The sequence below is a fragment of the Natrialba hulunbeirensis JCM 10989 genome (genome assembly GCF_000337575.1).
Lineage (GTDB): Archaea > Halobacteriota > Halobacteria > Halobacteriales > Natrialbaceae > Natrialba > Natrialba hulunbeirensis.
In genome coordinates this window covers 57510-111698 of the sequence record NZ_AOIM01000013.1, presented here as the reverse complement: position 1 = coordinate 111698, position 54189 = coordinate 57510, and the positions used below count along the sequence as shown (strand labels likewise).

The 54189-nt window shown below is 63.0% G+C and carries 59 protein-coding genes (2 of these 59 running past the window's edge); 26 read left to right on the top strand and 33 right to left on the bottom strand.

The window, feature by feature from the left end:
* The 8 genes from C483_RS04280 to C483_RS04245 all read right to left on the bottom strand — a co-directional run.
* On the bottom strand, positions 1 to 866 hold the 5' portion of the coding sequence (locus C483_RS04280; RefSeq protein WP_006652125.1) for a Gfo/Idh/MocA family protein. The gene continues 280 nt to the left of window position 1, outside the view; only the first 866 of its 1146 coding nucleotides appear in the window; the start codon lies at positions 864 to 866; its stop codon lies off the left edge, out of view.
* 128 nt (positions 867 to 994) lie between these two features.
* Positions 995 to 1612, bottom strand: coding sequence for a nitroreductase family protein (locus C483_RS04275; RefSeq protein WP_006652124.1), 618 nt, complete (start codon positions 1610 to 1612; stop codon positions 995 to 997).
* A gap of 240 nt (positions 1613 to 1852) precedes the next feature.
* Positions 1853 to 2953 (bottom strand): methionine synthase, encoded by a 1101-nt coding sequence (locus C483_RS04270; protein ID WP_006652123.1) that lies wholly within the window; start codon positions 2951 to 2953, stop codon positions 1853 to 1855.
* Positions 2950 to 3954 carry a cobalamin-independent synthase MetE gene (locus tag C483_RS04265; protein ID WP_006652122.1) on the bottom strand — a complete coding sequence of 335 codons (1005 nt, stop codon included), beginning with the start codon at positions 3952 to 3954 and terminating at the stop codon, positions 2950 to 2952. Before C483_RS04265 ends, C483_RS04270 begins: the two co-directional genes overlap by 4 nt.
* Positions 3955 to 4161: 207 nt before the next feature.
* Entirely contained in the window at positions 4162 to 5370 is a 1209-nt protein-coding gene (locus tag C483_RS04260; RefSeq protein ID WP_006652121.1) for an outer membrane protein assembly factor BamB family protein, read from the bottom strand.
* Between the two features lie 53 nt (positions 5371 to 5423).
* Positions 5424 to 6014, bottom strand: a complete 591-nt coding sequence (locus tag C483_RS04255) for a HemK2/MTQ2 family protein methyltransferase (protein WP_006652120.1) — start codon at positions 6012 to 6014, stop codon at positions 5424 to 5426.
* Between the two features lies 1 nt (position 6015).
* Complete coding sequence (locus C483_RS04250; RefSeq protein WP_006652119.1) at positions 6016 to 7185, bottom strand: mechanosensitive ion channel family protein; 1170 nt, start codon at positions 7183 to 7185, stop codon at positions 6016 to 6018.
* Between the two features lie 114 nt (positions 7186 to 7299).
* Positions 7300 to 8157: a 16S ribosomal RNA methyltransferase A gene (locus C483_RS04245; RefSeq protein ID WP_006652118.1), complete on the bottom strand. Its 858-nt coding sequence runs from the start codon at positions 8155 to 8157 to the stop codon at positions 7300 to 7302.
* 123 nt (positions 8158 to 8280) lie between these two features.
* On the opposite strand from C483_RS04245, the gene C483_RS04240 reads away from it, so the two are divergent.
* Positions 8281 to 8829, top strand: coding sequence for a response regulator (locus tag C483_RS04240; RefSeq protein ID WP_006652117.1), 549 nt, complete (start codon positions 8281 to 8283; stop codon positions 8827 to 8829).
* Positions 8830 to 8988: 159 nt separating this feature from the next.
* On the opposite strand, the gene C483_RS04235 is transcribed toward C483_RS04240, so the two are convergent.
* The 3 genes from C483_RS04235 to C483_RS04225 form a co-directional block, all read right to left on the bottom strand.
* Positions 8989 to 9585, bottom strand: coding sequence for a DUF655 domain-containing protein (locus C483_RS04235; RefSeq protein ID WP_006652116.1), 597 nt, complete (start codon positions 9583 to 9585; stop codon positions 8989 to 8991).
* Between the two features lie 110 nt (positions 9586 to 9695).
* Positions 9696 to 10052 carry an RNA polymerase Rpb4 family protein gene (locus tag C483_RS04230; RefSeq protein ID WP_006652115.1) on the bottom strand — a complete coding sequence of 119 codons (357 nt, stop codon included), beginning with the start codon at positions 10050 to 10052 and terminating at the stop codon, positions 9696 to 9698.
* A 33-nt stretch (positions 10053 to 10085) separates the two neighbouring features.
* The gene (locus tag C483_RS04225) at positions 10086 to 10394 is read right to left on the bottom strand and encodes a 50S ribosomal protein L21e (RefSeq protein ID WP_006652114.1); all 309 of its coding nucleotides are present in this window, start codon (positions 10392 to 10394) and stop codon (positions 10086 to 10088) included.
* Between the two features lie 186 nt (positions 10395 to 10580).
* On the opposite strand from C483_RS04225, the gene C483_RS04220 reads away from it, so the two are divergent.
* Positions 10581 to 11777, top strand: coding sequence for a cystathionine gamma-synthase (locus C483_RS04220; protein WP_006652113.1), 1197 nt, complete (start codon positions 10581 to 10583; stop codon positions 11775 to 11777).
* 63 nt (positions 11778 to 11840) lie between these two features.
* On the opposite strand, the gene C483_RS04215 is transcribed toward C483_RS04220, so the two are convergent.
* Positions 11841 to 12968: a hypothetical protein gene (locus C483_RS04215; RefSeq protein ID WP_006652112.1), complete on the bottom strand. Its 1128-nt coding sequence runs from the start codon at positions 12966 to 12968 to the stop codon at positions 11841 to 11843.
* A gap of 98 nt (positions 12969 to 13066) precedes the next feature.
* On the opposite strand from C483_RS04215, the gene C483_RS04210 reads away from it, so the two are divergent.
* Positions 13067 to 13765 carry an MBL fold metallo-hydrolase gene (locus tag C483_RS04210; RefSeq protein ID WP_006652111.1) on the top strand — a complete coding sequence of 233 codons (699 nt, stop codon included), beginning with the start codon at positions 13067 to 13069 and terminating at the stop codon, positions 13763 to 13765.
* A 12-nt stretch (positions 13766 to 13777) separates the two neighbouring features.
* Here the strand turns inward: C483_RS04210 and C483_RS04205 are convergent, their stop codons facing one another.
* Complete coding sequence (locus tag C483_RS04205; protein WP_006652110.1) at positions 13778 to 14962, bottom strand: RNA ligase; 1185 nt, start codon at positions 14960 to 14962, stop codon at positions 13778 to 13780.
* Positions 14963 to 15072: 110 nt separating this feature from the next.
* Here C483_RS04205 and C483_RS04200 point away from each other — a divergent pair, with 110 nt between their 5' ends.
* On the top strand, positions 15073 to 15555 hold the full coding sequence (locus C483_RS04200; protein ID WP_006652109.1) for a hypothetical protein: 483 nt from the start codon (positions 15073 to 15075) through the stop codon (positions 15553 to 15555).
* Between the two features lie 200 nt (positions 15556 to 15755).
* Complete coding sequence (locus C483_RS04195; RefSeq protein ID WP_006652108.1) at positions 15756 to 16436, top strand: RNA ligase partner protein; 681 nt, start codon at positions 15756 to 15758, stop codon at positions 16434 to 16436.
* Between the two features lie 64 nt (positions 16437 to 16500).
* Here C483_RS04195 and C483_RS04190 read toward each other — a convergent pair whose 3' ends face one another.
* Complete coding sequence (locus C483_RS04190) at positions 16501 to 17811, bottom strand: MFS transporter (RefSeq protein WP_006652107.1); 1311 nt, start codon at positions 17809 to 17811, stop codon at positions 16501 to 16503.
* A gap of 276 nt (positions 17812 to 18087) precedes the next feature.
* On the opposite strand from C483_RS04190, the gene C483_RS04185 reads away from it, so the two are divergent.
* The 3 genes from C483_RS04185 (at position 18088) to C483_RS04175 (ending at position 21562) form a co-directional block, all read left to right on the top strand.
* The gene (locus tag C483_RS04185) at positions 18088 to 19071 is read left to right on the top strand and encodes a Bug family tripartite tricarboxylate transporter substrate binding protein (RefSeq protein WP_049912415.1); all 984 of its coding nucleotides are present in this window, start codon (positions 18088 to 18090) and stop codon (positions 19069 to 19071) included.
* A 179-nt stretch (positions 19072 to 19250) separates the two neighbouring features.
* Positions 19251 to 20057, top strand: a complete 807-nt coding sequence (locus C483_RS04180) for a tripartite tricarboxylate transporter TctB family protein (RefSeq protein ID WP_006652105.1) — start codon at positions 19251 to 19253, stop codon at positions 20055 to 20057.
* Positions 20054 to 21562, top strand: a complete 1509-nt coding sequence (locus C483_RS04175) for a tripartite tricarboxylate transporter permease (protein ID WP_006652104.1) — start codon at positions 20054 to 20056, stop codon at positions 21560 to 21562. The genes C483_RS04180 and C483_RS04175 overlap by 4 nt, the downstream gene beginning before the upstream one ends.
* Before the next feature lie 284 nt (positions 21563 to 21846).
* Here C483_RS04175 and C483_RS04170 read toward each other — a convergent pair whose 3' ends face one another.
* The 3 genes from C483_RS04170 to C483_RS04160 all read right to left on the bottom strand — a co-directional run bounded on the left by C483_RS04170 (position 21847) and on the right by C483_RS04160 (position 23853).
* Positions 21847 to 22113, bottom strand: coding sequence for an elongation factor 1-beta (locus tag C483_RS04170; protein WP_006652103.1), 267 nt, complete (start codon positions 22111 to 22113; stop codon positions 21847 to 21849).
* A gap of 5 nt (positions 22114 to 22118) precedes the next feature.
* On the bottom strand, positions 22119 to 22298 hold the full coding sequence (locus C483_RS04165) for an HVO_2753 family zinc finger protein (RefSeq protein WP_006165625.1): 180 nt from the start codon (positions 22296 to 22298) through the stop codon (positions 22119 to 22121).
* Between the two features lie 223 nt (positions 22299 to 22521).
* Complete coding sequence (locus tag C483_RS04160) at positions 22522 to 23853, bottom strand: metallophosphoesterase (RefSeq protein ID WP_006652102.1); 1332 nt, start codon at positions 23851 to 23853, stop codon at positions 22522 to 22524.
* Positions 23854 to 24169: 316 nt separating this feature from the next.
* Here C483_RS04160 and nreA point away from each other — a divergent pair, with 316 nt between their 5' ends.
* A complete protein-coding gene (gene nreA / locus C483_RS04155; RefSeq protein ID WP_006652101.1) occupies positions 24170 to 25471 on the top strand; it encodes a DNA repair protein NreA in 1302 nt (433 codons plus the stop codon).
* Between the two features lie 29 nt (positions 25472 to 25500).
* On the opposite strand, the gene C483_RS04150 is transcribed toward nreA, so the two are convergent.
* On the bottom strand, positions 25501 to 26802 hold the full coding sequence (locus tag C483_RS04150; protein WP_006652100.1) for a hypothetical protein: 1302 nt from the start codon (positions 26800 to 26802) through the stop codon (positions 25501 to 25503).
* Positions 26803 to 27229: 427 nt separating this feature from the next.
* On the opposite strand from C483_RS04150, the gene C483_RS20750 reads away from it, so the two are divergent.
* A complete protein-coding gene (locus tag C483_RS20750) occupies positions 27230 to 27688 on the top strand; it encodes a hypothetical protein (protein ID WP_006652099.1) in 459 nt (152 codons plus the stop codon).
* A gap of 26 nt (positions 27689 to 27714) precedes the next feature.
* On the opposite strand, the gene C483_RS04140 is transcribed toward C483_RS20750, so the two are convergent.
* The 4 genes from C483_RS04140 to C483_RS04125 all read right to left on the bottom strand — a co-directional run bounded on the left by C483_RS04140 (position 27715) and on the right by C483_RS04125 (position 30432).
* Positions 27715 to 28818, bottom strand: coding sequence for an AI-2E family transporter (locus tag C483_RS04140; protein WP_006652098.1), 1104 nt, complete (start codon positions 28816 to 28818; stop codon positions 27715 to 27717).
* Between the two features lie 85 nt (positions 28819 to 28903).
* A complete protein-coding gene (locus C483_RS04135) occupies positions 28904 to 29368 on the bottom strand; it encodes a DUF302 domain-containing protein (RefSeq protein WP_006652097.1) in 465 nt (154 codons plus the stop codon).
* Positions 29369 to 29433: 65 nt separating this feature from the next.
* Positions 29434 to 30141 carry a CPBP family glutamic-type intramembrane protease gene (locus tag C483_RS04130; RefSeq protein WP_006652096.1) on the bottom strand — a complete coding sequence of 236 codons (708 nt, stop codon included), beginning with the start codon at positions 30139 to 30141 and terminating at the stop codon, positions 29434 to 29436.
* Between the two features lie 6 nt (positions 30142 to 30147).
* Positions 30148 to 30432, bottom strand: a complete 285-nt coding sequence (locus tag C483_RS04125; RefSeq protein WP_004216974.1) for a DUF5789 family protein — start codon at positions 30430 to 30432, stop codon at positions 30148 to 30150.
* Positions 30433 to 30580: 148 nt separating this feature from the next.
* Between C483_RS04125 and C483_RS04120 the strand changes: the two genes are divergently transcribed.
* On the top strand, positions 30581 to 32281 hold the full coding sequence (locus tag C483_RS04120) for a thiamine pyrophosphate-binding protein (protein WP_006652095.1): 1701 nt from the start codon (positions 30581 to 30583) through the stop codon (positions 32279 to 32281).
* 91 nt (positions 32282 to 32372) lie between these two features.
* On the top strand, positions 32373 to 33428 hold the full coding sequence (locus C483_RS04115; protein WP_006652094.1) for a DUF7139 domain-containing protein: 1056 nt from the start codon (positions 32373 to 32375) through the stop codon (positions 33426 to 33428).
* Positions 33429 to 33442: 14 nt separating this feature from the next.
* Here the strand turns inward: C483_RS04115 and C483_RS04110 are convergent, their stop codons facing one another.
* Positions 33443 to 33928: a metal-dependent hydrolase gene (locus C483_RS04110; protein ID WP_006652093.1), complete on the bottom strand. Its 486-nt coding sequence runs from the start codon at positions 33926 to 33928 to the stop codon at positions 33443 to 33445.
* Between the two features lie 144 nt (positions 33929 to 34072).
* Positions 34073 to 34618 carry a CinA family protein gene (locus C483_RS04105; protein WP_006652092.1) on the bottom strand — a complete coding sequence of 182 codons (546 nt, stop codon included), beginning with the start codon at positions 34616 to 34618 and terminating at the stop codon, positions 34073 to 34075.
* Positions 34619 to 34730: 112 nt separating this feature from the next.
* Between C483_RS04105 and C483_RS04100 the strand changes: the two genes are divergently transcribed.
* The 4 genes from C483_RS04100 to C483_RS04085 all read left to right on the top strand — a co-directional run bounded on the left by C483_RS04100 (position 34731) and on the right by C483_RS04085 (position 38326).
* Complete coding sequence (locus tag C483_RS04100) at positions 34731 to 35837, top strand: pyridoxal phosphate-dependent aminotransferase (RefSeq protein WP_006652091.1); 1107 nt, start codon at positions 34731 to 34733, stop codon at positions 35835 to 35837.
* Between the two features lie 78 nt (positions 35838 to 35915).
* Positions 35916 to 36317, top strand: coding sequence for a DUF2267 domain-containing protein (locus C483_RS04095; protein WP_049912422.1), 402 nt, complete (start codon positions 35916 to 35918; stop codon positions 36315 to 36317).
* 150 nt (positions 36318 to 36467) lie between these two features.
* Positions 36468 to 36899, top strand: coding sequence for a universal stress protein (locus tag C483_RS04090; RefSeq protein ID WP_006652089.1), 432 nt, complete (start codon positions 36468 to 36470; stop codon positions 36897 to 36899).
* A 146-nt stretch (positions 36900 to 37045) separates the two neighbouring features.
* The gene (locus C483_RS04085) at positions 37046 to 38326 is read left to right on the top strand and encodes an ArsA family ATPase (RefSeq protein WP_049912421.1); all 1281 of its coding nucleotides are present in this window, start codon (positions 37046 to 37048) and stop codon (positions 38324 to 38326) included.
* Positions 38327 to 38697: 371 nt separating this feature from the next.
* Here C483_RS04085 and C483_RS04080 read toward each other — a convergent pair whose 3' ends face one another.
* The 3 genes from C483_RS04080 to C483_RS04070 all read right to left on the bottom strand — a co-directional run bounded on the left by C483_RS04080 (position 38698) and on the right by C483_RS04070 (position 41422).
* On the bottom strand, positions 38698 to 39327 hold the full coding sequence (locus C483_RS04080) for a hypothetical protein (RefSeq protein ID WP_006652086.1): 630 nt from the start codon (positions 39325 to 39327) through the stop codon (positions 38698 to 38700).
* Positions 39328 to 39399: 72 nt separating this feature from the next.
* On the bottom strand, positions 39400 to 40398 hold the full coding sequence (locus tag C483_RS04075; RefSeq protein ID WP_006652085.1) for an SDR family oxidoreductase: 999 nt from the start codon (positions 40396 to 40398) through the stop codon (positions 39400 to 39402).
* A gap of 178 nt (positions 40399 to 40576) precedes the next feature.
* Positions 40577 to 41422 carry an endonuclease V gene (locus C483_RS04070; RefSeq protein WP_049912414.1) on the bottom strand — a complete coding sequence of 282 codons (846 nt, stop codon included), beginning with the start codon at positions 41420 to 41422 and terminating at the stop codon, positions 40577 to 40579.
* Positions 41423 to 41535: 113 nt separating this feature from the next.
* On the opposite strand from C483_RS04070, the gene C483_RS19830 reads away from it, so the two are divergent.
* Positions 41536 to 42111, top strand: coding sequence for a hypothetical protein (locus C483_RS19830; protein ID WP_152419820.1), 576 nt, complete (start codon positions 41536 to 41538; stop codon positions 42109 to 42111).
* 293 nt (positions 42112 to 42404) lie between these two features.
* Here C483_RS19830 and C483_RS04065 read toward each other — a convergent pair whose 3' ends face one another.
* Positions 42405 to 43358, bottom strand: coding sequence for a rhomboid family intramembrane serine protease (locus C483_RS04065; protein ID WP_083860389.1), 954 nt, complete (start codon positions 43356 to 43358; stop codon positions 42405 to 42407).
* 176 nt (positions 43359 to 43534) lie between these two features.
* On the opposite strand from C483_RS04065, the gene C483_RS04060 reads away from it, so the two are divergent.
* The 7 genes from C483_RS04060 to C483_RS04030 all read left to right on the top strand — a co-directional run bounded on the left by C483_RS04060 (position 43535) and on the right by C483_RS04030 (position 50378).
* Entirely contained in the window at positions 43535 to 44725 is a 1191-nt protein-coding gene (locus C483_RS04060; RefSeq protein WP_006652082.1) for a hypothetical protein, read from the top strand.
* A complete protein-coding gene (locus C483_RS04055) occupies positions 44725 to 45090 on the top strand; it encodes a response regulator transcription factor (RefSeq protein ID WP_006652081.1) in 366 nt (121 codons plus the stop codon). The genes C483_RS04060 and C483_RS04055 overlap by 1 nt, the downstream gene beginning before the upstream one ends.
* Positions 45091 to 45107: 17 nt before the next feature.
* Positions 45108 to 46184 (top strand): HEAT repeat domain-containing protein, encoded by a 1077-nt coding sequence (locus C483_RS04050; protein WP_006652080.1) that lies wholly within the window; start codon positions 45108 to 45110, stop codon positions 46182 to 46184.
* Positions 46175 to 47575, top strand: coding sequence for a glycosyltransferase family 2 protein (locus C483_RS04045; RefSeq protein ID WP_006652079.1), 1401 nt, complete (start codon positions 46175 to 46177; stop codon positions 47573 to 47575). Before C483_RS04050 ends, C483_RS04045 begins: the two co-directional genes overlap by 10 nt.
* A gap of 82 nt (positions 47576 to 47657) precedes the next feature.
* Complete coding sequence (locus tag C483_RS04040; protein WP_006652078.1) at positions 47658 to 48098, top strand: DUF5788 family protein; 441 nt, start codon at positions 47658 to 47660, stop codon at positions 48096 to 48098.
* 5 nt (positions 48099 to 48103) lie between these two features.
* Positions 48104 to 49855 (top strand): DNA polymerase/3'-5' exonuclease PolX, encoded by a 1752-nt coding sequence (gene polX, locus C483_RS04035; protein WP_006652077.1) that lies wholly within the window; start codon positions 48104 to 48106, stop codon positions 49853 to 49855.
* A 28-nt stretch (positions 49856 to 49883) separates the two neighbouring features.
* Positions 49884 to 50378 carry a Mut7-C RNAse domain-containing protein gene (locus C483_RS04030; protein ID WP_006652076.1) on the top strand — a complete coding sequence of 165 codons (495 nt, stop codon included), beginning with the start codon at positions 49884 to 49886 and terminating at the stop codon, positions 50376 to 50378.
* A gap of 142 nt (positions 50379 to 50520) precedes the next feature.
* Here the strand turns inward: C483_RS04030 and C483_RS04025 are convergent, their stop codons facing one another.
* Entirely contained in the window at positions 50521 to 51273 is a 753-nt protein-coding gene (locus C483_RS04025; protein ID WP_006652075.1) for a PHP-associated domain-containing protein, read from the bottom strand.
* A gap of 150 nt (positions 51274 to 51423) precedes the next feature.
* On the opposite strand from C483_RS04025, the gene C483_RS04020 reads away from it, so the two are divergent.
* Positions 51424 to 51723 carry a DUF7565 family protein gene (locus tag C483_RS04020; RefSeq protein ID WP_006652074.1) on the top strand — a complete coding sequence of 100 codons (300 nt, stop codon included), beginning with the start codon at positions 51424 to 51426 and terminating at the stop codon, positions 51721 to 51723.
* An 82-nt stretch (positions 51724 to 51805) separates the two neighbouring features.
* Here C483_RS04020 and C483_RS04015 read toward each other — a convergent pair whose 3' ends face one another.
* Together C483_RS04015 and C483_RS04010 are read right to left on the bottom strand one after the other, a co-directional pair.
* Positions 51806 to 52243, bottom strand: a complete 438-nt coding sequence (locus C483_RS04015) for a transcription elongation factor Spt5 (protein WP_006652073.1) — start codon at positions 52241 to 52243, stop codon at positions 51806 to 51808.
* Positions 52243 to 52422 (bottom strand): protein translocase SEC61 complex subunit gamma, encoded by a 180-nt coding sequence (locus C483_RS04010; protein WP_006652072.1) that lies wholly within the window; start codon positions 52420 to 52422, stop codon positions 52243 to 52245. The genes C483_RS04015 and C483_RS04010 overlap by 1 nt, the downstream gene beginning before the upstream one ends.
* A 171-nt stretch (positions 52423 to 52593) precedes the next feature.
* Here C483_RS04010 and C483_RS04005 point away from each other — a divergent pair, with 171 nt between their 5' ends.
* Complete coding sequence (locus C483_RS04005; protein ID WP_006652071.1) at positions 52594 to 52821, top strand: hypothetical protein; 228 nt, start codon at positions 52594 to 52596, stop codon at positions 52819 to 52821.
* A gap of 72 nt (positions 52822 to 52893) precedes the next feature.
* On the opposite strand, the gene C483_RS04000 is transcribed toward C483_RS04005, so the two are convergent.
* Together C483_RS04000 and C483_RS03995 are read right to left on the bottom strand one after the other, a co-directional pair.
* Complete coding sequence (locus tag C483_RS04000) at positions 52894 to 53850, bottom strand: TIGR03557 family F420-dependent LLM class oxidoreductase (protein ID WP_006652070.1); 957 nt, start codon at positions 53848 to 53850, stop codon at positions 52894 to 52896.
* A 91-nt stretch (positions 53851 to 53941) separates the two neighbouring features.
* On the bottom strand, positions 53942 to 54189 hold the 3' end of the coding sequence (locus C483_RS03995) for a S1C family serine protease (protein ID WP_006652069.1). The gene runs 904 nt beyond the window's last position; the window shows 248 of its 1152 coding nt (coding positions 905-1152); its start codon lies beyond the right edge, outside the window; the stop codon is at positions 53942 to 53944.

The window sequence follows — 54189 nt, the reverse complement described above, 5'->3', positions numbered from 1 at the left end:
AGCGAGAAGCGCAGGCTCCCCTTCGAGCCGTGGATCTCGATCGTATGATCGTTCTTGTGTCCCGTCGCGTAGCGGGTCGCCTCGAGTGTCCCCATCGCACCGTTTTCGAACTCGAGATGGGCAGCGTAGGCGTCGTCGACGGTGACGGGTCGGGTTTCGTTGCCGTCGCCGTCGCCGTTGCCGTCCCCCTCTACCGGCCGCTCGTCGACAAACGTCTGTAGATGTCCACTCACCCGCTCGATATCGCCCGCGAGGTCGTCGTCACCGACGAGGAACCGCACCAGATCGACCGTGTGCGAGCCGAGATCGCCGAGCGCGCCCGCACCCGCCATCTCCGCGTCGTTGCGCCACGACCAGGCCGCCTCGGGATCGACGAGCCAGTCCTGTAGGTAGCTCCCGCGGACGTGCCGAATCTCGCCGAGGTCACCCGACTCGAGTAGCCCCTTCGCGTACTGGATCGCCGGCACGAATCGGTAGTTGAACGCAGTACCGGCAGGGACGCTTTCGCCGGCGTCTGCCGCCGCCTTAGCCATCCGCTCGGCATCCTTGAGCGTCGGTGCGAGTGGCTTCTCACAGAACACTGGCGTGCCGGACTCGAGTGCGGCGATCGATGGCTCGGGATGGACGTGGTTCGGGCCGAGGTTGTAGAAGACGTCGACATCGTCGACAACGGCCTCCCAATCCGTCGAGATGGAGTCGAAGCCGAGCTGGTCGGCGGCCTCGCGGAGGCTTTCCTCGTTGCGCCCGACCAGAACTGAGCGTTCGATTTCGGGCGCGTCCGGGAAGAACATCGGCAGGCGCGCCATGGCGTTTGCGTGTGCTTTCCCCATGAATCGGTAGCCGAGAACGCCGACGTCGAGGGTCATGGCTGTCCCTTCAGCCGTCGCGCAGTTAGCCGTTTCCGTCGCGAGTACAGGGCCACGCGACCGGCAGAGAAACAACGGGGGATGCCCAAGAATGGCTTCAGGAGAGCCAACGGAGAGTGGGGTGGTCGTTACTCGAAGCTACCGTGGAACACGATTTCGTCGACCGGCTTGCGGTCACTCGGCTGTTCGCGCTCCTGCAGTTCTTCGGGGAGCGACTCAGCGGGTGCACGCTCGCCGACGGCGAACATCGCCTCGACCTCGAACTCCTCGGGCACGTCGAGTTCCTCGGCGGCGCGCTCGTAGTCGAAGCCGGCCATCCCGTGGACGGCCAGCCCGCGGCGCGCACCCTCGAGTGCGAGGTTCTGCCAGGCGGCACCGGTGTCGAAGGAGTGGACTGGTGCGGGTTCGCCGTTGTGGTCAAACGTCGTCTTCGAGACAATGACAGCGAGAACAGCGGCGTCGGTCGCCCACTCTTCGTTTCCGCCGAGCAGGAGGTCGGCGAAGGTGTCCCACTCCTCGTCCTCGCGGCTGGCGTAGATGAACCGCCAGTGCTGGTTGTTGAACGCGGATGGTGCCCAGCGGGCGGCTTCGAACAGTGGGAGGTACTCGTCCTCATCGAGTGGTTCGCCGGTCATCGCGCGCGGCGACCAGCGGTTGACGAACAGGGGGTCGATATCGTACGCTGTGTCGCGGTGGTCGGCGACTTCCTCGTCGAGTTCGTGGGGCTTCGGAACGGATTGTTGCATCACCCATTCCTTGGAACCGACTCTATGTATGTGTTTCCTGACACTCGGGTAACCTGGTAACAGTCACGTCGTCGGCACGTGGTTTCGCGCCTCATGGGGCACGTCCTACACTCACACATAGTAGCAGACTGACTAATAGCTGTGTCGCACGCAGCAGTCCGAAACGGTCGCGTAACTCACCGTTCGTGATTCGCAGAAACAGGAGCAAGGGGAGACGCAGGGACGCTACAACGATCCGTGTCAGTCGTCGGCGGGTGCGGGCGCGCCGCGTTCGATGTCGATGTTCCCCGCGTCGAGATCAGCCTCGACGTTCCGGGCGGCCTCGACCATGTTCGCCATCTTGCCGTAGGCGACCTCGCGGGGGAGCAGCTTCACGCCACAGTCCGGCGAGACGACCAGCTGTTCCGGTGGGACGACCTCCAGTCCTTTCTTGATGTTCTCTTCAATCTGCTCGACGGACTCGACCTCGGCGACGTGGGCGTCCGTAACACCGAGTGCGAGATCCTTCGAGAACTCGGGGTCTTTGAACACATCGAGCTGTTCGTAGTCACCGTTTGCGAGTTCGAGGTCGAACTCGTCGACGGGGAACTCCAGAATTTCGGGGTAGATACGCGAGTAGTCGCCGTAACAGACGTGGAGGCCGATACGGACCTCCTCGGGGATGTCGGCGACGATGCGTTCTAGAGCCTCGCCGACGATCGCGTGGTCGTCGGGCGTCGTCGCGAGCGCGGGCTCGTCGATCTGGATGTAGCGCGCGCCGGCCTCGACGAGCTTCTCGATTTCCTCGTTAACGAGATCCGCGAGGTCGTAGGTGAGTGCCTCGTCGTCGTCGTAAGCCTCGTTGAACGACCAGTTCGCGAGCGTGTAGGGTCCCGTGATCGGGACCTTGACGGGTCGATCGGAGGCGGCCGCGGTGAACTTGTACTCATCGACCAGCCAGCTCTCGTCGTACTCGACTTCGCTCACGACGGAGGGCTTGTCGAAGTAATTGTGGCCCCAGACCTTGACCGGGCCGTTGAACTCGTAGCCCTCGATCCGGTGGGCGAAGAACTCGACCATCTCGTTCCGGCGCATCTCACCGTCGACGACGGCATCGAGCCCGGCGCGTTCGTGCTCGGCCGTGATGAGGCGGGAAGCGTCGTCTTTTGCTTCCTGCCAATCGTCTTCGTCGAACTCATGGTCCGGATCCTGGTAGAGCTCCTTCGCGCGGTTTAGCCACTTTGGCTTCGGGTAGCTGCCGACGACGGTCGTCAGCAGGAAGTGGTCGTGCTCGTGGTCTGCCGGTCGGAACTGGTCTTTGTTCTCGTTGACGGTCACTGGTGTGTCCTCGTTTGCGCTCATGCGGCTTTCACCTCGGCGAGTTCTGCGGCCGCAGCAAGGGCGGCGAGTTTCTCCTCGAACTTCGCGTACGGCAGGTAGAACGTCTCGGTGTTCGTCGTCAGGTACACCGTCTCGAACTCGGAGACGGGAATCTGGTCGTACACCCAGTCTACGCGGTCACGGATCGCTTCTGGCTCCTCGACGAGCGTGTTCTGCCCGTCAGCGAGGCCGAGGGAGACGTCGTCCGTCGCACCGTACTCCTGGATGTTGTAGAGGTTGTCCTCCTGATTCGCGACGAAGTCGAAGCCGACCGCGTCGATGTCGGCATCGAGCAGGTGTGCGTACACCTTCTCCTCGAGTGCACCCCAGTACGGCTGGACGACCACGTCGGCGTCGACCGCGCCGGCGACCTGGTCGATCGCCTCGCTTGCGCGTTCGTCGACGCCGTCCTCCGGCGCGTTCTCGACGAGGGATGGCTCGAGCAGGAACAGCGTCTCGACCTCGGGGAAGGCTGCCGCTTCGTCCTCGAGGAAGTCGGCGATCGCGCCGAGGAACTCGGTCTCGTCTCCGTAGTGTTCGTCGGTCGCCAGATCGGCGAGCGAGTACGGGCCGGGGAGGACGGCCTGCAGGGCATCGTCGCCCGCGAGTTCGGCGGCCGTCTCGAGTTCGGCCGCCACGTCGCCGGAGGCCTCGAGGTCGCCGTTGACGACGGGCTCTCGGTAGAAGTTGTTGTTGTCGTAGTAGCGGACGATTCCGCGCGTCTCGACGGCGTCGTTGACGGCCAGCGGGTGGGCGAGCATGTCGTCCCAGCGCAGTTGGCCCTCGGTGATGCGGTCGAGGCCGGCGTCCTGTTGGGCTGCGATTACCTCCTCGCGGGCGTCCTCGTAGGCGGCGGTGATCTCGCCGCCCTCGTCGCCGCTGATGAGGTCGTGTTTCTGGTGGCCCTTCAGGTCAGAGAGGTCGTCTTTCGCCCAGTCCGGGAGCGGAAAGAGTCCCGGTGTGGTCGAAACGTACTCAGTCATCGTACTGCGGGCTAGGCTATACCGGTGCTTAATATTTTCCATCCTCTGTAATGCATTACAGTAATTCCATCTGCTTATCGACGGGGCAGGTTCTTCTCATGAACAGGCATTGAACGGCAGGAGGGAGCCTGACGGCGGCAAACAGCAACGCAGGGATATTGGAGGGAGGCGTTCTTCCGACTGCATGGCTCTCAGCCGTGGCTAGTGCTACTCGAGTGCAAGCAGCACGAACTCCTGTTCGCTGACTTCGGCGACGACGTAGAGGACGCCGTCGTCGAGGACGGGACCGGGGCCGACGCGACCGCCGAACTCTTGCCGGAATCGGACCGCGGGACCGTCCGAGAGAACCCCGCCAGGGGAGGGATCGAGCGCATACAGCGCGTCACCGCCGACGAACAGCGTCTCGCGGCCGTACGCGGGCGCGGTGTGTTGCCAGTCGCCGATGTCGTACTCCCAGTGGGCTGAGCCGGTGTCGGTCTCGAGTGCGGAGAGCGTCCCCCTTCCGGTGAGGAAGGCGAAGCCGTCCGCGACGGCGATGCCGCGTTCCGTCCAGCCGGTGTCTGCCGACCAGTAGATGTCGTCCGCGTGACCGGCGTCGTCGGTCAGCGCGTAGGTCATCCCATCCCGGCAACTGACGTAGATCGTGTTCGAGTCGACGCTCGGGGGTGCCATCGGTGCGGCAGGAAGTTGCCACCGCCGGTATCCGGTGCCGTCGGTGCCGACGACGTAGAGCATCCCCGCTTCCGTCGCGACGACGATTCCGTACCCCCGGTAGAACGCGGCGTGGTCGTGGACCTGCCCGAACAGCTCGCGTCGCCACAGTTTCTCGCCGGTATCCGACTCGAGTGCGACGAGTGTCTCACCGACCCCGCAGATCAACTCGTCTCCGCCGGCGGTCGTCGGCGCCGTGACAGACCCTGAGCCGTCGAACGTCTGCTCCCACCCCTGCTCGCCAGTGCCAGCGTCGAGTGCGTGTATCGAACTCGATGTCGGCACGTACGCGACGCCATCGCGAATCAGCGGTGGCGCTCTCGCATCCTCGAACGTCCACAGCTCGCCACCGTCGGCTGTGTCCAGCGCGCGAAGCTGTCGCTGTGACTCCAGAAGGTAGACCGTGCCGTCGGCGACGACGGGTTCGTGGTGGGTCGTTTGTGTGGTTTCGACCTGCCAGCGTTCGGTCACGTCCTCGACCGGTGCCTCGCCGTCGGCTACCACACGAGTGTTACCCGCGTTGCAGCCGACGCTCGACCACGAGCCGTTCGCACCGAGAATGTGACTTTCGGGATCGGGGAGTTCGTCGACGCCAGCGGCCGGCGGCTCGCTGGGCGACGGTGACCGGACACGCGACAGGCAGCCGGCGAGGGCGGCACTACCGACGAGTGTACTCGCCAGCAGGGAGCGACGTGTAGAGGGCATCAGTCGAGAGTGTTCAGCCGCTTGAAAAGTAGTTTCGGATTCAGTGTCGGGACTCAACAGTGTAACTCGAGTACCGTCAGCGTCTCGAACGGGAACGACTCGTCGGCGATGGCGACGGCGCTGAAGCCTTCTTCGCCGGCGCGTTCGACCACTTCGTCGACGCCGGTGAGGCTGCTGACGAGCAGGTAGACGACGCCGTCGGGGGCGAGCACGCGCCCGACGGAGGCGAGGAACCGGTCGATGACGGCGCGGCCGTCTTCACCACCTGACAGAGCGTGTTCCATCCAGTCGTCCCACTCGTTTTCGGGTTCGGTCGGCAGATACGGCGGGTTGAACAGCACGGCGTCGAAGGTGTCGTCAGCGAACGGCGAGACGAGGTCTGCCCGAACCGTCTCGACGCCTTCGGTCCGTGCCTGCCGGACAGCGTGTGGGTTCAGGTCCGACGCGATTACGCGGGCAGCCGTCTCGTCGGCGACGCGGTTGGCGACGTAGCCCGAACCGGTTCCGACCTCGAGAATCGTCGCCTCGGGGCCGTCACGGCCGTGTTTGTCGAGGTAGCCACACGCTGCCTCGGCGAGGAGCTCCGAATCCTCTGCGGGCTGGTACACCTCCGTCTCGATGCCGCGTTGGTCTCGTAGGTCCATCTCAGCGGTCCTCCGGTTCGGTCATCTGGTACTCCGTTCCGTCACTTTCGTCGCCCGTCGACGAGGTTCCATCCGGTGTCGCGCCAACGCCCGCGAGGGGCACGTCGGTGTCGGGGCGACTCGAGAGCTCTCGCTGTGGGTACGGGATGCCGATTCCTTCCTCGTCGAAGGCCTCCTTGATCGCGTTGATTGCGGCGGTCTGGGTCTGCGTATACCGCCTGGCGCTCGGCTTATCGATCCAGAAGCGGACGCCGAGCACGACCGAGGAGTCACCGAACTGTTTGGTGATGACCTGCGGCCCCGGCGCGGAGAGCGGCCGCTCGAGGTCGTCGATGGTTTCCTCGGCGAGTTCGGCGGCGCGTTCGATGTCGGCGTCGTAGTCCACACCGACGTCGATTTCGACACGGAGGCGTCCGCGTTTCGAGCGGTTCGTCACCATACTCGAGGAGATGACATCGTTGGGGATCATGATGTACTCGCCATCGAACGATCGGATGCGCGTGTTGACGATCGAGATGTCGGTGACGATCCCCTGGTTGTCCTCGACTTCGATCCAGTCGCCGATCTCGAACGGGCGGGCGAACATCAGGACGAAGCCGGCGAGGACGGTGCCGAGGACCTGCTGGGCGGCCATCCCGACGACGATGCCGAGGAAGCCGGCACCGACGAGGAGGCCGCCGAGGTCGTCGACCCAGACGCCGAGGATCATCACGACCGCAACCGACCAGATGATGACCTGCGAGATGCGGTGGGTGACCTCGCGCTGGTGGTCCGTCACAGCCGACGCGGAGCCGAGCACCTCGTCCAGCACGCGCTTGACGAATCGCGTGACGATGAACGCGCCGACGATCAGGATAAACGAGACGATCGCCTGTGCGACGACCGCACCGCTCAAATCGTGGCGACTCGAGAGTTCGTATATTTCGTCCGTCTGTCCCCAGACGCCGAGGACGATTGCGAGCGAGAGAATACAGGTCCCGGTGAGCACGACTGTCGAGACGATATCGCCGTACAGCGGCCGGCTCCGGTTGCTAATCCAGGCTTGTAGCCGCCTGTAGGTGAGCAATACCGCGAGCAGGAGTCCGGCCGCTGCGACGGTGATGGCGACCCTGAGTTCGGTCGCCTGGAACGTCTCTGCGAGCCAGTCGAAGCCCGATAGTCCGGCATCCATAGCTATCGTCGGTCTCTCGACTCTCTCGTTCGTACAGCTTTGAGTATCCGTCGGTCAGGCGCGCGTCGCATCGCCCGTGAGACAGATCGAGTCGGTTCGGCCCACATCGCTCGGTCAGGACTCCGATTCCAGGGTTGGTTCTCCGACCTCGCTCGCGAGTTCCGCGAGCGCGGCGAACTCGGCCGGTGCCATCGCGCCGGCGCGCTTCTGGAGCACGTCCTCGGCTGCCGCGTCGACGACTGCGTCGGGGTCCTGGAGCCCCGAAATGTGGGCCGTGTTCCGAATCCCGTTGCGGATCGTCTTGCGCCGCTGCGTGAATAGCGCCTTCACGAACCGGAGGAAGAACGCCTCGTTCTCTACGTCGTAGTCCGGCTCTCGGGGCACCAGCCGAACGACCGCGCTCTGGACCGCTGGCGCCGGCGAGAACGCCTCCTTCGGAATCGACTCGACGAGTTCGGCGTCGGCGTAGTGCTGGGTGGACACCGAGAGCCGGCCATACTCCGAGGTGTCCGGCTCCGCGACCATTCGCTCTGCAAACTCCTGCTGAAACATCAACACGAGCGGGCGCTGCTCGGGCAGCAGGCGGAACGTGATCTCGCTCGAGACGCCGTAGGGAAGATTCGACACCGACGACGTGAACTCGGGGAGGTCGACCTCGAGTGCATCGCCCTCGATCACGGTCAGGCGACCCGCGTCGATCGCATCGCTGAACTCCTCTTGCAGGAACTCGGCGAGCGGTGGATCTCGCTCGACGACGGTGAGGTGGTCGTCCGCGCCGATTGTCTCGAGTAGGCGGTCGGTCAGCACGCCGGTCCCGCCGCCGATCTCGAGGACGTGGCTCGTGTCGGCGTCGATCGCTGTGAGGTAGGTCGGCAGTCGGTCGAGGACGCGATCGTCGACGAGAAAGTGTTGATCGCGGTTCGGATCGCCCCGGACGCCCGCGCGGGCGATCAGTCCGTCTGGGTCTCTCATTGCCGGCGGTATGGGTGGCAATGGTGTAAACGCACCGTCTCGTGGTGTCCGGTTCGGCCACCGGTGGTGCGTCGCTTCCGGTCGACCCACGTTGTTTTATTCTCTCGGTGGGAACGCACTGTAATGACGGCCGCAGACAGTCCGATCGACATCTTGCTCATCGAGCCAAACCCCGGTGACTCCCGTCTCTTTACCGAATCGTTCCGGGACGCCAACTTGACTAACACGATTCACACGGTCACCGACGGCGAGTCTGCACTCGACTTCGTCCACCAGCGTGGGCCCTACGCGGACGAGCCGACGCCCGACCTGATCCTCCTCGAACCGCAACTCCCCAGAACGACTGGCTTCGACGTACTCGCGGAGTTGAAGGGTGAACCGGTGCTGTGTGAGATCCCCGTCGTCGTCCTGACCAGCTCGAGTACGGGCGAAAAGATCGTCAAATCCCACGACATCGAGGCGGATGACTACCTCCAGAAGCCGGTCTCGGCGGACGAGTTTCTCGAGTTCGTCCAGTCGGTCGAGGAGTTCTGGCTCACGATCGTGGAGCAATCTTCGGAGTCGTCACAAGAGCAGTCTACTGACCGAAACGAGCAGTCTGGCGCGCGGGAAGAGCAGTCTGCAGCACCAGAGGAGCAGTCTGCAACACAGAATCGACGGTCTGGTCCGTGACGTGATACGCTTCGCTATCGTGTGCTGAGTCACGGCCAAGAACAGGGTACGGTGATACGCCCGTGATCGGACTGCTGTGATCGGACTGCCGTGATGTCGGCCCTCGGCTACTGCCGGTCGTCGCACTGTCGCGTCGCGCCGTTTCGTCGTCTCCCAACCTTACTGATTCTGCTCTTGCTCACGACGTCCGACGAACGTCTGGTACTTCAGATCCTCGTCGCGCAACTCCTGAATGATGCGCTCGACGATAATCTCATCCGGGTCGTGGAGGCCGGAGACACGCTCAGAGAGGTCCTCGAAGCTCTCGAACGGTTTGCGCTTTCGCTCGTCGAGGATCCCGTTGCGGAGTTTCTTTCCGATCCCAGGGAGGAGATTAAGCTGGTGGAGTCGCAGCGTGATCGGCTGGGCGTCGTTGTAGAAGTCGACGAAGCGCTGTTCGTCTTCCTCGACGAGGTCAGCGACGACGTACTCGAGTTCCGACTGGGCGCCCGAGGAGAGGTCCTCGTACTCGACGCGGTTGCTCTCGGTGACGATGTCGCGTTCGGACGCGGGTTCGACGACGACCTCGCTGCCGATGGTGAGGCGTTCGTCCTCGTCGAAGGCGACTTCGTAGAGCTGGAAGTCCGTCGTGCCGAGGGCGTAGCCTGCAGGCGACTTTGCGTACTGTGGTCGCCCATCGTCGGAGAGGCCATGTGCGAGGTAGTCCAACACGACCGCGCGCCGAACGTCCGTCCCATCGCTATCGACTTCGCTCATTGTCAGGCGATACGGGTACGGCGTACTTAAAGAGTCGGCCCGCTTGCAGCGAGCGCTGCAGCAGTGTGTCGGCCCCCCGTCGTTCGATCGTTCGATCGGGTGGTGATCGCTTAGGCGTACTTCGCGACGACGTTGAGAATGTCGTCGAGTTCCTCGCCGGAGAGCGAGTAGCGCTGCTGTGCGTAGACCGAACGCAGTTCGCTCCGGTTGCGCGGCAGCAGGTTGGCGATCTTGTACGCAGTCGGTTCGTCGACCTTTTCGATCTCCTGCAGATCGGTGACGAGGTCCTGTGCGTCGTCGGGTTCGAGGACGGTGAACTGGTTGACGTGGTCGATCGCTCGCGCGAGTTCGTACGGCAGTTCCCGCTCCTCGTCCAGTGCGCGGTCGGCTTCGATGTCGGCGAGCAGCTCCTTCGTCTCCGAGACCGTCAGGAACTCCTCGTCGACGATCTCTTTGAAGATCGTCATAGTGGTGTCTGTGTTCGAGGGGGCTGTGCGGTCTCAGACACGCTCTTCCGAGCGGTCCTGGGCGCGCATGTGTGCTGCGGTGACGATGAGCGTTTTATCCTTGCCACCGTCGTTGATCTCGACCTTGAAGGCGTCGCCCTGCGTACCGATGACTTCGCCGGTGTGGCCGTCGAAGCGTGGGTGGAAGCGTCCCTTGTGAACGCTTGGGTCGATCTTCAGGTGGACCTTTTCACCGACCTCATACTGCTGAATCGCACGCTGTGGCGGCGAGGCACCGCGGTCTCGTGGACTGTTGGATAGCTTGTTCCGGGTTCCCTGACGAGGGCCATTAGATTTCGGCATAGTCGTACGCCCGTCTTGACCGGTGATGGTTATAAAACGCACGTCTTTCGCTGCAGTTCGGCCCGTTCGAATGTCGACGGTTCCCACACGAACCGACGACATGGGACGACGAGGCGGTATCCACTCGCAACAGTCGCCGTGAGCGTAACAGTAACAATAATCCGACCGCGCAACGCCTTGCTCTGTATGGACGACGACGCTGCTGCCAACGTCGACGCCGACACAGACCAGTTCCGGATCGAAACGCGCTCGATTCACGCCGGCCAGGAGCCCGACGAAGAGACTGGCGCGCTGATGACGCCGATCCACGCAAACTCGACGTACGAGCAGGACGCCCCGGGAGACCACCGCGGCTACGAGTACTCGCGAACCGGCAACCCAACCAGGTCTGACCTCGAGGCAAACCTCGCGAGCCTCGAGAACGCCGAGTACGGCCGCGCGTTCGCGAGTGGGATGGCCTCGATCAACACCGTTCTCAACCTGCTCGAGGCCGGCGACCACGTCGTCACGGGCAACGACGTCTACGGCGGCACCCACCGCATCTTCACGCAGGTGTACGAGGAGTACGACATCGAGTTCTCGTTCGTCGATATGACCGATCTCGACGCCATCGACGCGGCCTTCCAGGAGAACACGGAACTGCTCTGGCTCGAGACGCCGACGAATCCGCTCATGTCGATCGTCGATATCGCGGGTGCGGCGGACATCGCCCACGAGCACGACGCACTCTGTGCGATCGACAACACCTTCGCGACGCCGTACCTCCAGCAGCCACTCGACCTCGGCGCTGACATCGTCTCGCACTCGCTGACGAAGTACCTCGGCGGTCACTCGGATGTCGTCGGCGGTGCACTCCTCACGAACGACGAAGAACTGGACGAGCGCTTCGGTTTCTACCAGAACGCCGTCGGCGCGACGCCCGGTCCCTTCGAGAGCTTCCTCGTCCTCCGTGGCACCAAGACGCTTCCCGTCCGGATGGACCGCCACTGCGAGAACGCCCGCGCCATCGCGGCGTGGCTCGACGACCACCCCGACGTCGACCGCGTCTACTACCCCGGACTCGAGTCCCATCCTGGCCACGAGATCGCCAGCGAACAGATGGCCGATTTCGGCGGCATGCTGAGCTTCGAACTCGACGCCAGCCTGGAGGAGGCGAGCGAGGTCGTCTCGAACACCGAGGTATTCACGCTCGCGGAGAGTCTCGGCGGCGTCGAGAGCCTGATCGAACAGCCCGCGCCGATGACCCACGCCGCGATTCCGCGCGAGGAGCGCATCGAAGCGGGACTCACGGACGGCCTCGTCCGCGTCTCGGTCGGCATCGAGCACGTCGACGACCTGATCGGCGACCTCGAGCAGGCGATCGACGGCGCACTCGAGTCCTGACCTGCTGTCATCTGACTGCGGGGCACTCGAGTCCTGACGCCTCATTCCTACCCACCGTCCCAACTAGCGCACTGCGTTCCGTTTCCCGATGTGGGAACACAGAACGGTCTGGAGTCCGTCGAGGTAGGCTCCGAGGTCCACGCTCGCGAGCGTGTCGTCGAAGCGCGCCGCGTCGGCACACTCGACGTGCCAGCGGTCGAGGAAGTAAGCCTCGACGGAGGAGTCCTCGATCGCCTGGATGAGGGCGTCAACGTCTTTTGTTGGGGCTGGTTCTGCTCCCGTGTCTCGACCCGCGTCTGTCTTTGTGCCCGTGTCTGTCTGCGCCTCCGTGTCTTGATTCGTCTCTGTTTCACTACCTGGACTCGAGTACACCCCATCTAACGCGTCGCGTTCGATCACACCCGTTTCGACCGCGCGGATGACCACGCCCGAACTGTAGTCGCCCTCGGCGAGTTCGCGCCGCCAGGTCGCGAGCCAGTTCCCGATCCGGGCCATGCGCTGGGTTCTATCGAGCACCTGCCGGAGCGAAGCGAGCTCCGCCCGGTCGAACGTCGGCGCGTTCGCCAGATCAGTGAGGGCGTGGACGTACACCATCATATTGTACGAGTCGTAGGTCCACAGCTCCTGTTCTGAGACGAGATCCGGGTCGCGATTCGCGAGCAGCGAGTACTCGATGGCGTCGAACACCTGTCGCAGGTCGAACGTGAGGAGGTCGGCAAATTCGTCCGCACGCGGGCTCGCGTCGTACAGTTCCCGAAACCGACACCAGACGTCGATCGCGAGGTCGACCACCGGACCGTCGACCCCCGCGCGTTCTGCGTCGGCGCGCTGGCTGTCGAACGGGACGTTCGCTAGCTGTGCGAACGTGGCCCGGTCGTCGTGCAGTTCCGCAACATCGTCTGCGATCGTAATGAACAGCGTCGAGAGTAGTTTCGCCGTCCGAACTCTCGATCCATACTCGTCGGGGACACACGAGAGCCGAAACTCGGGAAACGCGCTGTAGAGCCAGCGCCAACTCGAGTACCCCCGATCCCCGAGGATTGCCTCGTAGCGTGCGAGAAGGTCGGTGTCGGTGACCGATTCGGGGACGGGATCCTGCTCTCGGTCCGTAATCGGATCCGTTTTGCTGTCGAGCGCGGGAACTGGTGGGACGAGCGGGGAGCGGTGTCCGATGGTGGACTCGTTCTCCATCGTATTTCCAATGGAAACTGTCCGTATTAGTTGCATCGCTGTCGTGCAGTGAGAGAACCCCGCAGAGCTATCGGGGCGGCGACCCATAGCCGCCACACATGGACACTGATGCCGGTTTGCACGCACTGCCGATCACAGTCGACTACGGCGGACAGGACCTCGCGATCACGCCCGCGGTCGTCGAAACCGAGCGCGGCCTCGTCCTGTTCGACGTCGGCCCCGCCGACTCCGGCGCGGTCGACGCCATCGAAACGCACCTGCGGGCACTCGAGTACGACCTCACGGACATCTGGCTGGTCGTGCTCACGCACCACGACGGTGATCACGCGGGCGCGCTTGCGAGATTACTCGAGCGCACCGACGCAGTGGTCGCGGCCCACCGCGAGGAGACGCCGTACGTGACGGGCGAGCGCGACCCGATCAAGGGTAGTGGCGACGACAGATATCCGCCGGTACCGGTCGATATCGAACTCGCTGGCGGCGTTCGCGTTCCGACGCTTGCCGGCCCGTTCGAGGTCGTCGAGACGCCGGGACACGCGCCGGGTCACGTCTCGCTTTACTTCCCCGACGGCGGGCTGCTGGTCGCCGGTGACGCGCTGGTCGCGGACGGTCCGGGAGAGGGTGCCGACCAACTTGCCGGTCCGAAACCGGAGTTTACGCCTGAGATGGAACAGGCACTCGAGTCTGTCGCGACGCTCGCCGACCTCAAGGTTGAACACACGCTCTGCTATCACGGCGGTTACGTTCCGGCAGGAGCGGATCGGATTCGCGAGATCGGAGAAACGGACCAACGCTGACAGCAACCGCCGCTACTCGCGGACGACGTGGCCATCGAGATAGTTCCGAATTGTGTCGTTAGAGGAGGGCGTCCGCTTACAGAACGTCACGACGCGGTCGCCGTCCTCGTGGGAGTCGTCTTCGATGTCGATCGTGAGACCCTGGCCGCGGAGGTGTTCGAAGAGCACGTCGATCGTCTTGTCGCTCGCACGGACAGTGTGGCGCTCGCCGAGGGCGTCGCCGTCCTCGACCGTCTGGATCGCCTCTCGCATCGAGCAGAGGATCGATTCACCGACTTCGTGTGCGCGCTCGCGAGCGACCTCGTCGTCTTCGCCCCACTCAACGGTCTGGAACCCCTCTCTGAGCAGTCGGCGGAACATGAACGCCTGGCCGTAGTCGAACGGGAGCGAGAACGCGTACGCGAGATCCGAGTTCGTCGACGACGAGGTCGTGTACTTGAGCAGCGTGTTTCCGTCGAGCGATTTTAGTATGACTCCCTCGCGGTCTTCGGCGTCGAGTTCGCGGATGATCTCCTGCACGCTCGCGGCCGCGCTGCCAACGTTGACGACCTCGAACAGTGGCGTTTGCGGGACGCCCAACGCCTCGTAGCGCTCGCGGCGCTCCTGAACTGGCAGTGGCTCGCCAGACTCCCGGTCACGCCAGTCGAACGCCCGGAACGCGATCGAGTCGACGCCGGGGTAGTCGTGTGCCGTATAGGGATTTTCGGGGCCGATTACCTCCCCGCAGACCAGTGTGTTGGGATGCTCCTCGAACAGGTCGTCAAGGTCGACCAGCCGTGTGAGCACGCGCGTCGTGAACGGGCAGACCATCCCGCTTCGGGAGAACGCGAGCTGTTTTCCGTCGATCCGGGCGACACGAACGTTGTAGCCGTTCAGCTTCTCTTCGACGGCGATCCGCTCGTGCTCGTCGAACTGTGTTGGAATGCCGGTCTCGAGTACCAGTGTTCCGGGCACCTTCGGAAAGCCCCGTACCATCTCGCCGTCGATCAGGACGGTCCCGCGCTCGACCCCGCGGCGGTAGTCCGGAACGTGACGGTACTCGAGTCCCTCGTAGTTTCGCTGCTGAAAATGGGGTTGGAGGCCGTCGAAGGCGGCCTCGCCGATGCCGAGCTGGCGGTGGTAGCTGGTGTCGTCACCCCTGTCGGAGGTGGATTCTGCCTCGGCGTCCGTGTCGGGAGTGTCGTCTGGTGGGCCCATCGGTGGGCGTACGACGAGTAGCGGAAAGAACCCCGACCCGCCGCTGTCCCCTCCCGACTCCGGTCGCCGAAACGGAATTCTCATCGGGCTGGCGTCCCAAACGAATGGTAATGCGAATCGAACTCCGCGTTTGCCAGCACTGTCTCGACGGCGATCACGCGACCGAGGAGAAGTCGAAGCTGTTGCAGGACATGGTGGCCTGCGCCGAGAAGATCAAAGAGCACAAACACGTCCTCGACCTCGACGCGGTCCACATCCGCCGCGTTCGAGATGACGAACCGGGCAAGCCGGAGGCGCTGCCGGTCGTCGCAGCGACCATCCAGAACAACCAGATCGTCCTCAACGACACCCAGCTCGTCGCGGAGGGACAGGACGGTAATATGCTGCTGTACGCGAACCCGAGCGACATCCTGACGGTGCTCGCGGGGAACATCGACGAGATCAGCAAGGCCGTCCACGAAGACGTGACCGTCGACCTCTCCGAGCGCGGCGCACAGATCGTCTCGCAGGCGGATCTTGGTGCCAAGGGACCGCAGGGAGGCGGGCAGGGCCAGGGCCAGGGACCGGGGCCGGGACCCTCGCCAGGGCCGTAATCTGACGCCTGCACCGGATACCTGACACCCGACGCCCGACGCCCGACGCCCGACGCCCGACGCCTGACGCCCGACGCCTGACGCCTGACGCCTGACGCCTGACGCCTGACGCCTGACGCCTGACGCCTGACGCAACTGGTCAACTCTCCTCGGCTGCACTCTCGACGTAGTTATTTCCTCCTTCGTCCCCTACACACCCCATGGCCACCTCCAGCGAGGCCTTCAAGCAACGATTCGTCCTCGACACCTCTCTCTTTCTCACCGAGGAGATCCGCCGCGAGGACGAGTCACTCGAGGACGCCATCCTGCGCCTCCTCGAGTTGATCGCCAACGCGCGGCTCAATCTGGGCATCTCGTGTTACATGCCGCCGACGATTCACGACGAGTTCACGACGATGCTCGCGGCTCGCGACGTGGACGACGAGGTGTACTCCCGGCTGCACACCTGGGTGATCCGCAAACATCCCGACCGCTATGCCGTGACGATCCCTGCAAACGTCGTCTACAGCTTCGTCGACGAAATGAGCGGCCGCGTCGACCGCGGGCTCCGGGTGTCAGAAAAGGCGGTTCGGCGCGCGGAGGACGCAGTCGACGAACCACTCGAGGACCACGAGTACAAGACGGAGATCGATGCCATCGTCTCGGATCTGCGCGAGAAGTACCGTACTGCGATGCGGACGGGAGTGCTCGACTCGCGCGAGGATTTCGACCTGCTGATTCTCGCGCGTGAACTCGACGCCGGCGTAGTCACCGAGGACAGGGGGATCATCGACTGGACGGAGGATTTCGGTCTCCGGTTCATTCGGGGTCGGGAGTTCCCGACGCTCCTAGAGCAGTATTTGACGGCGGTGGATCCGGAGACGCGCCGGACGATCGACTGATTTCGGTCGGTGTCCGCTGTCCGGTCCCGGTATCTGGCATTCGGCATCCGGTATCGCCACAGTCCTAGTTCGTCTCGGCTGGCGTGGCCGCGGGCGCATCCGTGCGTTGCTCGGCGAACAGGAGCCACAGCGAACACAGGAACGCGATGGCGACGGCACCGGCGAGGATTCCGAACGCGATGCGGTAGCCGAATTCGGTGTAGGCAACCGTGCCGTCGATGGTTTCGCCGGTCTGGTACTGGTCGAGCGCGAGCCCCATCACGGCGGGAAGCACGGTTGCGCCGACGAAGCCGGCGGTGTTGACGGTTGCCGTTGCGACGCCGCTCGCGCTAGCAGGGTAGCGCTCTTTGACGATCGAAAGCGAGAGCATAGCTGCCCCGGCCAATAGTCCACAACAAAAGTACGAGATGGCGACGAGATACAGGGGTGGCTGTCCGAATAGTGGAATCACGCTCAGTGCGACCGCGAAAAAGCCGAGTCCGATCGCCATCGGGAGTCGCCGCCGCGCGATGCGATCCGAAACCCAGCCGATGACTGGCGGGCCGACCAGCATTCCGACGGAGCCAAGCAGCGTGTAGTAGGAGGCCGTCGTTGTATCGACGCCGTAGACGACGACCAGATACGGGATTCCCCAGAGTCCGAGCAGGGTGAGGAGCGCACCGTTGCCCGCAAAGAAAACGATCGAGAGCAGCCACTGGACCCGGTCTTTCGCGAGCAGTCGAAGGTTCTGCCAGGTTTCTGTGAGCGAAATCGATGGCTGCTCGGGGACGCCGTCGATTGGTTCGAGTCCGGCGTCGGCGGGCGAACTCCGTGCGAGAGTGTACACTGCGCCGGCAGCGACCAGACCGACGGTCGCGAGGCCGAGGATGGTTGATCGCCAACCGACCGTGCCGACAGCGACGGCGAGCGGCGTCGTCGCGAGGATTGCGCCGAGTCCGGCAACACTTGCCGTCAATCCGGTCATCGTGGCGAACTCGTCCGCGCGATACCAGTTCGCACAGAATCGAAGAATCGAGACGAAGATGACGCCGCTGCCGAGTCCGATCAGGGCACGGGAGAGAAACGCCGCGAGGTAGCTGCTACTGAGCGCAAATCCGATCGCACCGACGCTGAGGACGACACCGCCGGCCGTTCCGACGTATCGCGGACCGACACGATCGGCGAGGACGCCGGTCGGAATCTGGATTAGTGCATAAATGAGGAAGAACGAGGCGTGGAGAGTGCCCAGTTGTGCGGCCGTCGTACCGAAGTCGACAGTCAACTGTTCGGAGAGGACGCCGGTCGAGAGTCGATGAAGATTGACGAGAAGGAACACCGTCGCGAGCGCACCCCACGCAAGCCAGCGACGGTTCGTCGGATCCGAGAGCAAATTCACGCCTACACACTCTCACAGGCACCGTCCAGTAAACGTTGCGCTGGCGGCAGTACAGTCGTATTGATAACACCGTTCCCAGATTGGACGGTCTCGTCCGGCTCTTGGTATCGTAGGTCGTGAGTGGTATGCCACCATAACACAATCGTGTGATTATTGGGCAAAAAGGAAGGGGAGTGTTCGTATCTATACGCAATTATCTTTCATCTGTGTTCGAGATACCTGTAACTCTTGCATAGGTGGCCACCCTTATCACCGTTTCAGCGGGTACGGTGGACTGTGAATCGACGACGTCTGCTGAAAGGAATTGGTGCAGCATCTACTGTCTCGCTTGCTGGCCTTGCTGGCTGTCTCGACAACGAGGAACTAACCTGGATGATTCCGTGGTCCGAGGGCGGTGGCACGGACACCTACGCCCGTCAGCTCGGCCCACTCATGGAAGAAGAGCTCGACGGCTCCGTCGTTATCGACAACCAGCCCGGTGCGGGAAGCCTCCGCGGCATCGAGTGGCTCCACAGCCAGGACGACGATGGAACCGTCTTCGGCACCGCGAACACACCGAGCTGGCAGTTCGGCTGGCGACTCGAGGGCATCGACGACTGGCATCCGTCTGACTTCGAACCGATCGCGTACTCCGGTGTCTTCGGCTACACGATCATCGTCAACGACGAACTCGGCGTCAGCGACTTCAGCGAACTGCAGGACGCCTACGCCGACGGCGAGGTCGACAACTTCGCTCATCAGGGAACTGGCCACGACAGCCACGTCATTTCCTACCTGCTTCGCGACGAGTACGACCTCGAGTGGGAGACAGCCGTCGCCTACGACGGCGGTGGCGAAGTCAACGAAGCCGTCATCTCCGGCGAAACGCCGGTCGGCATCGCAACGAACACCTCCGCTGCCGACGCCGTCGACTCCGGCAACGTCAGCGCCATCGTCAACCTGATGGACACCGATATCGACGCCTTCCCGGAGATCGACCAGATCACCAACTACGGCGACAGTCTCGCGTACATCTCCGAATTCAGACAGACCCAGATCGCGCCACCTGGCACCCCGGAAGACGTTCGCCAGGACCTCGCCGACGCCATCGAGTACGCTGCAACCCACGACGAGGCCCAGGAGTGGGCCGAAGAAACCGGCAACGTACTCGAGTACGGCGACATAGATGCGGCGGCCGACGACCTCGATGGCGCACTCGACGACCTCGAAGAGAACGTCGACTTCGAGGCGTTCGAAGAGCGAATCGACGAAGACGCATAACCTGCCGTGGTCGCTCACAGTCGCTGGTTTGGTGGGGTGTCTGCGGGTGTGAGTAGTGTGAGTGGTGGAAGTAGAGTATGCGGCGGAAATGGCGTGTGTAGTGTACGTGCGTGAATAGCGTGAGTGACGTAGGATACCCCCGTACCAGCAGCAACCGACAACCCAGAAAATCACAACCGATGGACGACACAGATACCGTTGGCGAGACCGTTTCACGCAGAGCCCGAGAGGGGTTCGAGACGGTCACGACCCGACTCAGTGACGCGGGCGAAGTCGTGTTCCGCGAACGGGGGACGATGGAGCACGTGTTGTTGCTCTGTTTCCTCGTCGCTGCGAGTTACATGTTCTGGGGAGCCAGCGAGTTTACCGCGAGTGCGGCGACGTTTCCCCGGCTAACGGCGGGAGCGACGATCGTACTCTCGCTCTTGCTCCTCGGACGAAACTATCTTCCGGGTCCGCTCCGGCGATTCGTCGCCGAGCCGGCACAGTTACTCGGCGGTGACGAGGACGACGGCGACGCTGACGACCAGCCAACCGAGGAGACGACCGCAGGTGCCTACACGTACGACATCGACGATCCGTGGGGTCCCGCTGTCACCGCGGGACTGTGTGTGCTGTATCTCGGCCTGACGTTCACGATCGGGATGCTGTACGCAACGCCGATTTTCGTCGCCCTCTTTGCATGGTGGGCGGGGATCGACCGACGGCGATCCGCCGCACTCGTCGGCGTCGGCTTTCTCACCGCGCTCGTGTTCTACCTCGTCATTGCGCCGGAAATCGCAGTTGGCTGGTACACCGGCTGGGAACCACCGGCACCGCTGTTCGTCGGCGGGGGAGACACCAGTACCAGTGCATTGGCCACACTCACTGTGCTCTCTGGCATCGGTGGCGATCGGACAAAGTACGAAACAACCCGTTCGAGCGGCACTCCCGCTGACCGCGAGGGGACCACTCCCCGTGAGCACGGGGTGACCCCGAACCCATGACAGTCGAGTCACTGTTCGGGGCACTCGAGACACTGCTCACGTTCGAGACGATGATCTGGGTGATCATCGGCGTTCTGCTGGGGATCATCGTCGGCGCGTTGCCGGGGCTTGGACCGCCGCTCGGGATGGCGATTATCCTGCCGATGACGGCACCGCTATCGCCGGAAAACGCGATTATCCTCCTGATCGGGATCTACAGCGGCTCGATGTACGGCGGATCGATCGCGGCGATCCTCATCAATACGCCTGGGGTGTCGTCCTCGGCGGCGACGATGTTCGACGGCTACCCCATGTCGAAACAGGGGAGAGCAGCCACAGCGCTGTCGATCTCGGCGACAGCGTCGACGATCGCCGGGCTGTTCACCATCACGGCGCTGATCCTGTTCTCGCCGTTCCTCGTCGAAATCGTGCTGGCTGTCGGTTCGCCAGAGCGGTTCCTCGTCGCCGTGCTCGGTCTGGCGATGATCACCGTCGTCACCCGTGGCTCGATGGCGAAAGGACTGCTCGCCGGTGTCGCCGGCCTGCTCGTAACGACTGTCGGGTCGGCCCCGATGAGTCTCGACAACCGATACACGGAATCGATGCTGCTGTACGATGGAATCGACTTCGTCGCCGTCCTCATCGGATTGTTCGCGATCGCGGAGATGATGAAACTCGCCGGGCAGACGGGCGGTATCGCCGATCAGGCGGTCGACATCGGTGGCGGTATCATCGACGGCGTAGTCGAGACAGTCAAGCGTCCGCTCACGGTGTTCAAATCGAGCATGATCGGGATGATCGTCGGTTCCATTCCCGGTGCCGGCTCAACGGTCTCGAACTTCGTCGCCTACTCCGAGGCCGTCCGCAGTTCGGACGACCCTGATTCCTTCGGCTCCGGTAACGAGACCGGTGTCGTCGCCTCGGAAGCGTCGAACAACGGCACCGTCGCGGGCTCGCTCATTCCTGCAATCTCCTTTGGTATTCCCGGAAGTTCTTCGACGGCCGTCCTCATCGCCGGTCTGCTCATGCACAACCTGCGACCCGGCCAGAGTATGTTCGATCCGAGTGGCGAGCTCGCGTTGACCTACACAATGTTGCTCGCGTTGCTGGTCGGGAACGTCATTATCCTCCTCGTCGGGCTCACGCTGGTTACCCGACTCGGCGTCCTGACCCGAATCGACACGAACTACCTCATCCCGATGGTCGTCGTCCTCTCGTTCCTCGGGACGTACGCCCTCGACTCGAACCCCATCGACGTCGTGACGATCATCGTCTTCGGTGTGATCGGCTTCTACATGGTGCGGTACAACTACTCCGTGATCGCGTTCGTTCTCGGGGTGGTTCTCGGTAGCATCGCCGAGGAGAACCTCTACACCTCGCTGCAGATCTCCGATGGCTCGTACATGATCTTCCTCAACCCGATCGAGTACGGCTGGCTCTCACCGCTGCTCGTGGTCGCAATCGTCGCGATCCTGTTCGGGCCGTTCCTGAAGGGCCGACTCGATGCGTACCGAGAATCGGCCTGACTCGTCACTTTTTCAGTCTCTTCGAATCGGCCCGCGCTGGATCGATGGTACTCGAGTACGTTCCGAGCTACTTCGAGTACGGTCCGAGTTTCCGAGTCCACTGTCTGCACTAGCGGTGGGTGATGGTGTGGCAGAAGTGCGAACAGGTCTGGGAGCCACGACGATGTGCTATCAAACACGGTCCGCTACACAACGCGATCAGCTACCCGACGCAGCCAAGCGATCAGAGCAGTCGCTCACGACCAGTTACAGCAACACGGATCGAAAATCGATTCGGATCCGAGTTAGATACGGCCGACGTTCTCGACGCCGACACTCTCGACGCCGTCGACGTCATCGAAGTTCTCTTCGACGGTTTCCGTGCCGCCGGAGCCGTCAGGGACGATCACGGTCGGGTAGAGTGCAACGAGACCGAACGCGACTTCTTCGCGCTCGACGCCGTTGATCTTTGCACCCTCAGGGAGTGCGCTCTCGAGGCGCTCCTGGAGTGCGTCCAGGTCGATTTCTGGGCTGTCCGGCATGACCTTGATTTTGGCAGCAACTTTTCCCATTGGTATCAAGGTCCGGTGAATCCGCACTCGTTGCACTCATAGAGGTTGCTCTGCTTGCGGCATTTGGCACAGCGGTAAATCTGCTTGCCACACTCCGGGCACTTGAACGCCGCGGCGTTCGTGCCGGCGATATTGATTCCGCAGGAAACGCAGGATCGTGCCTGCTGATCGTCCGTCGTACTCATACCCCTTCCTTTCCGCCCGCCGTTTTTAACGGTTGTCTTTTGCGCGTTCCTGGTGTGTGTCTGCGACACGTACGTCCACGACACGTACGACAGCCACAACACTCGCAACTCCCGCAACTCCTGCAACTCCCGAAACACTCGCAATACGCCGCCGTTCGTCGCTGCTCGCCACCGCTCGCTACCGATCGCCACCGCTCACAATGTCGGCATACCAGAATCCTGCTCACTCACCCCAATCGATCGTCGTCCCCGACTCCGTCACGTGCGCCCGGTCGGGGTACTCGAGTACCGGCGCGCGACCCAGTGTCAGCAGTCGCTCGAGGAGAGTCATCTCGTCTGCGGCGGGGCTTGGCTTGTCAGCAGGCTCGTACGCGACGACGAGTCCGCCGTCGTCGGCAACCGATATGCGGACGATACACAGGTGGTACGACGGGTAGTAGACTGGCGGGAGGAGGCCGGCGACGACGTCCCGGCGGTGGAGTCGTTTCAGCCACGTGCCAGTGTTGACGAGCAGGCGGTCGTCGACGACGGACATCATCGGCCGATGGGTGTGCCCGTAACAGAAAACAGCGGTGTCCGGTCGTTCGTCGAAGACGTCTCGTGCGGCCTTCCGGTACGGTTCGTCCGGGTCGACGGTGAGGTCGGTTTCGCGGATGCCGAACCGGTCGATGGTTGCACTGAGGTCGCGGAGCACGAGATAGACGGGGATGCTCGCGAGGAGTAAGATACCGACCACGACGGCGTTCGCGACGAGCAGGAAGTGGACCGCTTCACCGACGAACCCCAGTTGTGTGAGGAGATCATCCGTCACTTCGACTGGCATTGTCCAGATCCCCGCGACATCGAGCGCTGCGAGGAGGGTAATAACGACGCTGACGTTGAACAGCAGGAGAACTGGTACCAAGGCGTATCGAAGCGTCGGCCTCATCTCACGGTAGAAGTATTTCGAGAGGAGCCAGCGGGGTACGCGTTCGGTTGGCGTCACCGCCTGAACGTCCTTGAGCCAGTTGTACCGGCCGCGGTCAGAAAGTCGTCCCGCTCGACTCGTCACCAGCGTATTGTAGTAGTAGCCGAGCGGTTTCTCGTAGGGATTGCCGAAATCCTCGAACCGATTGTTAGGATCCTGCCGATGGCCGTGTTCGAAGTGAATCGTCCGGTCGCCGAGCGGTCGGGTTAGCGATTCGGCTCGAACGAGTCTGACGTTGTATTCGGCTAGCAGGCGTTCGTACTCCTCGTATGCGGCGAGTTCGGTGTCGTGATTGCCTGGAAGCAGCGTAATCGAAATTTCAGCACCCGTAGCACGGAGCTGTTCGAACAGGTTCGGATAGCGTTCGACCAGTGTGTCAAACTTTGCGACACCCTGGGATTCCGTGAACTCCCAGAGGCCGAATAGGTCCCCGTTGATCACGAGCTCTACGGGTTCGGCAGTCGTTTCGAGCCGGCGAAGGAACGCGAGCAGTTCGGGAAGAAAATCGATGTCACCCAGCTGTTCGTCGCCGCCGATGTGGAGGTCACTGATGACGTAGTACACCGGCTCTTCGCCGTCAGCTCCCATGCAGTCCTGTTCGTGTGCAACCACAATAACTGCCTGTGCTGTCCTGAATCCGGCTCTGTCTGTCGGACCACCGCTGCGTGCCGGAGTTTCTCACCCAGAAAACGCCCAGCCGTCTATTTTATACCCCACGCCGAATCATCGGATGCGGCCTGGTGCCACACTCTGCCGAAACCGATCCAACACCGGTTTCGGCGTGCCCGATGGGTGGTGGAGTGCCTGGCCGTGCCTCTGACATTTCGCTGGGGACGCGCACCGCCTGCCCGCGGAGCGCCGTGCAACTCAACATTCAAACCCCAGCCACCCCTACAGTGAGTGAATGCGCCTCGACGACTATATCGAGGAACTCGAACCCGACGAGGAAGCCGAGCGACGGCGCCTCGCAAAGGAAAAATCCTACGCGATCACGGACCATCTCGAGGAGTTCGAACGCCGCTTCGACGACGCGCTGAGCGGCGACACTCTCGTCGGCTCGACTGCCCCCTCCATCTTCGTCGGTCGATCGAACTACCCCGACATTCCGATCGGCGTGCTCTCTCCGGTCGGCGACGAGGACGACGCCGAGGAGTACGTCACCGACGGCAACTGGTACCAGCAGGGGTACGCCATCGACGACGTACTCCAGCGCCGCACCGGCTTACTGAACTCCAACAAGCGCGCGAACGTCGACTCACCCTCCATTGCGAGCCGTCTCACGCCCTCCGTTCACGACACCTGGGACGGCTTCGTCGGCGTCCAGCGCGAGGTCGCCATCGCCGGCAACCCGGTCGACCTCGAGATCGGTCTCGACGACACGCCCGACCTCGGACTCGACGCGGGGACCGACGTCGCAACGCCGCGCGGTCCGCGAGCCAACGCCCGGAACGCAGAGCTCCGGGAGAACCCATACGTCCCGAAGCCGGTCAAGAAAACCCTAGAGGACGACGACTGGCAGGCACAGGGCGCGATGACCTATCTCTACCGGCGCGGCTTCGACGTCTACGAGATCAACTCGATTCTGTCGGCCGGCGCACTCGGTGAGGCCAAGCAGCGCCGCCTCGTCCCCACCCGCTGGTCGATCACTGCAGTCGACGACACTGTCAGCCAGTTCCTTCGCGGCCGCATCCGCACCGAACAGAGCATCGACGAGGTCCAGGTCTGGGCCAACGAGTACATGGGCAACCGCTACTGGGTCGTCCTCGCACCCGGCACCTGGGAGTTCGAACTCGTCGAAATGAAAGCCCCTGGCAGCATCTGGAATCCAAATAGCGACGGCGACATCTGGCTCCAGAGCGCCAGCGAGGGCTACGAGGGCCGCACCAGCTACGTCGAGGAAACCGCCGGTGCCTACTATGCGGCACGATTGGGTGTACTCGAGTACCTCGAGTCGATCGGCCGGCAGGCGAAGTGTCTGGTTCTCCGGGAGGTGTCGGACGACTACTGGGCACCCGTTGGCGTCTGGCAGGTTCGAGAGAGTGTGCGAAACGCCTTCGACGGCCAGTACGGCGAGGCGGAGACGTTCCACGAGGCGATCGGCGAGATTGCGACGCAGCTGCCGGTGTCCCACGCGCGTTTACAGCGCAAATCGGAGCTTGCGGCGGGGTTGCAGACGAATTTGAACGCGTTTTCCCAGGGCGACTGACGCGGGATTCACTGCTGGCTTGCGGTGGCTCAGATGTAGCCAAACAGTGGCATCGCGAGTCCGACGATCCATCCCAGCATCCCGATACCGAAAAGCACTGCACCCTCAGCATCACTGCGAGCGGAGCCAGCAGCGAGCAGCCCGAGTGCGAACATCAATCCGAGTCGGTGCAGCAACAACTGAAGCGGCAGCGTCGTGATCCCGATGCCGACGATATCCAGGACGAATCCCAGCCCGAGGCCGACGATCGTGAATGTGAACGCTGACTGGGGTTCGAGCGGCCGCCCGAGCCAACTCGCGATACGCTGGAGTCTGAGGAATCGAGTTGCTCGCTCGAGTGGCTGCGTGAGTACGATCGTCACCACCGGTAAGCCGACCACCAGCGCCGGATACAGCACGCCGACGAACGCCTGCGGCGTGATCCACGGCACCGCCGCTTCCACGGCGAGGCCAGCAGCCCGAACGCCGACCACAAGTCCAGTGAGTGCGCCGACGAGGACGAAGCCGCGACTGTTCCGGTAGGCCCACCTGAGCATCGTTCGCGTCCCGCGAACGATTCCACGCGTTGTTTCGCCGCCGATCAGACCAAGCAGGCCACCGATGCCGAAGAGAAGTCCCGCTACGGTGGGACCGATGGCCGCCAACTCGACGACCGAGACCCACCCGTCGTTCCAGCCCTGGTGGGTCCCGTGATACTCGCGTCGAACCTCCTCGACGTACGGCTCGTCGAGAAACTCCGCCTCGAGTGCGTTCTGTGATCCCTGAATATCGGTCACTGAGTGTCGAAGCCGGAACAGGTCGAAGTACTCCTCGTGGACCTGCATCACAGTCCACTCGTCCTGCTCCGTCGTGTACGCCCGGATGTGATACCGACTTCCGAGGTACGTGCCCGTGTGAAGCTGGTAACTCTCCTCGATCCAGACAGGCTGGCCGCCGTGGGGTTCGGTATCGACGTAGGTGTACCGCGTCGAGCCGTGAGCGTCGTCCCACCGGATCGAGTCGTCGGCGTCCTCGTACATCTCCGGTTCCTCTTCTGCCTCGAGATCGAGCTCTTCCCACTCGAGTTCCTCCTGGTCAACGAGCGTTTGTTGGACCTGCTCGTCGGGGCCGTGGACGATGAGGTTGATCGCGAGGGTTCGTTCGTCGATGGAGCGGTCGCGACTGGTATAGGGCCAGACGTAGCTGCCGTTCTCTGCGGGTTGGACTAACTGGTCTCGATCGATCGTCTCGGGGTCGTCTGGATCGCCCGTCGGGTCGATGATCCCGCCGGCGATCAGGTAGCTGGCGGCGAGCACGAGGAGGCCGATGAGCAGGAGATGGCGGCGGTTCATCGGGGGTGTTGATTGCGGTTGTGGGTGTGGCTCTGGCTGTGACTGTGACTGTGGGTGTGGTTGCGATTGCGATTGTGGATCTGATTCTGATACTGTTGCTGATGCCGTCTGGCAACAGTGTCGAAACAGTTAGTGTTGCGCTGTAGGGTGATTATGTCGGTGGTGAGGCACGTGTGCAAGCAGCTAGCAGCCCAATTGCGTGCCGGCACGAACCGCCATCTCATTCCTTGCCCTACTAACTCGTCCTCGCGTATGTATGTGGGTGCTTGCAGGGGAGCGCCTGGAAGACACGCACTTGCGGGAGCGAATTCCCAGCATCACGGACTTCCACCGATGCTCGTCAGCGCGTGTTCAGTGAGTCATCGAACGCCAGGGCAGGCGCATACACAGGGGAACGCCTTTGCCGGAACGGTGACTCCACTGCAGTATGGTTGCGCTTCCAGTCACGCTCACGTCTTCGTTTTCGTCTCTCTTCGCGTCCGTACTGACAGTGATTCCTGCGAACATTCTTGCACCCGCATCACTCCCGTCCGACCTCGGGACGATCCTGGCGGCGCTTTTCATGCTCTTTGGCGTCCCGCTGATCCTCTTTGCGCTCATCTTTCTCTATACGGGGTACGTGAGGTACGACGCCGAGCAGTATCTCGACGAACTCGAGGAACTCGAGGGTGAGGGGAGTGTGGACGGTGTAGAGAGTGCAGAGGGCGCGGAGGACACGGAGCGTACTGAGGGCGCAGAGAACGAGTGGAGCCATGGGAGCGCAAAGAGCGGAAGGAACGAGCGAGACGACGAGAGCGGGCAGCGTGACGACAACCGTGACACGTCCGCGGCCGATCGGACCGACCGCGAGAACGAACCCAGCAGCCAGGATCCGGACCACCGCTGATCGGTCAGACGAGCCTCCCTGGTGCGTCAGTCGGTTGCCTCTGGGGTCGTTGCACCTGACCCGGTCGGCTTGGCTCCGGACGACTGTGCGTCATCGGTGTCGCTGTATTGCCCCACCGATAGCGACGTTTTGTTGAACACGTTCAGTCCCGCTTTGAACACGGCAAGCAGGACCGGGCCGAGGAATAGCCCCATGATGCCGAGCAGGTAGATCCCGCCGATGACACCGACGATAACCACCGCAGGATGGAGCCCGGAACCGCGGTCGACGACGTACGCCCGGAGGTAGTTATCAACCAGCGAGAGGACCGTAATTCCGTAGAGCAACAGCGCGACCGCACTCACCGGACTCGCGGTCATCAGCAGGTAGCCCACCGCGGGCCCCCAGACGAGCCAGACGCCGATCGCCGGCAGGAAGGAGACGATGATCATGATCACCGTCCAGAAGGCGACGTTCGGCACGCCGAGCAGGTAGAAGCCGAGTCCACCGAGCAATCCCTCGATCACCGCGACGAGCACGTGACTCTTGATCACCGCCCAGGTCACGACGTTGATCTCGGTGAATAGCTCCTCACGAATGTGGTCTTTGAGCGGGACGACATCGCGCAGCCAGGCGAGGAAGGTGTCGCCGTCAGCGAGCAGGTAATACAGCAAGAAGATGAACACGAGCAGCCCGATTCCCATCTCGATCCCGCGGTTGAGGAGGCCAACGAGTTCGAACAGGGCTAACTCGAGTGCACCCGCGACCGAGTCTTCGAGTTCCTCGACGACGGCAGTTTCGAGTGACTGAATCTGTTCGGTGTCGATACCGAAGTCGTCCTCTGCGATCGTTCGGAGCTCCTCGATAGAGCCAGCGGCGTCGAAGCCGACGAGAAACGAGACGACGGTATCGAGAACGATCAGAGAAACGAGCAAGAGGGGGACAATCGCGCCGACGATTGCGACAACAGTCAACAGGAGTGCACTGGGTCGCGTTCCGAGTCTGGGTTCGAGTCGCTCATAGGCCGGATAGAGGATGAACGCGAGGAGCGCAGCACCCATCACGTACTGGAGCAGCGGTGCGACCATCAGGGCAGCAATTGCGGCGAGGACGAGGAGGAGGAGGGCGAAGGCGGCGGTTCGAACGTCCATGGGGCTACGTGATGCGTCTGACACGTAAGTCTTGGTATTTTGTGACTGATGGACAATAGATGAAAACGTAGGCTGGCAGTGCGAATTACGCCGAGACGGCGGCGTCAGCGGACTCGAGTTCCTCGAACAGTGTCTCGGTGAGTTCGCCGGTTTCGTCGAGAATCTCGTCCCAGGCCTCGTTGTCCGGTGCGGTGCCGAGCAACCGCGCGATCTTCATAATCGAGACGTGGTAGACGCGCTGGCGCCCCGGCTCCTCCTCCCAGACGATCACGTTGCAGGGGAACAGCCCACCGATCCGTTTGGTCTCGTCGAGTGCCTTATTCGCAATCTCGGGGTTGCAGGCACCGAGCACGTAGTACGGATCGCGGTCCGCATCGACCTTCTCGTTCAGCAGTTCGGAGGGCGAGAACTCGACGGGAATCCCGAAGCCACAGTCAGTACAGACCTCACGGACGAACTCGACTGCCTCCTCGTGATCCATCTCGAGTACGGCCTGTTTTTCGCCGTACGCGTCCGGGTCGATCGTCGCGGGGTCGACGGGGAGTGACATACAGTCGATTCGCACTCGGCGATGAAAAGCAGTTGGGTCGACGAGGGTCTGGGAAGCAGGCCACGTTACAGCGGGATGGGTGACCACTCGAGTACCCCGAGGAACAGCCCCGGATCGAACAGCGGGTCGTGGAGGACGAGCCAGTCGAGGAGGACGAGGCCGACCCCGTGGGCGATGACGGAGGGGAGGATCGAGTTCGATTTGTAGTCGACTGCGCCGAAGAGGACGTCTGTCGGCCCCGACAGGAGGAACTCGATCGGTGGCTTCGAGGCGTGGTGGATCATGTAGACGATGGGGCTGATGAACACCGCCTTGAAGCCGATATCCTTGACGCCGACACAGAGCAGGCCGCGGTAGTAGGTTTCGGCGGCGAGCGCGAGCATGAACAGCTGAAACGCGTGCGGGATGAACTCGCCGGGCGCGGTCGAAGTTTCCCACATCGGATAGAACTCGCGAATCGTCGGCAGCGTCGAACCGACGAGGTAGAAGGGGAGGACGAACATCGAGAGCAAGACCGCGTTGCGGACGGCGACGCGGTTGATATTCCAGCCGATGTGGCGGCCATGTGTCAGACCGAGCGTGAGCGGGCCGCCGATCAACAGGATACTGTCGACGACGACGCGGCGGTCGAGCTCGCCGGGGACGTAGTGCATCCACAGCAGCGTGAGCACCGCGCCGGTCAGCAGCGATTTCTGAAACCAGGAGAGGCGATCCGTCTGGTCGCGAACCCAGCCGAGCAGGCCGGCAACGGGCCGGTCGTCCTCGGTCGCCACGAGTCGTTACTCGTCCGCGGTCGGGACCGGACCGGTTCCGATCACGTCGCGCACGTGGGACTCGAACTCCTGACGACGCTGGAAGTAGGTCTCGTCGACCGACTCGAGTACCGTCGAGAGTTCGACCGGGCCCTCGGGCGTGCGGATGACGCTGTCACCTTCCATGCGGTCGACCTCGCTGCGTTCTTTCGGCCAGGTCAGTCGCGAACTCACGCGAGCGAGGGGTGCGCCCTCAACGGGTACGTGCTCGCCGAGTTCGACGGCCGGCTCGGAATCGTCCTCGTCACTCATGGCCGGAGGTTTGCAAGCGCGTTGATTCAAGGTTTCGCTTCCACGCGCCGTTCGGGAAGCCGCTCGTGACCCCGCATTGTGACCCCGCAGAGATACGTCAGGCCATCCGTGATATCCCTATAAGGAACTGCCATCGAGAGATAGCGCTATGGTAGCGACGGGTGCTGATCTCTTCATCGACAGTCTCGAATCGTACGGCGTCACGACCCTGTTCGGCAATCCCGGTACCACCGAACTCCCGCTCATGCAGTCGCTCGTCGAGAGTGAACTCGAGTACGTACTCGGCTTGCACGAGGACGTTGCGGTGGGAGCGGCGGCGGGGTATGCAATGCGGCGGCGGCATCACGCGAACGAATCGGCAACTGGTACTGATGATCGCGATGCCGGCAACGTGCTCCCGCTCGGTGTCGCGAACCTCCACCTTGCCGGCGGATTGGCACACGGGCTGGGGAACCTCTACAACGCGGATGTCTCGGGCGCGCCGCTGCTGGTCACGTCGGGAACCCACAGCCGGGACTACCAGCAGGAGGAGCCGATCCTCAGCGGCGACCTCGTCGAGATGGCCGAGCCGTTCACGAAGTGGAGCGCCGAGGTGAAACACGTCGACGCGCTGCCGACGATGGTTCGTCGGGCCGTCCGAACCGCGCTGACGCCGCCGACGGGGCCTGTTTTCCTTGCCATTCCCGTCGACGTGCAGACGGAGGAGACGACAGCCTCACCGGAGCCGCTCGGTCGGATTCCGACGGCGGGCCGCGGTGACGAGGCGGCGATTCAGGAGGCAGCCGCAGCCCTCGCCGACGCCGACGAACCCGTCTTCGTCCTCGGCGACGAGATCGGGCGCAGCGGCCCGGCAGCGGTCGAGGCCGCAGTCGACCTCGCCGAAGCAGCAGGGGCGCGCGTCCACAACGAAATCCTCGCCTACGAGGCGAACTTCTCGACGGATCACGACCAGTGGCAGGGCGCACTCTCGACGAAAGCGCCCGGCTCGGCCGCCGCAATGGACACCGACACGCTCGTCTTCGTCGGCTGTTCGACGAACACGACAGTGACGCGGCCGACGACTCAACTCGTGCCCGACGAGGCAACGCGGATCCACATCTCGCCCGACGCGTGGGAACTCGGCAAGCACGCGCCCGCAGAGACTGCGGTGATCGGCGACCCCACAGCGGTCCTTTCGGATCTCGCCGATCGTGTCAGCGACGCTGTCGACGACGGCGAACGCGAGCGGCGACTCGAGTCCGTCCGCGACTGGGCGAACGCACACGACACCGAGCCGGCCCCCGAGACGATCGACGGTCTGCTGACGAAGGCAGGGCTCGCTCGGGCGTTCGACAGCGTCGCACCGGATGCACTCGTGGTCAGCGAGGCCATCACCGCGTCGCCGCCGCTGTTCGACGAGTTCGAGTTCGAGGCCAACCAGTTGCTGGGCACGAAAGGCGGTGGTCTCGGCTACGGACTGCCGGCCAGCGTGGGCGCTGCGGTCGCAGAGCAGGAAGCCGGCGGCGACCGCTCGGTGCTCGGCTACGTCGGCGACGGCTCGTACCTGTACTACCCACAGACGCTGTACACGGCGGTGCGAAACGACCTCGACCTCACCGTCGTCGTTCCCGACAACCGCAACTACCGGATCCTGAAAGAGAACACGGCGAACCTGCTCGGCGGCGACCCCGACGAGTACGAGTACGAGGGTTTCGACTTCGAGCCGCCCGTCGACATCGCAGCGAGCGCCGCCGCCCACGGTGCGACGGGAGTGACCGTCGAAGAGCCGGGGGCACTCGAGTCGGTACTCGAAGAGGCACTGACGACGGCGGGACCTGCGGTTGTCGACGTCCCGGTGACTGACGAGTAGTCATCGACCGGCTGTCAACGGTGGTGATACTCTTCTGGCGCTGACATATGTCTGACGTATCGTTTTGTGCTGGGACCACGAACGACCCAGCATGACAAGCCTGACGGAGGCGTATCAGGGGAACGCACGAGAGGTGACGAGCCTCCGGCGGCTGTACGCGGGAACCGCCCTCGTCCTGCTCGGTGCGACGCTTGCAGTGGTCGCTGTGCTCGTCGCGACGACAGACTTCTTTGCTGACCTCGCGATCGGGCTCTCCGAGTGGGGGATGGACGATCAGTACGCGGTCGTCCGCGTCGCTGGCGTGCTCGCGGGAATTGGCGTTCCAGCCGCACTCGTGGGCGTCTTCATCGTCTTGCCGGCGAGCCGTCGCGTTCGCGCTGCCGCTGCGATTAGTGCGAGTCTCTGTTTACTCGGAGTCGTCCTCTTTTGGCACGCCTACCCACAGCGCTGGCGATTCGGGAGTGACCAACTCACGCTCGAAATCTCCGCCATCTACCTGCTCGGGCTCTTCATCGCCCTCTGGTGTCTGTTCGTCGCCGTCGTCAACTTCAAGACCCGGAACGATCCCGGCGGCATGCTCGAGATGAACGTGACGCGACACAACCAGACCGTCGTCGAAGTCGACGAATCGACGAACACCGGCGGCTTCGGCGGTATCGGCTTCCTCGGTGGCACGCCCGACGGTGATGTCGAGACACAGACGAACGCCTCGAGCGAGGACGATACCGACGACGAGAACGCGACCGCATCCGGCACACAAACCGACACAGCCACTGGCGACTCGACGTTCTCCTACAACGAATCACAGTCGACTACGAGCCGCACGCAGTCGCAATCACAGTCGAACGCCTCCGGCTCCGGACTCGGCGGACACGGTGCCGTCACCAGCGACGGCGGTTCGACCACCCAGGATATTTCATCGCCACTCGAGTCCCAGCCGATCGGGGACGGCCGGGATGCCGAGATCGTAACGGATGCGTCGGACGCCGACGAGTCGACGACTGCGCCGACGGATCGGTACTGTGGTAACTGCCGGCACTTCGAGTACGTGCGTTCGTCGTCGGGAATGGTGCCCTACTGTGCCCGTCACGAGCAGGCGATGGACGATATGGATGCGTGTGAGGAGTGGACGCCGAATCGGCGATAACTGTTCTCCGGTGCTCAGACGCCGATCGACTGGCGCGCCAACTCGAACCCTTCCTGTGGCAGTTCGAAGATGATGACGGCTGCGATGATGAGCTCTCCTGCGGTGACGAGTACCGTCACGAAGTCGGCGCGTTTGCTGCTGACTGCGACACCGACCGGCAGCCCGTACTCCTTCTTCAGGAGCGGGTAGAAGAGCGCGATGCCGCGTTTGCTCCCTGCGATGTCGAGCACGTAGTGGGTCAGGATGCCGACCCAGACCCACTCCAGATTACCGAAGAAGTACGGAAACGCCATGAAGCCGGCCAACAGCGGCAGGTTGTGCAGCGTCTTTCGGTGTTTCCCGAACGCGGTGTCGATGTCCGGGACCATCGCTCCGAGCGTGATCGGCACGCCGATAGCGATGATCATCTCGAACGTTGCCATATTCCCGGCTGGTTCGAGGAGATACCCCAGCCCGATACTCAGCAAGACGGCGTTGAGCACGTGTCCCTTCTTGTTCATCACCCGCAACTGGCGACCCGACCGCCGAATAGCTTTCTGTCGTGACTCTCAGTTCACGGTATCTGTTCGCGGGATCAGTTTTTGCGGTATCAGTTCTCGCGGTATCTGTTTGTGGCCACTCCGTCGACGTCGGAGTCTCCGCGTTCAGTCCGTCGACTCGGGATCGACTGCCTCGGGGTGCTGGCGCTCGACTGCGGTGAGGAGATCCACCAGCGCTTGATCAACGGTCTTGGCCCGCACGTCCGCCCGGTCGCCGTCGAACTGGTAGCGCGAGACAGTCGCGTAGGAGGATTCGCTCCCCCAGGGACCGGCGTAGGAAATGGCGATATACACCGTCCCGACCGGTTCGTCTTCGGTGCCGCCGGTCGGCCCCGCAACGCCGGTCGTCGCGATCCCCCAGGTCACGTCCGTCACGTCGCGAACGCCGCGGGCCATCGCGCGCGCGACCGGTTCCGAAACCGCGCCGTGCTCGTCGAGCGCCTCACGGCTTACGCCGAGGTGGCGGCGCTTGGCGTCGTACGCGTACGTCGTCAGCCCCGAATCGAAGTAGTCGCTCGCGCCTGGGACGGCCGTGATCGCCGCGCCGATCAGCCCGCCGGTGCAGGACTCGGCGACTGCGAGGGTTTCCTCGGTCTCTCGTAGGGCATCCGCGACATCCATCGGGAGGGTGCGGTCGATGTCGTCGTTCATGGCTCTCCAGAGGAGCGCCAGCTTTGTCAAGGCGCGGTCTTCACCCGTCCTGCCCACAGCGCGCGAGCGGCGAACGGAAAGAACGACGGTCCCAGCGTGCACACACTCACCTATGGACACGGAGTACGAGACGCCGCTTTTCTTCCACGTCATGGAGTACGCCGGCAACGCGGACACCGACGTGATCGACATGGTCAGCGGCAACCCCGACTGGGAGCCGCCCGCGGCGCTTCGCGAAGGCTTACACGAGTACGCCGACGGCGACCCCGACCAGTTCCAGTACCCACCGAGCGAGGGCCTACTCGAGTTACGCGAGGAAATCGCCGAGCGACGCGGCGTCGCCACCGAGCAGGTCGTCATCACGAACGGCGCGGGCGAGGCGAATTACCTCGCGATGGCGCGCGCTCTGGAACGTGACCGTGGGATCGAAATCATACTCACAGAGCCGGTTTACCCCTACTACCCAGGGAAGACGACGATGCTCGGTGGGACGACGAACTTCGTCGAAACGGCGGCGGACGGCCAACTCGATCCCGACGACGTGTGCGCCGCCGCGAGCGACGAGACGGCTGCTATCGTCGTCAACTCGCCGAACAACCCCACGGGGGCGGTCTATCCTCGAGAGACGATCCGCGAACTCGTCGCCATCGCCGAGGAGAACGACGCGATCCTCGTCAGCGACGAGGTCTACGATCACTTCGATCTGGCCGGGCGCTTCGCGAGCGCACTCGGGTTCGATTCTGATCACCGGATCGTCACCAACGCGTTTTCGAAGTCGCTCGCCATCACGGGCTTTCGCGTGGGCTATGCGATTTTCCCGCCGGAGCTGGTCGAGAACGCGAAGAGCCGCCACATGCTGGTGAACGTGGCCGGGAGTCGGCCCTCGCAGTACGCGGTGTTGCACGCACTCCGGGAGACGGGTCCCGACTACTACGAGCAGAACCGGGACCTCCTGCGCGAGCGGGTCGAGACCTTTACTGACGCGTTGGATGCTGCAGGTGCTGAGTACACGACACCCCAGGGTGCGTTCTACGTGATGGCACGCTTCGACGGCTACCCGGGGACACTCGAGAACGTCGAGCGACTGATCGACGAGACGGGCGTCGCAGGGATGCCGGGCGAGGCGTTCGGCGACTCCCGCGGGGAGTGGCTCCGATTTGCGCTGGTTTCGCCACGCGTCGAGGAGGCAGCAGAGCGACTGGCGCGGTACTTCGAGTGAGTCGGCGACTGGTCACTCCTCACCGCTCACCGTCCACCACCCTTTATGCACACCGTCGGTGTCGTCACTCCCGAGCCGATGAAGTACAACGAATTCACCGGGCAGGTCCAGCACCGACTCGAGTACGCCCAGATTGGCCAGGCCGTTCGCGCCACGCGTGCCGTCCTGACGACGCTCGGCGAGCGGCTGCCGGAGGGGGAAGCGACGGATCTCGCCAGCCCGCTTCCGATGGAGATCGACCGCTATTTGACGACAGCAACCCACGGACAGCGCTTTGACTACCAGGAGTTTCTCGACCGGGTTGCGGAGCGAGAAGGCGTCGACCGGTCGGATGCGAACTACCACGCCCAGCAGGTGATGGCCGTCGTCGCGTCGGTCGTCCCGCCAGGAAATATCGAGAAGGTTGATAACGGACTCCCCGAGGACTTCGACCCGCTGTTCGAACTGGTCGAGACGGCTGACGAACAGGACATGGCGTAACCGTAACCGTAACCGAACCGAAACCGCAACACTCGGCATTGACAGCGCGACGAATCGGAGGCACACTCGATCGTAATCGTGTGGCGAGCGTGACCGCACGGTCTCAACCCGGCCTCTACGCTTACATCGCTGGCCGTTGGAGTCGTTACTATGACTGACCGGGTGCTCGTCCCCTACGACGGGTCGGAACCAGCGACGGTTGCACTCGATTTCGCGCTCGAAACCTACCCTGATGGCGACCTCACCGCCCTCTACGTCATCCCGATTCCGGAACTCGATTTCGAGCGGCTCGAGCGGCTCGACGGTCCCGACTTCACGCCACCGGTTTCTGATCAGGCGCGTGAGTACGCGGCGAGGGTACTCGAGGAGGCGACCGGTCGTGCTGGGGCCGCAGACTGTGAACTGGACACCGAAATTGCAGCGGGAAAGCCCGATCGACGGATCGTCGAGCGCGCGCAGGAGGGTGTCGACGTCGTGGTTATCGGGAGCCACGGCCGGACGAGTGCATCGCGCGTGTTGCTCGGGAGCGTTGCCGAGCGTGTCGTTCGCCGGGCACCGGTGCCGGTGACTGTCGTTCGGTAGCTGGTCGTTCGGTAGCTGATCGTTCGATCACCGTTCGTTCCACCGGTGATCTGGTCGTGAACGTGCCACCGGGAGACGACCGACACACCGCCGAACGGCACCACTGGACCGACGAATACTCGTGTGGTCACCGCGAATCGCTTGCCATGAGTGGAATCGACGTCGAGGTCGTCGACGAGGACGATGCGGACACTGCGGCGGACGGTGGGAACGAAGACGGCGAGTCGGACAACACCATCGAGGTCACGCCGACCAGTTCGACAGACAGTGCGGATTCGGACGCGGACACGGTCGAAGACCGTACGACCATCGATGTCGAACCGTCCGACGAGCCGATCGACGGCCCCGACTACATCCTCTACGGCGGCAAGGGCGGCGTCGGAAAAACGACCATGGCCGCGGCTACCGCACTCGACAGCGCCCGCGGCGGCACCAGCACGCTCGTCGTCTCCACGGACCCCGCCCACTCCCTCTCCGATACCTTCGAGACGGACGTGCCCGCAGAGCCGGGCCGGCTGCGCGAGGATATCCCGCTGTACGGCGCAGAGATCGACCCCGAAGCAGCCGCCGAACGCGGGCAGGCCGTCTTTGGGAGTAACGCGAATGCAGACACAGACACAGATTCCGAGTGGGAAGCCAATGGACCCGGAGACGACAGCTTCGGAGGCGACAGCAGCCCCTTCGGCGGTGATCAAGGAAACCTCGGCAATCTCGGCGGCATCGGCCAACTCCTCGGCGACGACAACCCCATGGACGCCCTCTTCGGCGGGTCCATGCCAGGAGCCGACGAGGCCGCCGCGATGCAGTTGCTACTCGAGTACATGGACGATCCGCGATTCGAGCGCGTCGTGATCGACACCGCGCCGACGGGTCACACCCTCAGACTGCTCCAGCTACCTGAAATCATGGACTCGATGGTCGGGAAAATCCTGCAGTTCCGCCAGCGTATGAGCGGCCTCTTCGAGGGAATGAAGGGGATGTTCGGGGGACAGGATCAGCCGGCAGAGCAGGCGCCGGATCTCTCCGATCTGGACGAACTGCAGGAACGAATCGAACGCCTGCGGGCGGCGTTGCAGGACCCAACGCGGACGGACTTCCGGATCGTGATGATCCCCGAGGAGATGAGCGTCTACGAGTCGACGCGACTGCGTCAACAGCTCCAGGAGTTCGACATTCCGGTCGGCACAGTCGTCGTCAACCGCGTGATGGAGCCGCTGTCGAACGTGACTGACGACGTCCACGGCGAGTTCTTGCAGCCGAATCTGGACGACTGCGAGTTCTGTCAGCGACGCTGGGACGTCCAGCAGTCCGCCCTTGCTGAGGCCCAAGACCTCTTTCGCGGACCGGAGGTTCGGCGCGTCCCGCTGTTCGCGGACGAAGTCCGCGGTGAGGGGATGCTCGAGGTCGTGGCGGCCTGTCTTCGCTAGGTGGCTGGTCGACCGGTGTTGACGTCGGTGCCGGCGCCGGCGCTGATTCCCACCTGCTGAGAATCGCCTTGTCTCTTGATTTCCAAACTCGACAACCACCACCTACGCGGATGACTTGCCTCTCCTCTCAGGACCGATCGATCCTTGCTGCCCTCGACAGCGCACAGCCGGCGACCGTCGCTGAACTTGCAGCCGTACTCGAGTCCAGACCACATCCGATGACAGTCGAGCGTCGCTGCCAGGCGTTACAGCAGGCAGGATATCTGAATCGCGGACCTGGTGGCGCGTATCGGTTGACGAGAGCGGGTACGTCGACGCGGCAAACGGCTGCAGATTGAGCGGTCTGGTTCGATACTTCTGTTTTCTGCGGCCTAGTCCCGTGTTGGACTGGTATCGGTGGTGGTCTCAGTTTCGAACTCAGTCTCAAGGCTGTTTTCCGAATCACTGGCTGTGTCGGTTCTCCCAGCGGTCTCGGTGGGGGTCTCACTCCAGTTCCCAGATTCGATTTCCTCCTCGCCGGTGGCTTCTGGGAGTTGTAGTTCCGCAGTCGAACACGAGAGACAGTAGTGGTTGTGCCCCACGGAATCGGTGTATACCGGAACGCCCGCGAGTGCGAACTCGGTTCGGTAGCGCCGAACCATCCCCTTCTCGATGGGCAACTGGCAGGCGACGCAGCGTTCGGTGCAGTCCTCCTCGGATCGAATCACGCGCTGGTCAACGGACTGGACGCGGCCGACCGTCGAGAGCGAGTGCCGTCGATTGAGTCGGCGACGAAAACGCGGGTTAACGAAGATGCCGAGCGCAATGAAGACGAACGACACCGCCAGCATGAGCGCAGTCAACAGCGCCTCCATACCGGCCAGTCCCTCACCAACAGCGTTCAGGGAGACAGTGAGGGCAGCGAAGAGTCCGAGACCGACCAAGAGCCAGCCAACGATGCCGTAGAGGAGTTCAGAGACGGTATCAGCGAGTGCAACGACAGCGCTGTTGGAATCGGACATCCGAGTTCTGGTGTCGTTCTACGCGTTCCCGTTCTGTAATTGTGACGAAGCCTTACGCCACCCTACACCACCCTACACCAGCCGCTGAATGAGGCCGTAGGCCGCATCACGCAGCCGATCCGGCAGGAAACGAGCGTAGACACCGTACTGAGCGATCGGACCGACCGGATACCGAGCCGGTGGTTCCGGCGTCGACGCCGCGTCGAGAATCGCCGCCGCAACGTCTTTCGGCTCGGAGGCGAACGGACCACCGGCACCGCTGCCGATCAACTCCGCCTCGTCGAGCAACTCGTACAGCGTCTCGTAGGCCGGCGTCCGCTCGTCATCCGGCAACTCCTCGTCCAGGCGCTCGGAGAAGTTCGTCTGCACCGGGCCGGGTTCGATCAACGTCACCTCGATATCGAACCCCTCGACTTCTGCGCGAAGCGAGTCGGTCATCGCCTCGAGTGCGTGCTTCGAGCCGGCGTACGACCCCATCCCCGGCACCGAGATGCGGCCGACCACACTCGAGACGTTGATGATTCGACCCTCCCCCTGAGCGCGCATGTGTGGGAGTGCGGCGCGGGTGAGTCGGTGTGGCCCGTAGACGTTTACGTCGAACTGGCGGTGGAGGTCCGCCGTGGAGACGTCCTCGAGTGGCCCCGTCTGTGCGTAGCCGGCGTTGTTGACGAGACAGTCGATTGCACCGCCGATCTCGACGGTTTGCTCGACGGCGGTGGCGACCTGCTCGGGGTCGGTGACGTCGAGTTCGAGCGTGGTACAGCCGGCCTCTGCGAGCTCGGCGATGTCGTCGGTGTTGCGGGCGGTCGCGACGACCTGCCAGTCACGCTGGAGAAATGCGAGTGCGGTCGCGCGACCGATCCCGGAGGAGCAGCCGGTGATCAGGACGCACTGTTTGCGGGTGTAGCGGTCGTCGGCTGTGGTTGTGCCGGTGTCCGTGTCCGTCTCCGTCTCTGGATCCGTCTGTGCACCCGTGTCCGTGCGCGTGTCCGTCTCCCGATTCGTGTCGGCGCTATCGGCCCCGACCCCGTCGGAGTCCGCGGGACGATCGGCTTCCTCAGCGGTGGCCATACGTGACCCGTTCGTGAGACGATACCTAAGTATCGACGGTTTGTCGCGCTGCGTGGAAGTTCCGGATCGCGTGACTGTCGGGACCAAGAAACGACTCATACGGTCTGCTGTAACGATTTACCGGCCCGACCGCAGGACGGCTCGCGGTCGGGCCGGAAATGACTTACAGTAGTCCGTATCAATCGAGGAACTCGTGTTTGGCCTCGGTGGCATACTGATCCGCCAATCGAACCGGCTCCGGCAACTTGTAGGTGCCCCCGAGTCCGAGCACGAGATCAGCAGCCGTCTCCGGACCGACGCGGTGGCCGGGGCTCACGTACAGCGGGTTGATATACCGGTTCGGCGAGTCGTACTGGCGCGTCTGCACCGCGTAGCCGAGTACTGTTCCCTCGGGCGCGTCGACCGAGTCATCAGCCTCGATGGCGACGCGTGTGCCTGCAGACAGATTGTCAGTCTCTCCCTGCAGACGACCACAGAGCAGACTCTTCGCGACACCGATACTCGGCACGTCGCGGACAACCCCGATGTGGGTCGCAATGCCGGCCTGTCGGAAGTGGATCCGACCGCTCCCGTCGAACAAGATGAGGTCGGGTTCGACTGCGAGGGACTCGAGTGCAGCCAGAATCGCGCCCCCTTCACGAAACGAGAGGAGGCCGGGGATGTAGGGTGTTTCGAGGTCGGTGACGGCGTGGACGCGCTCGACGACCTCGCCGCCGCGCATGGCGACGACGGCGCTCAGGGCGCGGTCCTGGTCGCCTGCGTCGTTGGTGAGGAACGATTGGTCGACGCCGACGACGGTGGGCTGAGAAGTCGCAGAGTCGGCGGAAACATCGGTCTCTGCCGTCGCCGCCGCGGCGCTCGCGGCCAGTGGATTAGTCAGCGGTTCGGGATCGAATCTGAACTCGTCCTCGAACACCGCGGCGTCGGCGATCTCGCGCTGCAGCGCTTCCATCTCCGCGCGGCCGAGAGATGGGTCGGGTGCGAGACCGGGGCGCGGTTGCGATGTGCGGCGGGGAGCGGTCATTGATACGGGGTGGTACGGCCGGAGGAAAATAGGCGTTGGGTCAAGCTGCTTTCACAGCCACATATATCCCAACATGGGATAAAGGGTTTATAATTTGAAACATCCTATCATGTATGAATCGACGGCAATATCTTGCGAGTGCAACTGGTATTACTATTGCTAGTCTCAGTGGTTGCCTACAAATATTGGCTAGTGGTGAGATCTCACCGAGTCGTGAACCGGAAAGTGTTCCATCATCTCTTGATTGTGACGACAACAATTTTGATAGACTATCAAATCGAGGTACAGGCGAAGTAGGTGATGCAGGATCGTTCTCGTTGCGCGTGAATGATACATCCTTTAGATACGGTGATACTGTCGAGATTACTCTCAGAAATACATCTTTCACTTCAGAATATACCGCGACTCGAGATCACTATAATATTCTTGTACATACAGATGCAGGATGGGAAGAAGCACGTGGTGTCATCGAAGGGAACATGGACTACATAGATGTCGAACGTCGTCATCGACCCGGGACAGTATACGAATGGACGTTCGAATTGACTGATAGTGGACTCGTTGGTGATAATGACGTACTCACTGTTTGTCCCTCACTTCCATCTGGACGGTATCGCTTTGTGTATTTTGGAACAACTGAACCGATAGCTGTCGAATTTGATCTCTACCGTGATGACCAGGATATATAGGCAAATTCCCACATCCTTCTTGTCTTTCTGCTGAACAATTCTCCCATATTGACTGGACATTGTCCAATAGAGTGGAGCTTCCAGCCAGTATGTTTTCTCCACGGTCTTGTGGATTGTTAAGATAGTTCATTTAGGTCGAGTGGGTAGTGTACCCAACGCTGTGAGAAGGGTTCTATAACGCAATCGTTGGGTTGGCTGGTGGAGGCTGAACGGTGTGTCGAAGAAATTTCCGGTGTGAGAACTGGCTTTGGGAGATGCGTGGTGAGCGTAGTGAGCGTAGTGAGCGTTGTGAGTTAGAAGCGACGTCGACCGCCAGGCCCACCAGGGCCGCCAGGGCCACCGGGACCACCGCCACCGCCGCCGAGCTGGAACTGGTTCGCGGTGCGGACGTTCTTCGTTCGCTTGATGTATGCGCCGTAGGCCAGCCCGATGACGAGGCCGACGAGGTGGGCGGCGTGAGCGATGCCACCGGCACCGCCCGCGCCGGTGCCGATGAAGCCGACGCTGATGAGCGCCGTCCCCACCGCGAGCATCCAGAGTCGAACGGGGACGATCATGTAGAGGTAGACGGTGAGGTTCGGGTTCAGGATGGTGAGCACGCCCATGATCGCGAGGGCTGCACCGCTGGCTCCGAGGACGCCGCCGGTTCCGGGCAGCACTGGCCCCTGATATATTTGGATAGCCACCTGGCTCAGGCCAGCGACAGCGCCGCTGACGAGGAACAAGATGAGGAAGTCTCGCGACCCGACGTAGCGCTCGACGAGCGGGCCGAAGAAGAAGATCACGATGGCGTTGAACGCGATGTGGATGATGTCGCCGTGGGCGAAGATTGAGGTTACCCAGGTCCAGACGTACTCCGGATTCTGCGGCGTCAACACGAACAGCGAGCGAGAGAGGCTGGCAGAGCCGAACGTGCCGACGAGCAACTGCGCGAGGAACGTGATCCCCATCAACGCGAGGACCGTGTAGGTCATGTTCCCACGGAAGTATGCGAGCGGCCCACCGGGGCCGGTGTCTATCGGCACCTTGTCGGCGATGCTCGCCGTTTTCGACGTACTGGCACCGCTCCCGCCGTTGACACTCTCGTCGAAACCGCTATCGAAGACACCGCCCGGATCGTTCCAGTTTTGGAGTCCGGAGCAGTCGTGGTTCTCCGGCAGCCGATGGTCGGCACAGTAGGTCCCCCCGCAGTGCCGACAGTTGTACGGCATGCTTTCGTCCTTCCGACACACGTCGCACTTGGCCATTGCCGGGGGGTATGTGCGGCGTCGCTAAGGGGTTTGGGGTTCCGCTCATCGACCGCGCATCGTCAGTTATCGCGACTAACCGCCAGTTTGGCGGCTCTATCACTTGTTGTGATGTTCATTCACTCATGACTGCACATGGATTTATACCCGTACATGTTGTGCACTCTGTCGTCTCTATGACTGATATGGGGCCTGGATCCGCTTCTCAGCCTGGGACAGGTAAGAAGGGCGCTGACGAGAAGACGGATACCACCCAGAACACAACCCCCACCGAAACCGGTGCCAGAGACGAGTTCGCGACACTCGGCTACGAGTTCCGACGCCATCTAGCCGTCGTCTACGGCAACTCGGAACTCCTCCTCGAGGAGGCCTTTGGCTCACTCTCCTCCGACCAGCGCGAGGCACTCGAAGAGATTGTCGCAAACACCGGCGAGCTGACCGCGCTCACGGCGCACACGTTCGAGACGAACGACATCGAGGACGCCATTGACCGCGCCGACCAGCTCCCCGACTCGACTGGGAGTGACGAGTCGACCCTGGCTGACCCCGATGCGTTCGATCCAATCGTGCTGGCACTCCAGAGCGAAACCTTTGCGGACCTCGTCGCAGAGCAACTCGAGTTGGCAGGCCACGAGGCAGTGACGGTTGAGGTTGGGGCGGTTGGGACTGAGGCGGTAACAGATGGGGCCGATGACGAGAGTGAGACACTGGATGACCCACACCATCTCGTCGTCGACTGCGGATTTCCGACACCGGAGACTATCGACTGGCTCGGAGAGATCACAGGGCCGACGGAGCAGCGGCAGTCGGTAACGCTTGTGTCGACTGTCGATCCGGTAGCAATCGAAGCGGAGGGAACGCAAGCCGGTGGAGCGGCCGGTGACACTGTCAGAGTCACCGGTCCACTGCTCGGGATTGACGGGGTTCTCGACCCGGACGCGAGTCAATCCACCGTGGCCGACCTGTTAGCGGACGAGCTAGTACACACGCCTGACGCACCATCGATTTCGACGGTCCACATCGCCGGTGACGGCACGGAACCGCTTGCGTCCTCGCTCGCAGGCCAATCGTACACTGTCCAGCGCCAGACGACAGCGACACTGCCAGAACTCGATCCCAGCGGTGACTCGTGTCTCTTCCTCGGACCGGACGTCTTCGATCGGTATGACCCGCTCACACTCTCGCGGTTCCGGTCGCCCGCTGACGCGCCACAGCGCCCGATTCCGATCGTCGCAGTCGCCGAGTTCCCCATATCGGATCAGGAGTGGGAGCCAACCTGTGGTTCGGACCTCTTCGCACACAAACCTATCACCGCTGCCGAGTTCGCAGCCGAACTCCGCTGCTGGCTGCCCGGGGGTGATGACTGATGCAAGTACTGGTCGCCGAAGACGACGAACACGTCAACGAGATGCTCGTGTACCGGCTCGAAACTGCGGGCTACGATGTGGTCTCCTTCCAGAACGGCGAGGAGTGCTGGGAATACCTTACAGATGCCGACGAGCCACCGGACGCCCTGCTACTCGACGTGATGATGCCCGGCATGGACGGCTTCGACGTCCTCAGACGACTCCGTGAGTACGAGTTCGACCCGGAACCCGCCGTCATCATCGTCTCCGGTCGCGGCCTGGAACAAGACGTCTTGACCGGCTTCGACCTCGGTGCTGACGACTACGTCACGAAACCGTTCAGCCCCTCTGAAATCGTTGCTCGGCTTCGACGAGTACTCGAGTAACACGCAATGTCCACACGATGAACGGACTTCTCTGGACGGTGTTCGTCGGTATCGTGGTAGTGACGGTGTTCGTCGGAATCTTCACACTCTCACTGTCGGTGTTTCTCTTCTGGCTCGATCGCAGGCGGACGGCTGCTCGCACTGAAATCGCACCGGCGATACTGGCACGTCTCGACCGGGACGACCCGGAGTGGAACGACTGGTATCAGGATCTGTCGCTGATCGAACGCTACGTTGCCCGCGAGGTGGTCGCGAGCTACCTACGTCGTGTTCGTGGACGTGAACGGGCACAGCTCGTTCAGTTTGCAGAGGATGTTGGACTCATCGATCACGCCCGCTCGTTGCTTGGCAATCCGCTGCTGTTTAACCGACTTCGTGGACTCGTCTGGCTCACGATACTCGAGTGCCCGGTGTCGGTCGAGCGGCTGCGAGTGACGAGCACGTCACACCCCGAAACACGGGCGGCAGCGGCGCGGTTGCTCGCCGTCAGCGACGTGCCGGAGGCGAGCCAGAACGGGACGGCGTTGCTCTGCTGGTCGGGTGAGGACCGGCTGTCGACGTTCGGACTGGACACACTATACCAGCTCAACAGCACCGACGCGACGCCGCTGTTGACGCTGACTGCCACGGACGGCGTCTGGTGGGACGAAGGGCTGTTGGTACAGGCGCTGACGACGCTTGGCTACTGTCAGTCGACGCAGGAACTTGCGCAGTTCGAGTGGCTGTTGGGGCTCTTAGAGCACGATTCGCCGCGCGTTCGGGCGGCGACGCTGATCGCCCTCGGACAGCACGGCTGGCGCTGGCGGCTGCGCGACCGAATCGACGTCGAACAGGCGCTCACCGATCCGGAGCCGCAGGTACGAACGGCGGCGTACGACCTGCTCAGTCGCTGGGGAGACTCGGAGTCACTCGACTGGCTTCAGTACGGTGTTGCGTCGGATCCGGACGAACGCTCGCGGCTCGCCGCCGCGCGTCTTCTGGATCGCTCCGGGACGCCACTGCCTGCGGCCACTGACGACAACGTCGTCCGCACCATTGACTGGGTTCGTGCCGAACACGCCGCACCGCGGCGGGTGACGACCGGATGGACGTAGCGATCGAGGCCATCGCCTGGCTCATTAGCTGGTTCTTCCTCGCGTACTTCGCGCTGGTCAACGGCAGCTACCTGTTCGTCCACTTGGTCTCAATCGTCACTCTCCAGCGCGGGATCCGCGACTGGCTGCTCGAACCCGTGTACCAGCCCTACAACTCGCCGTTCCTGCCGGGTATCGCGGTCATCGTCCCGGCGTACAACGAAGCCGTCACCATCGTCGACACCGTCCAATCGCTACTCAATCTTGAGTATAGCAACCACGAAATCGTCGTCGTCAACGACGGCTCACGAGACGAGACACTCGAGCGCCTCGTGTCGACGTTCGACCTCGAACCAGTCGGTGAGGACGTGCCGTTCGATCTGCCATGTGAGACGGTGCACGAGGTGTACCAGTCCTCGCGCGTCGATCTCGTCGTCATCGACAAGGACAACGGGGGGAAAGCGGACGCGCTCAACGCAGGTGTGTTCTTCACGGATCAGCCGCTATTCTGTGCAATCGACGCGGACAGCATTATCGAACGGAACGCCCTTCTCGAGGTCGTCCAGCCGTTTCTGCGCGATCCCGAGCGGATGATCGCCTCCGGCGGTGCGGTTCGGGTCGCAAACGGCTGTTCGATTACGCGCGGTGTCATTACCGATGTCGGACTCTCACGAAGCCACCTTGCGAATCTCCAGACCGTCGAGTACCTCCGCGCGTTTCTCTCCGGACGGATTGGGCTAAGTGGCCTCGGCAGTCTGCTCATCATCTCCGGCGCGTTCGGCCTGTTCAGAACGAGTGCGGTCCGCGAGGTCGGTGGTTACTCGACGGAGACGATCACCGAGGACATGGAGCTGATCGTCAGGCTCCAGAAGCACGTGTCGGACGAACAGCACCGAATTACGTTCGTTCCGTACCCGGTCGTCTGGACGGAGGTACCCGAGCGCCGGGCCGTCCTCGCCCGCCAGCGCGGTCGCTGGTTCAAGGGGATGCTCGAGACGCTCTGGGTGCACCGGCGGATGGTCGGCAATCCGAAGTACGGAATGGTTGGCCTGTTTGCGCTCCCCTTCTTCCTCTTTGTGGAGGCGCTCGGCCCGCTCATCGAGGGACTGGGATACGTCATTGTTCCGGCCGCGTTTCTCCTCGGCTACCTGAACGTGCCCTTCTTCGTGGTCTTCCTCGGCATCGCGGTCGGCATCGGGACACTGCTCTCGTGGCTCTCCGTGCTCAACGAAGTCGTGAGCTTCCGGCGATACAGGAATCCGAGAGATATCTCACTCTTGTTGCTCTACGGCATCCTCGAGCACGTGCCGTTCCGCCAGTGGAAGTCGTTCGTCACCTGGGTTGCGTTCGTCCAGTACCTCCGCGGCGAGACGAGCTGGGGTGAGATGTCCCGGATCGGTTTCGACCGCTGACCGGGCCGATGGTGGTTCGACGGCAGTTCGATAGCGAGATCGACGGTGTACACTTTTGGCCCTCAGTCCCCAACACAGAGACGTGCAAGAGTTCGAGCGAAAGCAACTGCTCGAGCGCGTCGAGCGCGAGGGTGCGACCGTCGGCGCGGACATCCCCGAGACGATCACGGTGCAAGGCGAGGAGCTCGACCTTCGCACCTTCGTCTTCGAGATCAAACGCCGCGAGACGGTACCCCCAGGCGAGCGCGACCGCGTCGAGCAGGCGAAACGAAACCTCAGACGAGAGCGCGTCGAACGCCTCGAACGGATCGAGGAGGGCGACATCTCTCACACGAAGGGCGACGAACTCGCCCAGAGCATCATCGGGATCGACCGCGCGCTGAACGCACTCGAGAACCTCGGCCCAACAGACATAGAGCGCGAACAGCAGGTCAAGCAGGCTGCCGACACCAAGCGCTGGATGTCGTTCCTCAAACAGGCGCTCGGCCGCGACGACGACCAGAGCGCACGGCGGGGGCGGTGATCACGGTGGCGACCAACGCCGAACTCGCCGGCCGCTTCGAGGAGTTCGCCGACTTGCTCGAGGCCGACGACGTGGAGTACAAACCCCGCGCGTATCGCCGTGCGGCTGAGAACATTCGTGCCCATCCCGTTCCGATCGGTGACCGGGTTGCAGACGGCGACGAGGAGATTCTCGACGAAATCGACGGCGTCGGCGACGCGATTTCCGCAAAGATCGTCGAGTACGTCGAGACCGGCGAGATCGAGGAACTGGAGGAACTCAAAGCCGAACTCCCGATCGACATCGCGGACATCACCCGAATCGAGGGCGTCGGCCCCAAGACGGCCGGCAAACTGTACCGCGAACTGGGGATCGAAACGCTGGACGATCTCGAGGACGCCGCCGAGGCCGGCGAGATTCAGGCGGTCAAGGGCTTCGGTCCGAAGACGGAGGAAAACATCCGCGACAACATCGAGTTCGCACGCGAGGTCGGCCAGCGGCAGTTGCTCGGCGAGGCCCGCCCGCTCGCCGACGACGTGCTCGCCTTTCTCGAGTCGCTCGACGTCGTCGAGCGCTGCGAGGTGGCGGGCTCGATCCGGCGCTGGCGCGAGACCATCGGCGACGTGGACGTACTCGTCGCGACGAACGAGAACGAAACCGTCATTGAGCAGTTCGTCGGCTGGGACTCGGTCGACAGCGAAATCGAGTCCGGCCCAGCGAAGGCGAGCGTGCGAATCGGCGAGAGTCGCGTCGACCTCCGCGTGGTCGTCCCCGACGAGTTCGGCTCCGCGCTGCAGTACTTTACGGGAAGCAAGGACCACAACGTCCGGCTCCGTAACTACGCGATCGACCGCGACCTGAAGGTCAACGAGTACGGCGTCTTCGACGTCAGCGACCTCGAAGACGGAGACGAGGGCCAGCGCGTCGGCGAACGCATCGCCGGCGAGACCGAGGGGGGAATGTACAACGCACTCGGGCTGCCGTGGATTCCGCCGGAGCTGCGGACCGACCGCGGCGAGATCACGGCCGCCGAGAACGACGCCCTGCCGGACCTGCTCACGCGCGAGGACATCCGCGGCGACCTCCACAGCCACACCGAGTGGTCCGACGGCAACACCTCGATCAAGGCGATGGTGGCGGCCGCCGAGGACCGGGGCTACGACTACTTTGGTATCGCCGACCACGCAGAGGGGCCCGGCATCGTCGGCGGCATGGGGCTCTCGGACGCCGAAATTCTGGAGCAGGTCGAGGCAATCCGCGCGGTCGACGACGAGAGCGAGATCACCGTCTTCGCCGGCATCGAGGCAAACGTCGACGCCGAAGGTGAGATCGGCCTCTCCGAGGAGGTCATCGACGCACTCGATGTTATCGTCGCCTCGACCCACAGCGCGCTCGACCAGGACGCCGAACGAGCGACCGACCGGCTCATCACCGCCGTCGAAAATCCAGCCATCGACGTTCTCGGCCACCCCAGCGGCCGCATGCTGAACGAGCGCTCCGGTCTCGACTTCGACGCGAGCGCGCTCGGTGCGGCTGCCGCCGAGCACAACACTGCACTCGAGGTCAATGCTAACCCACGCCGCCTCGACCTCTGGGGGAGCGCCGTCCAGGCCGCCATCGACGAGGGCGCAGTGATCGCCGTCAACACGGACTCCCACCGGCCGTCGACACTCGAGTATATGCGCTGGGGCGTCCACACGGCGCGCCGGGGCTGGGCCGAGCCCGCGGACGTGATCAACACGTGGGAGCTCTCGGAGTTGCGGGCGTTCCTGCACTGAGCGCGCACCCAGGCGTTCCTTTCGACCCATGCGATTCCTCCTCGACACCATGTGCGGCGGGCTCGTCGCCTACTTACGGATGTGCGACTACGACACGGTCTACGCGGGTGACCGCGAACCGGTACTCGAGTCCGACGACGACCTGCTCGCCGCCGCGGAGACGGAAGGCCGCACGCTCGTCACGAGAGATACCGAACTCGCAGGCCGAGCGGACGACGCAATTCTGCTGACGGCACTCGAGGTGGAAGAACAACTGGGAGAACTCAGTGAGGCAGGTGTGGAACTCGAACTCGCAGCTGAGCCCTCGTACTGCGGGCGGTGCAACGGGGTACTCGAGCGCGTCGATCCGTCGGCGGAGACGCCCGAGTATGCGCCGGATCCGGTCGAGGGCCCAGCCGACGACGACGGTGGCGAAGACGAGGAGACCGATTCGAGGGCCGTCTGGCGCTGTCGCTCGTGCGGGCAGTACTTCTGGCGTGGGAGCCACTGGGATCGTGTCGCACAGACACTCGAGGACTACTGACGGATCTCGTATCGGACACTACTGACCGATCTCCTCTCGTACTCGAGTACTCCGTCTGCTCGGCACCCACTTCTCGCGCTCACACCGCGCATTCGTTCGGAAGAACAGGCTGTCTGTGGGACTTCAATCGGACGAACCGTGATCAGTACACCGCCGCGTCGTCGAACCGCCCGTCGTAGGCGATGTGGTCCGGATGCGTCGGCTCCGTCCCCGAGAGAAACAGCCGCTCCGCCTTCTTCCACGTGTTCTCGTACCCGAGATGGAGCAACTCCGCCGTCGTCGTCAGCCACCGGTCGAGCCCGTTCGAGCGGACAATCTGTCGTGGAGCGTCGTCCTCGAACGCCTCACAGAGCTCCGCCTCGGACTCGATCGCCGTCTCGAACGTCGTGTGGGCCACACCCACCGAACTCGGCAGGTGTGCATACGACGACGTGAACGGCGGCAACTCGAGTTCCTCCGCCAGCCGCCGCGCCCGTCGGTTGTGTGGCGGCAGGTGTTTCGGGTTGAAAATCTCGACGGCGTCGATCGTCTCACGGTACTGGCGCAGGTCGGCCGGCGAGAGACTCACGTTCAGGAAGTCTGGGTGCGGGGCGAGCACCGTCGCGTCCTGTCGGTCGAACTCGGTCATCACCGCCTCGAGTGTGATGAAATCCGGAACCGGCTCCTCAAGTCCGATCGCGAGGACGTGTTTGCGGTTGGACCAGGGGCCGGTGAACACCTCGCGACCGGGGACGACCAGCAGTTCGTCACTCGAGTACCGTGTGGCCGTTTCCCGAATCTCTGGCAGCCGTTGGAAGTGCGGTGCGTAGACGATCACGTCGAGTCCCGCTCGCGTGGCGCGCTCGACGACGGTTTCGTCGAGCACCTTCACGTGACAGTCGACCCGAGACGACACTCCATCACTCACGACTGCTCGTTTCACGACCGGAGAGTTATGAATTCTGATTCGCTATGGGGCCGGTCACTGGATTCGAACCTGTCTATTCCGTCACGTGTACTACGAAAAGACCATTAGGGCGGCCCGTCCAGTTCGACGCGAAGACGAATGGGAACGGGACTAGCCTGGGAATGCGAGATCGACGGCTGCGGCGACGTCTTCGGCGACATCGAGTCGGCTGTCACCCATCAGGCGACGGCACACGACCATCTCGAGTGCGAAATCTGTGACGCACTCGTTCCCGATGGGTATCTCGCGATTCGCCACACGTTCACGGAACACAGCCGCGCGGAGTACGTGCGCGCCTACGGTGCGAATTCGGCCGACGTACGCGAGCGCGAGGAGTTACTGGAGACAGTTGCAGATGTGGCTGATCCGGAGTCGATCGGCTCCGATGTGCAGGAGTAGTTATAATTCACAGATCAGAACGAACTGTCTGACTGGTAACTGGTGACTGACTGACGGAGACGCCGTCTCGCTCGTCGGCGCGCTATCGCTCGTCGGAGTCGAGCACGCGGATCTGGTCGCCGCGAACTGTCACCGGAATCGGGACCGTCGCCTCGTAGAGTTCGACCGTCACCTGATCCTTGCCTTCGTCGATGCGCTGGACCTGTGCCTTCTCGCCCTTGAACGGGCCGGCGATGAGTTCGACGATGTCTCCCTCTGCAATGCCCTCGACGTCCGGCTTTGGCGAGAGGAAGTGCTCGACTTCGGAAATATCGGACTCGCCGGGGACGATGCTGCGCGCGTGGGGGATGTCCTCGAGTACCCGGTTCAGGACGGCACTGCCCTCAGCTTCGACCATCACGTACGAGGTCAGCGAGTCAGGCGCGAGCGCGGCGTGAATCTCGGGTTCCTCGCGGTTGATGATCATCTCCGCGACGGTGCGCTCCTGGCTCGCCGTCGTTTTGACAGCGAATATACCCATTAGACACCACCAGTACCGGTCAGCAACAGCATGATGCCGCCGATGATGAAGCCGATGAATCCGACCAGTAGGATGCCTGCACCGGCGATCTTCGACACCTGAAGGAACTCCTGGGTGGTGGGTGTCGTCGCCATTTTCAACACCCGAACGTACGAGGTGAGATCGTAGGGAACGTCCATATTTGTCTGTTCACAACGCGGGGACTTTTATCTGTCTTTCGTGTTTTCCGAGCAATCGTCTGTGGTACTCGGCTGAACCCGCGTGTACTCGAGTACCGACCGCCGACAACAGCGACCCGACGTTGCACTCGACGGCCGGTCGTCCAAACGACCCGCGGCTGAAGTCGGAGTATGGCAGAAGACAACACCGATCGAGCAGACGAGTACGAATCAGAGCGCAAGGCGGAGATCGAAGACGAACTCGAGCGCATCGACCGCGATCCGGACGAGGTCGACGAGGGGAGTACCGACGTTGGGTCCCAGAGCGCACCGAGGCGGGACGAACGTGGCGAGCAGGACGAGCAGGAAGGCGAGGAAGGTGAGGAGGCAGCCGAACTCGAGAAGGAGACTGAAGAGTAGCGAGCCGACTGCTTCGTGGCGGGCCGACCGTTTCGTGGACCGTTTTGTGGGCTGTGTTGGCAGTAGCCCGTCTCAGTCGATTTCGGGAATGACTGCTTCCTCGTAGAACTCGATGAACTCGGCCTGATTCGAGCCGATCTGGTGGATCGCGATGTGATCGAAGCCGGCGTCGACGTACTCCTGAATCGTCTCGATGTGCGCGTCGGGATCTGGCCCGCAGACGACGAGGTCGGCGATGTCCTCCTCGGAAACGGCCTCGGTCGCCTGCTGGAAGTGAGCGGGTGTCGCGAGTTCCCAGAGCAGTTCGCCAGGAAGCGCCGCCTGCGGCCAGATTTCGTGGGCGGTTTCGATAGCTTCCTGCTCGTCTTCGGCGTAGCAGACATCGATCTCAGCGTATCGCGGCTTGTTCTTGCCGCCGCCGTCTTCGAACGCCTCGACGAGTTCTTCGTCCGGCGCGACGGCCACGAGTCCGTCGCCGATCTCGCCCGCTGCGCGTGCCGTTTTCGGCCCGTCGGCCGCAATCGGAATCGGCGGCAGTTCGTCGGGCAGCGTGTAGAGGCGCGCGTTTTCGACAGTGTAGTACTCGCCGCGGTAGCTCGTCGTTTCTCCTTCCCAGAGGGTGCGGATGAGGTCGACGGCTTCGCGGAGCATCTCGAGTCGAATCGCGTGTGGCGGCCAGCGGTCGCCGAAGACGTGCTCGCTCAAGTTCTCGCCGGTGCCGACGCCGAGGAAGAACTGGCCGGGAAGCTGGACGCCCGCCGTCGCGGCCGCCTGTGCGATGAGTCCGGGGTGGTATCGAATGATCGGACAGGTGATGGACGTGCCGAGCCGGAGGTCGTCGGTCGCCTGCGCGATTGCGCCGATGACGTTCCAGACGAACGGGCTCTCGCCCTGCGTCGAGGTCCAGGGGTGGAAGTGGTCCGAGATCATCGCGAACTCGAACGCGGACTGGTCGGCCAGGGTGGCGTACTGGGTGAGGTCGGTCGGGCCGTGCTCCTCGCAGATGAGTTTGTAGCCGAGTTGTGTCATGGGTGGTGTGGAGTTTTGTCAGTTCTGGTGGTGGCTGTCGGATCCGGTGATGATCTGCTCGTCCTCGTCTGTCAGTCGTCCGTTGCCGTCGCTATGGGAGGTCGACATCCGGTCGCTCCTCGAGTGTCACCTCCACCTGCTGGGACTCGCCCTCGCGGATGACCTCGAGTTCGACTGTTTCGCCGGGGGTCGTCTCGAGTGCCAGGACGGAAGTCAGACGCGCCTCGTTCGGGATGTCTTCGTCACCGATCGAGACGATCACGTCGCCACCGATCGGGACGGGGTCGCCGTCGATCATTGTCTCACCGTCGATCGGTTCGAGGACACCGTCTGCCGGCG

What these genes read in the sequence shown, in the direction of transcription:
- C483_RS04275 (WP_006652124.1), bottom strand. Translation starts at nt 1,612, where the DNA reads ATGCAACAATCCGTTCCGAAGCCCCACGAACTCGACGAGGAAGTCGCC.
- C483_RS04270 (WP_006652123.1), bottom strand. Translation starts at nt 2,953, where the DNA reads ATGAGCGCAAACGAGGACACACCAGTGACCGTCAACGAGAACAAAGAC.
- C483_RS04265 (WP_006652122.1), bottom strand. Translation starts at nt 3,954, where the DNA reads ATGACTGAGTACGTTTCGACCACACCGGGACTCTTTCCGCTCCCGGAC.
- C483_RS04260 (WP_006652121.1), bottom strand. Translation starts at nt 5,370, where the DNA reads ATGCCCTCTACACGTCGCTCCCTGCTGGCGAGTACACTCGTCGGTAGT.
- C483_RS04255 (WP_006652120.1), bottom strand. Translation starts at nt 6,014, where the DNA reads ATGGACCTACGAGACCAACGCGGCATCGAGACGGAGGTGTACCAGCCC.
- C483_RS04250 (WP_006652119.1), bottom strand. Translation starts at nt 7,185, where the DNA reads ATGGATGCCGGACTATCGGGCTTCGACTGGCTCGCAGAGACGTTCCAG.
- C483_RS04245 (WP_006652118.1), bottom strand. Translation starts at nt 8,157, where the DNA reads ATGAGAGACCCAGACGGACTGATCGCCCGCGCGGGCGTCCGGGGCGAT.
- C483_RS04240 (WP_006652117.1), top strand. Translation starts at nt 8,281, where the DNA reads ATGACGGCCGCAGACAGTCCGATCGACATCTTGCTCATCGAGCCAAAC.
- C483_RS04235 (WP_006652116.1), bottom strand. Translation starts at nt 9,585, where the DNA reads ATGAGCGAAGTCGATAGCGATGGGACGGACGTTCGGCGCGCGGTCGTG.
- C483_RS04230 (WP_006652115.1), bottom strand. Translation starts at nt 10,052, where the DNA reads ATGACGATCTTCAAAGAGATCGTCGACGAGGAGTTCCTGACGGTCTCG.
- C483_RS04225 (WP_006652114.1), bottom strand. Translation starts at nt 10,394, where the DNA reads ATGCCGAAATCTAATGGCCCTCGTCAGGGAACCCGGAACAAGCTATCC.
- C483_RS04220 (WP_006652113.1), top strand. Translation starts at nt 10,581, where the DNA reads ATGGACGACGACGCTGCTGCCAACGTCGACGCCGACACAGACCAGTTC.
- C483_RS04215 (WP_006652112.1), bottom strand. Translation starts at nt 12,968, where the DNA reads ATGGAGAACGAGTCCACCATCGGACACCGCTCCCCGCTCGTCCCACCA.
- C483_RS04210 (WP_006652111.1), top strand. Translation starts at nt 13,067, where the DNA reads ATGGACACTGATGCCGGTTTGCACGCACTGCCGATCACAGTCGACTAC.
- C483_RS04205 (WP_006652110.1), bottom strand. Translation starts at nt 14,962, where the DNA reads ATGGGCCCACCAGACGACACTCCCGACACGGACGCCGAGGCAGAATCC.
- C483_RS04200 (WP_006652109.1), top strand. Translation starts at nt 15,073, where the DNA reads ATGCGAATCGAACTCCGCGTTTGCCAGCACTGTCTCGACGGCGATCAC.
- C483_RS04195 (WP_006652108.1), top strand. Translation starts at nt 15,756, where the DNA reads ATGGCCACCTCCAGCGAGGCCTTCAAGCAACGATTCGTCCTCGACACC.
- C483_RS04180 (WP_006652105.1), top strand. Translation starts at nt 19,251, where the DNA reads ATGGACGACACAGATACCGTTGGCGAGACCGTTTCACGCAGAGCCCGA.
- C483_RS04175 (WP_006652104.1), top strand. Translation starts at nt 20,054, where the DNA reads ATGACAGTCGAGTCACTGTTCGGGGCACTCGAGACACTGCTCACGTTC.
- C483_RS04170 (WP_006652103.1), bottom strand. Translation starts at nt 22,113, where the DNA reads ATGGGAAAAGTTGCTGCCAAAATCAAGGTCATGCCGGACAGCCCAGAA.
- C483_RS04165 (WP_006165625.1), bottom strand. Translation starts at nt 22,298, where the DNA reads ATGAGTACGACGGACGATCAGCAGGCACGATCCTGCGTTTCCTGCGGA.
- C483_RS04160 (WP_006652102.1), bottom strand. Translation starts at nt 23,853, where the DNA reads ATGGGAGCTGACGGCGAAGAGCCGGTGTACTACGTCATCAGTGACCTC.
- nreA (WP_006652101.1), top strand. Translation starts at nt 24,170, where the DNA reads ATGCGCCTCGACGACTATATCGAGGAACTCGAACCCGACGAGGAAGCC.
- C483_RS04150 (WP_006652100.1), bottom strand. Translation starts at nt 26,802, where the DNA reads ATGAACCGCCGCCATCTCCTGCTCATCGGCCTCCTCGTGCTCGCCGCC.
- C483_RS20750 (WP_006652099.1), top strand. Translation starts at nt 27,230, where the DNA reads ATGGTTGCGCTTCCAGTCACGCTCACGTCTTCGTTTTCGTCTCTCTTC.
- C483_RS04140 (WP_006652098.1), bottom strand. Translation starts at nt 28,818, where the DNA reads ATGGACGTTCGAACCGCCGCCTTCGCCCTCCTCCTCCTCGTCCTCGCC.
- C483_RS04135 (WP_006652097.1), bottom strand. Translation starts at nt 29,368, where the DNA reads ATGTCACTCCCCGTCGACCCCGCGACGATCGACCCGGACGCGTACGGC.
- C483_RS04125 (WP_004216974.1), bottom strand. Translation starts at nt 30,432, where the DNA reads ATGAGTGACGAGGACGATTCCGAGCCGGCCGTCGAACTCGGCGAGCAC.
- C483_RS04120 (WP_006652095.1), top strand. Translation starts at nt 30,581, where the DNA reads ATGGTAGCGACGGGTGCTGATCTCTTCATCGACAGTCTCGAATCGTAC.
- C483_RS04115 (WP_006652094.1), top strand. Translation starts at nt 32,373, where the DNA reads ATGACAAGCCTGACGGAGGCGTATCAGGGGAACGCACGAGAGGTGACG.
- C483_RS04110 (WP_006652093.1), bottom strand. Translation starts at nt 33,928, where the DNA reads ATGAACAAGAAGGGACACGTGCTCAACGCCGTCTTGCTGAGTATCGGG.
- C483_RS04105 (WP_006652092.1), bottom strand. Translation starts at nt 34,618, where the DNA reads ATGAACGACGACATCGACCGCACCCTCCCGATGGATGTCGCGGATGCC.
- C483_RS04100 (WP_006652091.1), top strand. Translation starts at nt 34,731, where the DNA reads ATGGACACGGAGTACGAGACGCCGCTTTTCTTCCACGTCATGGAGTAC.
- C483_RS04095 (WP_049912422.1), top strand. Translation starts at nt 35,916, where the DNA reads ATGAAGTACAACGAATTCACCGGGCAGGTCCAGCACCGACTCGAGTAC.
- C483_RS04090 (WP_006652089.1), top strand. Translation starts at nt 36,468, where the DNA reads ATGACTGACCGGGTGCTCGTCCCCTACGACGGGTCGGAACCAGCGACG.
- C483_RS04085 (WP_049912421.1), top strand. Translation starts at nt 37,046, where the DNA reads ATGAGTGGAATCGACGTCGAGGTCGTCGACGAGGACGATGCGGACACT.
- C483_RS04080 (WP_006652086.1), bottom strand. Translation starts at nt 39,327, where the DNA reads ATGTCCGATTCCAACAGCGCTGTCGTTGCACTCGCTGATACCGTCTCT.
- C483_RS04075 (WP_006652085.1), bottom strand. Translation starts at nt 40,398, where the DNA reads ATGGCCACCGCTGAGGAAGCCGATCGTCCCGCGGACTCCGACGGGGTC.
- C483_RS04070 (WP_049912414.1), bottom strand. Translation starts at nt 41,422, where the DNA reads ATGACCGCTCCCCGCCGCACATCGCAACCGCGCCCCGGTCTCGCACCC.
- C483_RS19830 (WP_152419820.1), top strand. Translation starts at nt 41,536, where the DNA reads ATGAATCGACGGCAATATCTTGCGAGTGCAACTGGTATTACTATTGCT.
- C483_RS04065 (WP_083860389.1), bottom strand. Translation starts at nt 43,358, where the DNA reads ATGGCCAAGTGCGACGTGTGTCGGAAGGACGAAAGCATGCCGTACAAC.
- C483_RS04060 (WP_006652082.1), top strand. Translation starts at nt 43,535, where the DNA reads ATGACTGATATGGGGCCTGGATCCGCTTCTCAGCCTGGGACAGGTAAG.
- C483_RS04055 (WP_006652081.1), top strand. Translation starts at nt 44,725, where the DNA reads ATGCAAGTACTGGTCGCCGAAGACGACGAACACGTCAACGAGATGCTC.
- C483_RS04050 (WP_006652080.1), top strand. Translation starts at nt 45,108, where the DNA reads ATGAACGGACTTCTCTGGACGGTGTTCGTCGGTATCGTGGTAGTGACG.
- C483_RS04045 (WP_006652079.1), top strand. Translation starts at nt 46,175, where the DNA reads ATGGACGTAGCGATCGAGGCCATCGCCTGGCTCATTAGCTGGTTCTTC.
- C483_RS04030 (WP_006652076.1), top strand. Translation starts at nt 49,884, where the DNA reads ATGCGATTCCTCCTCGACACCATGTGCGGCGGGCTCGTCGCCTACTTA.
- C483_RS04020 (WP_006652074.1), top strand. Translation starts at nt 51,424, where the DNA reads ATGGGAACGGGACTAGCCTGGGAATGCGAGATCGACGGCTGCGGCGAC.
- C483_RS04015 (WP_006652073.1), bottom strand. Translation starts at nt 52,243, where the DNA reads ATGGGTATATTCGCTGTCAAAACGACGGCGAGCCAGGAGCGCACCGTC.
- C483_RS04010 (WP_006652072.1), bottom strand. Translation starts at nt 52,422, where the DNA reads ATGGACGTTCCCTACGATCTCACCTCGTACGTTCGGGTGTTGAAAATG.
- C483_RS04005 (WP_006652071.1), top strand. Translation starts at nt 52,594, where the DNA reads ATGGCAGAAGACAACACCGATCGAGCAGACGAGTACGAATCAGAGCGC.
- C483_RS04000 (WP_006652070.1), bottom strand. Translation starts at nt 53,850, where the DNA reads ATGACACAACTCGGCTACAAACTCATCTGCGAGGAGCACGGCCCGACC.